This window comes from Mucilaginibacter endophyticus, assembly GCF_003351025.1.
GTDB lineage: Bacteria > Bacteroidota > Bacteroidia > Sphingobacteriales > Sphingobacteriaceae > Mucilaginibacter > Mucilaginibacter endophyticus.
Genome location: NZ_QPCG01000007.1, coordinates 230,686 through 288,356 on the forward strand (window position 1 = coordinate 230,686; position 57,671 = coordinate 288,356).

The 57,671-nt window shown below is 43.6% G+C and carries 49 protein-coding genes (2 of these 49 only partly in view); 28 read left to right on the forward strand and 21 right to left on the reverse strand.

The genetic code is table 11. The features are described from left to right. The 6 genes in view from ccoN to DUL71_RS25520 are tightly spaced (at most 21 nt apart) and all read left to right on the forward strand, a layout consistent with a single transcriptional unit that may run on beyond the window. Positions 1-729: the final stretch of a cytochrome-c oxidase, cbb3-type subunit I gene (ccoN, locus tag DUL71_RS25495; RefSeq protein ID WP_114940692.1), read on the forward strand. The gene continues 1,398 nt to the left of window position 1, outside the view; only the last 729 of its 2,127 coding nucleotides appear in the window; its start codon lies beyond the left edge, outside the window; it ends in the stop codon at positions 727-729. A gap of 7 nt (positions 730-736) precedes the next feature. Then, entirely contained in the window at positions 737-928 is a 192-nt protein-coding gene (locus DUL71_RS25500; RefSeq protein WP_091206730.1) for a hypothetical protein, read from the forward strand. Continuing rightward, on the forward strand, positions 925-1,824 hold the full coding sequence (locus DUL71_RS25505) for a cbb3-type cytochrome c oxidase N-terminal domain-containing protein (protein WP_114940693.1): 900 nt from the start codon (positions 925-927) through the stop codon (positions 1,822-1,824). The genes DUL71_RS25500 and DUL71_RS25505 overlap by 4 nt, the downstream gene beginning before the upstream one ends. 21 nt (positions 1,825-1,845) lie before the next feature. Then, positions 1,846-3,219, forward strand: a complete 1,374-nt coding sequence (ccoG, locus tag DUL71_RS25510) for a cytochrome c oxidase accessory protein CcoG (RefSeq protein WP_114940694.1) — start codon at positions 1,846-1,848, stop codon at positions 3,217-3,219. A 4-nt stretch (positions 3,220-3,223) separates the two neighbouring features. Beyond that, positions 3,224-3,646 (forward strand): FixH family protein, encoded by a 423-nt coding sequence (locus DUL71_RS25515; RefSeq protein WP_114940695.1) that lies wholly within the window; start codon positions 3,224-3,226, stop codon positions 3,644-3,646. Beyond that, complete coding sequence (locus DUL71_RS25520; protein ID WP_114940696.1) at positions 3,643-4,335, forward strand: sulfite exporter TauE/SafE family protein; 693 nt, start codon at positions 3,643-3,645, stop codon at positions 4,333-4,335. The genes DUL71_RS25515 and DUL71_RS25520 overlap by 4 nt, the downstream gene beginning before the upstream one ends. Positions 4,336-4,700: 365 nt before the next feature. Here the strand turns inward: DUL71_RS25520 and hemN are convergent, their stop codons facing one another. The 6 genes from hemN to DUL71_RS25550 form a co-directional block, all read right to left on the reverse strand. Further along, positions 4,701-6,062, reverse strand: coding sequence for an oxygen-independent coproporphyrinogen III oxidase (hemN, locus tag DUL71_RS25525; RefSeq protein ID WP_114940697.1), 1,362 nt, complete (start codon positions 6,060-6,062; stop codon positions 4,701-4,703). Positions 6,063-6,073: 11 nt separating this feature from the next. After that, complete coding sequence (locus DUL71_RS25530) at positions 6,074-7,141, reverse strand: 2-hydroxyacid dehydrogenase (RefSeq protein ID WP_244228833.1); 1,068 nt, start codon at positions 7,139-7,141, stop codon at positions 6,074-6,076. Between the two features lie 37 nt (positions 7,142-7,178). Further along, positions 7,179-8,231, reverse strand: a complete 1,053-nt coding sequence (locus DUL71_RS25535) for a response regulator (RefSeq protein ID WP_114940698.1) — start codon at positions 8,229-8,231, stop codon at positions 7,179-7,181. Next, positions 8,228-9,415, reverse strand: coding sequence for a PAS domain-containing sensor histidine kinase (locus tag DUL71_RS25540; protein WP_114940699.1), 1,188 nt, complete (start codon positions 9,413-9,415; stop codon positions 8,228-8,230). Before DUL71_RS25540 ends, DUL71_RS25535 begins: the two co-directional genes overlap by 4 nt. Positions 9,416-9,549: 134 nt before the next feature. After that, positions 9,550-9,924, reverse strand: coding sequence for a hypothetical protein (locus tag DUL71_RS25545; RefSeq protein ID WP_114940700.1), 375 nt, complete (start codon positions 9,922-9,924; stop codon positions 9,550-9,552). 151 nt (positions 9,925-10,075) lie between these two features. Then, a complete protein-coding gene (locus tag DUL71_RS25550; protein WP_167443316.1) occupies positions 10,076-10,768 on the reverse strand; it encodes an OmpW/AlkL family protein in 693 nt (230 codons plus the stop codon). Between the two features lie 227 nt (positions 10,769-10,995). On the opposite strand from DUL71_RS25550, the gene queD reads away from it, so the two are divergent. After that, entirely contained in the window at positions 10,996-11,352 is a 357-nt protein-coding gene (gene queD, locus DUL71_RS25555; protein WP_114940701.1) for a 6-carboxytetrahydropterin synthase QueD, read from the forward strand. A gap of 151 nt (positions 11,353-11,503) precedes the next feature. Next, the gene (locus DUL71_RS25560) at positions 11,504-12,361 is read left to right on the forward strand and encodes a universal stress protein (protein WP_114940702.1); all 858 of its coding nucleotides are present in this window, start codon (positions 11,504-11,506) and stop codon (positions 12,359-12,361) included. 98 nt (positions 12,362-12,459) lie between these two features. Here DUL71_RS25560 and DUL71_RS25565 read toward each other — a convergent pair whose 3' ends face one another. Both DUL71_RS25565 and DUL71_RS25570 read right to left on the reverse strand, forming a co-directional pair. Continuing rightward, a complete protein-coding gene (locus tag DUL71_RS25565; protein WP_114940703.1) occupies positions 12,460-12,930 on the reverse strand; it encodes an organic hydroperoxide resistance protein in 471 nt (156 codons plus the stop codon). Between the two features lie 30 nt (positions 12,931-12,960). Further along, complete coding sequence (locus DUL71_RS25570; RefSeq protein WP_114940704.1) at positions 12,961-14,016, reverse strand: alpha/beta fold hydrolase; 1,056 nt, start codon at positions 14,014-14,016, stop codon at positions 12,961-12,963. Between the two features lie 392 nt (positions 14,017-14,408). Here DUL71_RS25570 and DUL71_RS25575 point away from each other — a divergent pair, with 392 nt between their 5' ends. Then, positions 14,409-16,763 carry a PAS domain S-box protein gene (locus DUL71_RS25575; RefSeq protein ID WP_114940705.1) on the forward strand — a complete coding sequence of 785 codons (2,355 nt, stop codon included), beginning with the start codon at positions 14,409-14,411 and terminating at the stop codon, positions 16,761-16,763. Positions 16,764-16,767: 4 nt separating this feature from the next. On the opposite strand, the gene DUL71_RS25580 is transcribed toward DUL71_RS25575, so the two are convergent. Beyond that, on the reverse strand, positions 16,768-18,264 hold the full coding sequence (locus DUL71_RS25580) for a lipase maturation factor family protein (protein ID WP_114940706.1): 1,497 nt from the start codon (positions 18,262-18,264) through the stop codon (positions 16,768-16,770). A gap of 52 nt (positions 18,265-18,316) precedes the next feature. Then, the gene (locus DUL71_RS25585) at positions 18,317-18,826 is read right to left on the reverse strand and encodes a peptide-methionine (S)-S-oxide reductase (RefSeq protein WP_114940707.1); all 510 of its coding nucleotides are present in this window, start codon (positions 18,824-18,826) and stop codon (positions 18,317-18,319) included. A 116-nt stretch (positions 18,827-18,942) separates the two neighbouring features. On the opposite strand from DUL71_RS25585, the gene DUL71_RS25590 reads away from it, so the two are divergent. Then, a complete protein-coding gene (locus DUL71_RS25590) occupies positions 18,943-21,945 on the forward strand; it encodes an outer membrane protein assembly factor BamB family protein (protein WP_114940708.1) in 3,003 nt (1,000 codons plus the stop codon). 64 nt (positions 21,946-22,009) lie between these two features. Here DUL71_RS25590 and DUL71_RS25595 read toward each other — a convergent pair whose 3' ends face one another. After that, entirely contained in the window at positions 22,010-23,005 is a 996-nt protein-coding gene (locus DUL71_RS25595) for a glycoside hydrolase family 43 protein (protein WP_114940709.1), read from the reverse strand. A 223-nt stretch (positions 23,006-23,228) separates the two neighbouring features. On the opposite strand from DUL71_RS25595, the gene DUL71_RS25600 reads away from it, so the two are divergent. Next, complete coding sequence (locus DUL71_RS25600; RefSeq protein ID WP_114940710.1) at positions 23,229-23,570, forward strand: HopJ type III effector protein; 342 nt, start codon at positions 23,229-23,231, stop codon at positions 23,568-23,570. A gap of 56 nt (positions 23,571-23,626) precedes the next feature. Continuing rightward, positions 23,627-26,191 (forward strand): bifunctional YncE family protein/alkaline phosphatase family protein, encoded by a 2,565-nt coding sequence (locus DUL71_RS25605; RefSeq protein ID WP_244228834.1) that lies wholly within the window; start codon positions 23,627-23,629, stop codon positions 26,189-26,191. Positions 26,192-26,206: 15 nt separating this feature from the next. Here DUL71_RS25605 and DUL71_RS25610 read toward each other — a convergent pair whose 3' ends face one another. Then, a complete protein-coding gene (locus tag DUL71_RS25610) occupies positions 26,207-26,905 on the reverse strand; it encodes a Crp/Fnr family transcriptional regulator (protein WP_114940711.1) in 699 nt (232 codons plus the stop codon). 240 nt (positions 26,906-27,145) lie between these two features. Between DUL71_RS25610 and DUL71_RS25615 the strand changes: the two genes are divergently transcribed. Both DUL71_RS25615 and DUL71_RS25620 read left to right on the forward strand, forming a co-directional pair. Continuing rightward, complete coding sequence (locus tag DUL71_RS25615; protein WP_114940712.1) at positions 27,146-29,026, forward strand: chloride channel protein; 1,881 nt, start codon at positions 27,146-27,148, stop codon at positions 29,024-29,026. A 66-nt stretch (positions 29,027-29,092) separates the two neighbouring features. Beyond that, a complete protein-coding gene (locus tag DUL71_RS25620; protein ID WP_112565923.1) occupies positions 29,093-29,332 on the forward strand; it encodes a hypothetical protein in 240 nt (79 codons plus the stop codon). 106 nt (positions 29,333-29,438) lie between these two features. On the opposite strand, the gene DUL71_RS25625 is transcribed toward DUL71_RS25620, so the two are convergent. Further along, complete coding sequence (locus tag DUL71_RS25625; RefSeq protein ID WP_114940713.1) at positions 29,439-30,215, reverse strand: SDR family oxidoreductase; 777 nt, start codon at positions 30,213-30,215, stop codon at positions 29,439-29,441. Between the two features lie 298 nt (positions 30,216-30,513). Here DUL71_RS25625 and DUL71_RS25630 point away from each other — a divergent pair, with 298 nt between their 5' ends. The 5 genes from DUL71_RS25630 (at position 30,514) to DUL71_RS25650 (ending at position 36,255) form a co-directional block, all read left to right on the forward strand. Further along, on the forward strand, positions 30,514-31,395 hold the full coding sequence (locus DUL71_RS25630; protein WP_114940714.1) for a PIG-L deacetylase family protein: 882 nt from the start codon (positions 30,514-30,516) through the stop codon (positions 31,393-31,395). A gap of 138 nt (positions 31,396-31,533) precedes the next feature. Then, complete coding sequence (locus DUL71_RS25635; protein WP_244228835.1) at positions 31,534-32,403, forward strand: helix-turn-helix domain-containing protein; 870 nt, start codon at positions 31,534-31,536, stop codon at positions 32,401-32,403. 112 nt (positions 32,404-32,515) lie between these two features. Then, positions 32,516-33,862: an amidohydrolase gene (locus DUL71_RS25640; RefSeq protein WP_114940715.1), complete on the forward strand. Its 1,347-nt coding sequence runs from the start codon at positions 32,516-32,518 to the stop codon at positions 33,860-33,862. A gap of 49 nt (positions 33,863-33,911) precedes the next feature. Then, positions 33,912-35,195 carry an amidohydrolase gene (locus DUL71_RS25645; RefSeq protein WP_114940716.1) on the forward strand — a complete coding sequence of 428 codons (1,284 nt, stop codon included), beginning with the start codon at positions 33,912-33,914 and terminating at the stop codon, positions 35,193-35,195. Positions 35,196-35,319: 124 nt separating this feature from the next. Further along, complete coding sequence (locus DUL71_RS25650; protein ID WP_114940717.1) at positions 35,320-36,255, forward strand: DedA family protein/thiosulfate sulfurtransferase GlpE; 936 nt, start codon at positions 35,320-35,322, stop codon at positions 36,253-36,255. Position 36,256: 1 nt separating this feature from the next. Here the strand turns inward: DUL71_RS25650 and DUL71_RS25655 are convergent, their stop codons facing one another. The 7 genes from DUL71_RS25655 to DUL71_RS25690 all read right to left on the reverse strand — a co-directional run bounded on the left by DUL71_RS25655 (position 36,257) and on the right by DUL71_RS25690 (position 43,231). Continuing rightward, a complete protein-coding gene (locus DUL71_RS25655; protein WP_114940718.1) occupies positions 36,257-37,000 on the reverse strand; it encodes a LytR/AlgR family response regulator transcription factor in 744 nt (247 codons plus the stop codon). Continuing rightward, entirely contained in the window at positions 36,990-38,039 is a 1,050-nt protein-coding gene (locus tag DUL71_RS25660) for a sensor histidine kinase (RefSeq protein ID WP_114940719.1), read from the reverse strand. The genes DUL71_RS25655 and DUL71_RS25660 overlap by 11 nt, the downstream gene beginning before the upstream one ends. Positions 38,040-38,980: 941 nt before the next feature. Beyond that, the gene (locus DUL71_RS25670) at positions 38,981-39,991 is read right to left on the reverse strand and encodes a hemin-degrading factor (protein WP_114940721.1); all 1,011 of its coding nucleotides are present in this window, start codon (positions 39,989-39,991) and stop codon (positions 38,981-38,983) included. 2 nt (positions 39,992-39,993) lie between these two features. Beyond that, a complete protein-coding gene (locus tag DUL71_RS25675) occupies positions 39,994-40,812 on the reverse strand; it encodes a heme ABC transporter ATP-binding protein (protein WP_114940722.1) in 819 nt (272 codons plus the stop codon). A 1-nt stretch (position 40,813) separates the two neighbouring features. After that, the gene (locus DUL71_RS25680; RefSeq protein WP_114940723.1) at positions 40,814-41,854 is read right to left on the reverse strand and encodes a FecCD family ABC transporter permease; all 1,041 of its coding nucleotides are present in this window, start codon (positions 41,852-41,854) and stop codon (positions 40,814-40,816) included. Beyond that, the gene (locus DUL71_RS25685; RefSeq protein WP_114940724.1) at positions 41,851-42,699 is read right to left on the reverse strand and encodes a heme/hemin ABC transporter substrate-binding protein; all 849 of its coding nucleotides are present in this window, start codon (positions 42,697-42,699) and stop codon (positions 41,851-41,853) included. Before DUL71_RS25685 ends, DUL71_RS25680 begins: the two co-directional genes overlap by 4 nt. Before the next feature lie 25 nt (positions 42,700-42,724). Then, a complete protein-coding gene (locus tag DUL71_RS25690; RefSeq protein ID WP_114940725.1) occupies positions 42,725-43,231 on the reverse strand; it encodes an HmuY family protein in 507 nt (168 codons plus the stop codon). A 408-nt stretch (positions 43,232-43,639) separates the two neighbouring features. On the opposite strand from DUL71_RS25690, the gene DUL71_RS25695 reads away from it, so the two are divergent. The 9 genes from DUL71_RS25695 to DUL71_RS25730 all read left to right on the forward strand — a co-directional run bounded on the left by DUL71_RS25695 (position 43,640) and on the right by DUL71_RS25730 (position 56,846). After that, positions 43,640-44,221: an RNA polymerase sigma-70 factor gene (locus tag DUL71_RS25695; protein ID WP_114940726.1), complete on the forward strand. Its 582-nt coding sequence runs from the start codon at positions 43,640-43,642 to the stop codon at positions 44,219-44,221. 180 nt (positions 44,222-44,401) lie between these two features. Next, on the forward strand, positions 44,402-45,448 hold the full coding sequence (locus DUL71_RS25700; RefSeq protein ID WP_114940727.1) for a FecR family protein: 1,047 nt from the start codon (positions 44,402-44,404) through the stop codon (positions 45,446-45,448). 252 nt (positions 45,449-45,700) lie between these two features. Further along, positions 45,701-48,988, forward strand: coding sequence for a SusC/RagA family TonB-linked outer membrane protein (locus DUL71_RS25705; RefSeq protein WP_114940836.1), 3,288 nt, complete (start codon positions 45,701-45,703; stop codon positions 48,986-48,988). Between the two features lie 12 nt (positions 48,989-49,000). Beyond that, complete coding sequence (locus tag DUL71_RS25710) at positions 49,001-50,638, forward strand: RagB/SusD family nutrient uptake outer membrane protein (RefSeq protein ID WP_114940728.1); 1,638 nt, start codon at positions 49,001-49,003, stop codon at positions 50,636-50,638. A gap of 68 nt (positions 50,639-50,706) precedes the next feature. Further along, positions 50,707-52,683, forward strand: coding sequence for a glycoside hydrolase family 127 protein (locus DUL71_RS25715; protein ID WP_114940729.1), 1,977 nt, complete (start codon positions 50,707-50,709; stop codon positions 52,681-52,683). 4 nt (positions 52,684-52,687) lie between these two features. Beyond that, positions 52,688-54,514, forward strand: coding sequence for an SGNH/GDSL hydrolase family protein (locus DUL71_RS25720; RefSeq protein WP_161964508.1), 1,827 nt, complete (start codon positions 52,688-52,690; stop codon positions 54,512-54,514). Continuing rightward, positions 54,511-54,894: an SxtJ family membrane protein gene (locus tag DUL71_RS25725; RefSeq protein WP_114940731.1), complete on the forward strand. Its 384-nt coding sequence runs from the start codon at positions 54,511-54,513 to the stop codon at positions 54,892-54,894. Before DUL71_RS25720 ends, DUL71_RS25725 begins: the two co-directional genes overlap by 4 nt. A gap of 10 nt (positions 54,895-54,904) precedes the next feature. Then, positions 54,905-55,054: a DUF5989 family protein gene (locus DUL71_RS32560; protein ID WP_279629800.1), complete on the forward strand. Its 150-nt coding sequence runs from the start codon at positions 54,905-54,907 to the stop codon at positions 55,052-55,054. A 4-nt stretch (positions 55,055-55,058) separates the two neighbouring features. After that, positions 55,059-56,846: a carbamoyltransferase family protein gene (locus DUL71_RS25730; protein WP_114940732.1), complete on the forward strand. Its 1,788-nt coding sequence runs from the start codon at positions 55,059-55,061 to the stop codon at positions 56,844-56,846. 25 nt (positions 56,847-56,871) lie between these two features. Here the strand turns inward: DUL71_RS25730 and DUL71_RS25735 are convergent, their stop codons facing one another. Beyond that, a protein-coding gene (locus DUL71_RS25735; protein ID WP_154402479.1) for a glycoside hydrolase family 26 protein crosses the window boundary here: on the reverse strand, positions 56,872-57,671 show its final stretch. It continues 889 nt past the right edge of the window; the window shows 800 of its 1,689 coding nt (coding positions 890-1,689); its start codon lies off the right edge, out of view; the stop codon is at positions 56,872-56,874.

Here is a 57,671-nt window from a genome sequence, read left to right on the forward strand (position 1 = left end):
GAGGCCGCGCAGGCGATGGCTTTGGCACCATTGCCAAAATCCGCTAAAGATGGCACATGGCACCGTACGCTCGAGCGCAAGCCTATTCAGCTCATGATAGCCGCTTTGATAGTGATATTGATAGGTACGTTTGTTGAGCTGATGCCAACGCTTACCATTTCATCAAATATCCCAACTATAGCCGCTGTTAAACCTTATACGCCGCTTGAGTTGCAAGGCAGGGATATTTACATCAGGGAAGGTTGTTCAAACTGCCACTCTCAAACGGTAAGGCCTTTCCGGTCTGAAACGGAGCGATATGGCGAGTATAGCAAAGCAGGCGAGTTTGTGTACGATCACCCGTTTTTATGGGGATCAAAACGTACTGGTCCAGACCTGGCCCGCGAAGGAGGAAAGTACGGCAACGCATGGCATTATAACCACCTGATGGATCCGCGGCTGATGTCGCCGGGCAGTATCATGCCAAATTACGATTGGTTGTTAACCCAAACACTTGATACTACCACAACTATAGCTAAAATAAACGCGATGCGGAAACTGGGCGTACCATATGCGCCTGGCTATGAAAGGATTGCCAACAGCGATTTGGATAAACAGGCCAAAGAGATTGCTGCCAATCTTTATACCGACCATATCAAAATTAAGAATGATAAGGAGGTGATTGCCATCATAGCATACTTACAACGCCTCGGAACAGATATCAAAGCCAACAAAACAGCCAATAAATAAAATAGCCATGTTTAAACAATTTACAGAAAGCGTTAACGGTACCCAGGTGTACCTGCTGTTTTCATTAGCCATATTCCTGGTGTTTTTTATTGTTGTATCTGTGTTGCTCATCCGCCTCAGGAAACAACATATCGACCACATGAGCGATTTGCCGTTGGAAGATGGCATTGGTGAATCATTTAATCCTTATCAGTTATGAAACATTACCGCATATTATTTCTAATTCCGCTTATATTATTGATGCAGCCGGGTATGGCGGTTGCCGATAATCTGATCCCTGATGATCTGCAAAATGAAATAGCTTACTGGATCATAGTTGGCATGCTGTTACTATTTGTTGTAGCCATGCTGGTATTGCTCAAAACCTTTAAGGTGCTTGCAAGGGTAGTCCTGAAATCGCAGGGGTATACTGAAGAGCAGATAGCCGCTGAATTGGCTCCCGCTAAAAAGGTTAAGAAACCAAAGGCTGAGGTTTGGAACAAACTGCTTTCATTAAGGCCACTTGCCGAGGAGAAAGAGCTGCTAATTGCACATGATTACGATGGAATCCAGGAATTGGATAACCCGATACCGGCCTGGTTCTCATACCTGTTTTATGCTACTATCATTTTCGCAGTTGGATACATACTTAACTATCACGTTTTTCATTTCGGGCAACTACAATACGAAGAATATAATACCGAAATGGCACAGGCGGATATTGCAAAGAAAGCTTACTTGAGTAAAGCCGCCAATCGTGTCGACGAAAATACCGTGAAGTTAGATGCTGAACCCGGAGTAGTGGCCGCGGGGCAAGTGATATTTAAGCAAAATTGTGTGCCTTGCCACGGCGATCATGCGCAGGGCGTTGTTGGCCCTAACCTTACTGATGATTACTGGCTGCATGGCGGCAAGATCAATGATGTATTTAAGACCATCAAATACGGTGTACAGGCTAAGGGCATGCCAACCTGGGAGAAACAATTATCGCCTAAACAGATCTCGGATGTGGCAAATTACATCAAATCATTACACGGTACTAACCCCGCGGGTGCTAAAGAGGCCCAGGGCGAAAAGGAAAGTGATGACGATGCTAAAGCAACAAAAAAAGCATAGCGCAATATTATTATTAAAATAATGGAAGGATTACTGGAGGGTAAGGAAAGCAAAAAGCGGCAATGGATGTACCCGTTGGTGCGTAAGGGCAGGTTTTACAAATGGAGAAGCTGGCTGAGTTATTTTTATCTCATCTTCTTTTTCAGCGGCCCGTTTTTACGCATCGGCGGGCAACCATTGTTGCTGCTTGATTTTATGAACCTGCATTTTGTGCTGTTGGGCCAGGTATTTTGGCCGCAGGATATTTTTCTGTTCGCGCTGGCTTCGTTGGTTTTCCTGGTTTGCATTGTGGTGTTTACCATAGCTTTTGGTAGGATATTTTGCGGTTGGATTTGTCCGCAAACCATTTTCATGGAGATGGTTTTTCGCAAAATTGAGATCATGATTGAGGGCGATGCCAACAAACGTAAAAAACTGGATGCCGGGCCCTGGACTAAGGAAAAGATCACGAAGAAAACGCTTAAACATGCTTTGTTTATACTGGTATCATTCCTGATAGCCAATACTTTTCTGGCTTATATCATCGGTAGCGAAAATTTGATCCGGATTATAATTGAACCGATTACGCTGCATTGGGTAGGTTTTGCCAGTATCTGGGTGTTTACCTTGGTATTTTACCTGGTTTATAGCCAGGTGCGTGAACTGGTTTGTACATTGATATGCCCTTACGGCAGGCTGCAGAGTGTTTTGATAGATCAACATACGCTTGTTGTGGCTTATGATGATGTACGTGGCGAGCCACGGGGAAAATTAAGCAAGCTTGCCGACCCTTTTAATTTGAAAGGCGATTGTGTGGATTGCAGTTTGTGTGTGGCGGTTTGTCCTACCGGGATCGATATCCGCAAGGGAACACAAATAGAATGTATTAACTGTACAGCCTGTATTGATGCCTGCGATCAGGTAATGGATAAAATAGGCAAGCCCCGCAACCTGATAGGGTATTTCTCCGAAAATATGATCAGGCTTAAAGAGAAGCCAACTTTTACTGGTAGGATGATGGCTTATACTGCCGTGATCACTGTTCTGGTTGGCGTATTAAGCTGTTTTATTTTTAGTCGCAGCGATATGGATATGACGGTTATGCGAAGCGCGGGTATGCTCTATCAGCAACAGCCCGGCGGCTATATCAGCAATATTTATAACGCGGAGATTATCAATAAAACGGATAAAAACAAGCTGGTAACTATCGTGGCCGATGACCCTTCTATCAAAATAAAATATATCCAGTCGCCTGCTGTTATTATCCGGGGCGGAACGGAGAAGACAGTGTTTTTTGTTATGCTGCCTGCATCTCATATCCATTCTGCCAAAACAAAGATCCGGTTACAGCTGGTGGCCGACAAACGGGTTATCCAAACAGTGAGCACCAATTTTATAGGACCAATAAACGATTAAGCAAATGAATTGGGGAAAAGGAATTATAGCAGGGATGGCGGCATTTATGCTGTTTATCCTAAGCATGTGCATCTATATGTTCAACGCACCCGTTGATGACTATGATCATCAGTATTATGAAAAAGGATTGAGTTTCAATAAAGATCACGACCGCGAAGAACAAGTAAGTAAAGATCATGCTGAACCGGCTATATCACAAAATGCCGACCGGCTTATGATAACTTTTAGCGAACCTATAACCGGAAAGGTAAGTTTTATGCGACCATCTGATAAAGCTTTGGACAAATCGTTTAAGCTTGATAGCAAGGACGATAAACTGTTTGAAATTGAGCTAAAAGACCTTGCCAAAGGACCGTGGCAATTAACATTTGAGTGGGAAAGCGGTAAAAAATCATACTTGTACCATAAGGAGGTATACATTAAATGAGCAATAACGAGATAGCGTTTTTTATAGGGCTGTTTGGCAGCGTCCATTGCATAGGTATGTGCGGACCACTTGCCTTTGCAGTACCTGTTTCGCAGAATCGCTGGTGGCTTATTATAGCCGATAAAGTATTATATAATATTGGCAGGATAATCACCTATACCTTTTTAGGATTGTTGATTGGTTTGGTTGGTAAACAATTGTGGCTTTACGGTTTGCAGCAGGGGATAAGTTTGCTGAGCGGCGCGCTTATTATTATGGCCGGTCTCTCTCGTTTATTTAAACTGCGCCGGTTATCGCAAATGAAAGGCTTTCCTGCTATATTATCGCCCATTAATAAACTGCTGCAATATGCCCTGAAGCACAAGACCGGTCATTTGATTATAGGTTTGCTGAACGGATTTTTGCCTTGTGGTTTTGTTTACCTGGCGCTGGTGGGAGCGGTTAATAGTCCTTCGCCGGTAGATGCAGCAACCTACATGTTTTGGTTTGGAACAGGAACTTTTCCGCTGATGCTGGCTGCCACGGTTAGCTCGGGTTTTGTTGGGCCGGTATTCAGGCGCAGAATAAATAAGATAATGCCTTACCTGATGGTTTGCCTTGGGTTCTGGTTTATGTTGCGGGGATTAAATTTGAATATCCCTTATTTGAGCCCTGCAAAGCAATCATCTGGTATTGGGGTGTGCAGATGATAATTTAAAAGAGTGTCATGCTGAGGTTCTCGAAGCATGGTGGCGGGGCTTCTGCGCGCGACCCTTCGACAGGCTCAGGGTGCAATGTCATTAAGTTAAGGAAAATCCCCCAGCGGGGGTAAAGGTTTGTAGAAATAGTATAACCAAAAACAACCGTGCCAGAGGTACGGAACACCGGAGTTGTGTACCTACGGCACACAAAAAAAACTATGATAATGTTTATCTACAAACCTTTTGCACCTCTGGTGCAGCCTGTCAATCTCTTAACTTAATGACATTGCTCAGGGTGACAGGCCTAAGAATGGTAATAACTATTCAATTGAATCCAGACTTAAGAAGCTTTAAAAAATTCCTAAGTCTCTTCATCATATCGCCATACTAAATAACTGCGTAGCAGGTTTATTTGCCCATAGCCGGGCATCAATAGCCATACAAATATTGCGTAAAAAGTTCTTGCCTGTTGGAGTAACCTTCAAGCCCCATGAGTTGAGTTCTATCAGTCCATCGTCGGCTAAGGGTTGCAGGCGTTCAATGCCTTCAAGCAACGGCTCACAGGGTTCTGTATGATGGTTCCAGGTGGTTTGGCCTGTACACATGATATCCTGAATATGCCTGCGGATGATCATATCATCATTGGTTAAGATATGACCTTTAAAAACTGGTAGCTCGCCATTTTTTACAAGCCCCAGGTATTCCTCAACTGTTTTTACGTTTTGGGCGAAAGCATATTGCGAATCACTGATAGAGGATACCCCTAAACCAATCAATAGCTGTGTGTGCTGATGGGTATACCCCATAAAATTACGGTGCAGGTTACCGTTTTGCTCGGCCAAAAGCAATTCATCGCCCGGGAGGGCAAAATGATCCATGCCTATTTCAATGTAGCCGTAGTGTTTTAGCAGAGACCGGCCTACCTCATATAACTTAGCCTTAAGCTTTGCATCGGGCAAGTCTTTTTCTGTAAACCGGCGCTGGCCGGGTTTTATCCATGGTACGTGCGCGTAGCTGTAAAAGGCTATTCTATCGGGCATTAATCCGGCAACCTGTTGCATAGTTTCTGCTAAACCGGGTAAGGTTTGCAAGGGCAAGCCGTAAATAAGATCATAGTTGATTGATGTATAACCAATACGGCGTGCCTGGCCGGTAACAGCTTGAATCTGTTCTATGGTTTGATGGCGGTTGATGATAAACTGAACTTTAGGGTCGAAATCCTGGATGCCCAGGCTCAGCCTCCTGAAACCAAGATCATATAAGGCCTGTAAATGATCAACCGTAGTATTAGCAGGGTGGGCTTCAAAGCTAAAGTTTGCATCCGGATGGATATCTGCATTAAGCAAAATAGCGCTGATCAGCGCTCTAAGATTTGCCGGACTAAAGAATGTGGGAGTACCACCACCAAGATGAATTTCGCGGATGAGGGGCTTCTTACCAAAGATGTTCTTGTACATAGCCCATTCCAGTAGCAAGGCTTTAATGTACGGTTCCTCAACCCGGTGATTTTTGGTGATACGTGTATTGCAGCCACAGTAGGTGCACAGGTTTTCGCAAAAAGGTAAATGGATGTATATACTGATACCATCCTGCGTGTTACTTTCTGTAAAAGAGTGTTTTACTGTTTTTATCCATTCGTCATTACTAAATGCATCGGTATCCCAATAAGGCATGGTTGGGTAGCTGGTATAGCGGGGAGCAGCCACATTGTATTTGGCTGTAAGTGATTGTTCCATGATCTGAAATCTTAAAGCGTTGAGTGGATGGTATTATTCCGGCAACTGTTGGCGCATACGCAGGCTTCGCCGGAACACTTGTTCTGTCGCCACTGATCAAGGTTGCGGATGGTTTGGTCTGCTATTTCCTGCAGGGCTTCTTTGGTTAAATAGGCCTGGTGCGGGGTAACCAGCACGTTGGGATAATTTAATAAGCTATGCAGTAAAGGATCTTTAATAAGATCATCTTCATGATCCTCAAAAAATAAACCCTTTTCAAATTCATAAACATCCAAACCCAGATAGCCAATCTTGCCACTTTTTAGGGCCGCTATAACATCGGTAGTACGGATGAGCGCACCTCTTGAAGTGTTGATCAGCATTACCCCGTTTTTCATGAGGCTGATGGTTTCGTTTTTGATGAAGTGTTTGGTGCCTGGCGTAAGCGGTAAATGAAGCGAAATGATATCAGCAGTGGCAAGCAGTTCATCCAAAGCAACGGGTTTTATATTGGGAGCGTCTGCGGGGAATGCCGGATCATAAGCAATTACATTGCAGCCAAGGCCGTCAAAGATCTTCGCTGCAGCTTTGCCCGTATTGCCAAGGCCAATTAGTCCTACTGTTTTTCCTGAAAAGTTAAATCCCATCAACTCATCATTTCTGAAATCAAAATGATGACTGTGCTCATCGGCCCTGATGATCTGCCGGTTTAGCGCGAATGCAAGGGCTACCGCATGCTCAGCTATAGCCTGTGGCGAATAGGACGGGATATTTGATATACTGATGCCATATGCAGCCGCGACTTGTTTATCAATATGATCGGTGCCGGTTGAGCGGGTAATAATGAGCTTTACACCAAAGCCTGCAAGCTTTTCAATTACCGGGGCCGACACGTCATCATTGGTAAAAACAATTACGGCATCTTTACCTTCGGCAAACACGGCTGTATCTGGGGCGAGGGCATTGGATATTAAAGTAATGTCGTGTTTTTTTTGATTGGCTTTTGCCAGAAACTCCTTTTCAAAAGGCTTGATGCTATATGCTACCGCTTTCATTTGCAATGATTTATCAAGCGTAAAATTAGGTTTGAACAAACGCATGCGGAATGAGCCTCATCAGCAGAAAAAGTGATGCTGATCAGTTTCTCATCTTTGATAGCTTGTCGATATCAAGGATGGTGATTACGCTGCCTTTTTTATCTATCAGGCCTTCATCTTTAAAATCGGATAGTGTACGGCTAACCGTTTCTGTAGCCATGCCTGCCATAGCGGCTAAATCTTCTCGCGATATTTTAAAGCTGTCAATAGCGCTGGTATATTGTTTATGGAGGCGCAGCATAGCCTCGGCCATTCTTTTTCTGACGGAGTGATAGGCCAGTTGCAGCAACTGTTCTTCCTTATCGCGGATGTTATTGGCAAGCAGCCTGATAAATTCGCGTCCAACCTCGGGGTATAAATTCAATAGCTCATCCAGCTGGTCTTTAGGGATAAGGCATAGTAAACTATCTTCCAGGGCTGTGGCAGTTTCGCTATAGGTTTCGTTTGATAGCAGGGAGTGGATACCCAGATATTCGTCGGCAGTATAAATTCCGGTCATCAGTTCACGGCCATCCTCGGCCATTTTTACGGTTTTTATCCTTCCTTTTATTACCAGATAAAGGCCGTTACCTTTATCGCCCTCATAATAAATTACCTGGTTTTTCTTGAATTGGCGGGCGCGCCGTTCTTCGATGATGCGTTTTAATTCGGCCAGACCTTTGTTTTTAGATAACAGCTGGTTTAAATTATCGAGAGAGCGGCTGTAAAAGATCTGTTGGGCCTCTTTCTTTTTGAGCCGGCTTTCAACCGCGCTCAGTAGTTCCATGTCATCAAACGGCTTGGTAAGGTAATCGTCGGCACCCATTTCCATGCCTTTGCGTAGGTCAACGCGCTCGGCTTTGGCGGTTAAAAATATAAAGGGGATAGCAGCCGTGACCGGGTTTTTATTCAGCATATATAATACACCATATCCATCCAGCTCAGGCATCATGATATCGCACAAAATAACGTCCGGAATGTTTTTCAAAGCCAGGTCGACCCCGGTGCGACCGTTGCTGGCTTCAAATACGCTGTAGCCGGCAAGTTCCAGTATTTCAACTACATTTTCGCGGATATCGTTGTTATCTTCAATAATAAGTATCTTTTTGCTCATTGTTCGGGAAATGAAATGGTGAATATAGTGCCCTTGTTAACGCTGCTTTTAAACGCGACGCTGCCATTCATGAGGTGGGCATAGCGGGCAACAATGTTTAAGCCTAAGCCGGTGCCGGGAATATTGCCCGTGTTGTGCGCCCTGAAGAAAGCTTCAAATAAATGCTTCTGATCGGTTTCGGGGATGCCTATGCCGTTATCTTTTACGGTAATGATGCAGCCGTTTTTGCCAATCTCGGTATTAAACTCAATAAAAGTGTTTTCGCCCGAGTATTTGATGGCGTTGGCAATGAGGTTGATAATGCAGTTTTTGAGGAGGTTTAAATCAAGGTTAACCCTGCTGTTGCTGCCGGTGTGCTGGTAGATGATGTTCTGGTCTTTTTTGGCTATCAACTGCATTTCCTCCGTGATCTCTTCTGCCAGCTTTACCAGGTCAAAAGATGTTAGGGAAGGCTCAACACGCCCGGCTTCAAGTTTTTCGTGCGACAGGAAATCATTCAATATCGTGGTAAGATTACCAACAGCGTTTTTGATCTTGTTGACGTGTTTACTGATGTTTTGACTTTGCAAATGCCCCGCGTATCGTTCAATGAGTGAGGCAGATAGTTGCACAGCACTTAAAGGCGTACGAAACTCGTGCGATGCCATCGATACAAAACGGCTTTTTAACTGTCCTAACTCCTTTTCTTTTTCGAGCGAAATGCTGACTTCCTCTTTAGCTTGCTGAAGTTCTTTTACGGAGAGTTGGAGTGATTGTGTACGTTCATGTACTTCATCTTCCAGGTGTGACGCATAATCCTTTAGCTGTTCTTCTGCTTCCTTTTCGCGGCTGATATCGTGTATAAAGCCGGTGTATATTTTGCGCCCCGAGTATTTTACCTCGCTTACCGCAAGGCGGAAAGGGAATTGTGAACCATCTTTTCGCAATCCCGTAACCTCACGGCCAATACCTATAATGTGTGCCCGCCCGGTGTTCTGGTACCTGTTGATGTATTCATCGTGATTGTTCCTATCTGGTGGGGGCATCAGCATGGATACGTTTTTGCCGGTTACTTCGGCAGGGGTATACTGAAATAGTTTACATGCAGAAGGGTTGATCGATTCGATCAACCCTCTTTCATCAATTGTTATGATACCATCAATAGCGTTTTCGATGATCGCATTCAGTAATGCTGCACTTTCCATATTAAACCCATCGCCATTTTATGTGGCAAACAAATATCCGTACCCAATGCAAAGTGGAGCATAATCACCTTCAGTTTAAAAAGTGATATTGATCATTTTTTAAACTGAAGGGTTTACTTATAGATGGCCTGATCTTAGGCCCATTCGGTAGTGAATTGTTCAAATTCCGATGTTAATTCGTTTACCGATTGCTGTTGCGCTAAACATTCCTGATTTAAGACTTCGAAGATTTTTAAAGTTTTGTCAACGGAGTCTTCATCCGCAGCGTCCACTGCCAACCGGTTCAGGTTTTCGCGGATCCGGTTTCTTAATTTGTCGATATGATTTTTGCGGGCAATTAGCACGGCCTTAAAATGCTCCGCCCTTTTTAAAAGATCCTTATCCGCACTGTCCTCTGTTACTTCGTCCAACTGCTCTTGTATGAGAAATAACTCAAAATGATAAAAATCAAGCCTCCGCAGCCATTCCTGGTGAAGAGGAGTGGTTTGTTTTATGTTGATTTGTTCCATGCCATAAGAGTAGTGATCACATCGCTTAAAAAAAATGACTTTCGTCACCTTTTTTATTGATTGATATCATAAAGCGGAACTGAGTGCTTGTAAAATAACCAGGAGATCGCTGCCTGGCTATTTTGAAATTGTGGTATCGTGTTGAAAATTATTACTTTACCCGGTATCCAACTCCAATGCCAACTACCCAGGGCCTTATTTTAACATCTGCACCAATGTTTTTCAATACCGGCTCAAGCGATTGATTACCGGCTGGTGTAATGTTTGCCGCGTTTACGGTTGCATTAGTGCTCAGGAAAAGTTTCTTCACATCTATATTCAGGAATACGGTTTTAGTAATGTCGTAATCAATACCTGCCTGCGTTGCAAACGAAAGCTTATTTTGATAATCTATCGCCTGTACAACCGGGCCTTTATCGGCATTATAAAATATCGTATAATTTGCACCCGCGCCTATGTAAGGTTTAAATGCTGTACCGGTTGGCAAATGGTATTGTAAAGTAAGGGTGGGTGGAAGCAACCAAACTTTGCCAAGGTTAATGTCTGCCGAAGAACTGCCGCCTATAGCTGTAAGGTTTGATCCCTGCGTTTTTACTTTATGCTTTGATGTGCCAAGGATCAGTTCGGCCGAGAAGTTTTTACCAAAGAAGTAAGTGATATCCAACTCGGGTACGTACGCGTTGCTTATATTGATATCGCCATCTATAACGCCAATTTTGGCGCTTTCCTGGGGTAATATACCTATTGCCCTCACGCGGATATCCCATTCATTTTTCTGTTGGGCTAAGCCATTAAACGCACTAAACAGGCATAGCGCCAACATACATAGTTTTAAAGTTTTCATAATATATGGATTTGAATTATGCCCCAAAACTATAGCTGGTGTTTAGTCCGGTACATGATGGCAAACAAGCTGTTTGCTGATTATTGTCATTGCCATACTGCATGAAAATGTGACCGGGTAAAATGCGTATCAAACAATGATAAAGGTTATGTACTTAAGCGATTCTGATCATATACTCATTAATATGTTTAGTCTAAACTTACAGCCTTGATTTAGTTAGTTTATTTATGATCATTTACCAACATTTTACATTTGATGCAGCGCATTTTTTACCGCATGTTCCCGAGGGTCACAAGTGCCGTAATTTGCATGGCCACACTTATCACCTCACACTTTATATTGCCGGCGATGTGCTGGAACAAGAGGGCTGGATCCTGGATTTTTCTGACTTGAAAGCAATTGTAGCACCTGTTATTGGCATGCTTGATCATACGCTTTTGAATAATATTGAGGGGCTCGAAAACCCAACGGCCGAACTTTTGGCCACCTGGATCTGGAAAAAAGTAAAGCCTTTACTACCAGGGCTGAAGAAGATAGAACTTAAAGAAACACCGTCATCAGGTGTGATTTATGAGGGCGAATAGATCTGATTAAGTTGTTTGATAGGAATACCCGGTATTTTATTGTTATACAGCTTGTTTTGGGTTTTTAATCACGTAGATAGATGACGATGGTCATTATTTTTAGCCCTGTAAACAGGCAGTTTTGTAGTGTAAAACATTCAACACTCAAAACATGAAAACACTGCTTGTTACCACCGATTTTTCAGCCAATGCAAAGCATGCTGCTGAATATGGCTATAAACTTGCCAAACAGATCAAAGCTAACATGGTACTATGTAACGCGGTTATCGTACCTGCCGAGATGCCGCAAGCGGGCGCCGTAGTATGGCCAATGGATGACCTTGAATTGTTATTGGGGGATAGTACTATCGGCCTTGAAAGTTTAAAAGCCGACTTGGAAAAGGCTGCTAATACTAACGGGTTTATACCTGAAATTACAATCAAAAATGAACCGGGAATTTTAGCTGATGTTGTGGAAAGCTATGCGAAAGGCCAATCGGTTGATTTGGTGGTAATGGGCACTCATGGCGAAGGGATGAGTAGCTTTTTATTAGGCAACCACTGCAAAAACATGATAGCAAATACCACCAGGCCGTTAATGCTTATTTCTCCCGATACTCAATTTGTTCCCTTGAAAAAAATAGCTTTCGCAACAGATTTTGCTGATCCGGAGAATGATATACAGAGCTTGTTTCATTTGATTCCGCTCGCCAAAATTTTAGGTGCCGAAATTTTGCTTACTCATATTTATGATGGTGAAGAACTCACCGCTGAGTTGAAAAAGACCATCTCGGATTTCATGACCCAGGTATCCAACAAAGCGAATTACCCGCACATATATTATCGCAGTGTACGGAACAGCAAGGTTGAAGCTGGTTTAAGCTGGCTTTGTGAACACGGGCAGGTGGATATGCTTGTAATGGTGCACAGACCTCATATCTTCGTTTACCGCTTGCTGAAAAGCAGCCACAGTGAAAAAATGGCCGGTCGTATCGCTATTCCGCTATTGGTTTTCCCTGCTGTGAAATAGACTGTTTTTAAAAAGCGATCCGGCTGCAGTTATACCCCCCGTGTTTTGAAAAGGTATAATTACAGCCGGTTTGTTTTTATAGCCTTGTTCCGATCTTATCAGAAAGAAACATTAATTAAAACGTTGATATTACCGCGTGTAGCCTTTGAATAAGGGCAGGTTTGATGCGCAGCTTCAACCACTGCTTTCGCCTGGTCTGCTGTAAGGCCGGGAAGATAAACATGCAAACGCGCCTGAAGGTTGAAAGCAAGGTTGCTTCCCTCGCCGTTTGTGGCCAGGTCAATTTCTGCTTCAACGGTAGTATCAGCCGGAAGCGGGATTTGCAAGCCCGCCGCATTGCGCCTCATAGCACCAATAAAACAAGCCGACCAGCCGGCAGCAAATAGCTGCTCGGGATTAGTCCCGCGGCCTTGCCCTCCCGGAGTAGACAGACTGATATCCAAACGGCCATCGGTGCTTTTTGAGGTGCCTTCGCGGCCGCCGGTTGTTTTTACTTTGCCTGTATATAATACTTTATCCGCAACAATCTGCGCGTTATTGGTTACATCAATTACTATTACTGGTTCCATTTTATTTAGGGAATTTTGAGAGGTATTGAATTATTTAGTAAAGCTTTCGGCTTCAATTATCGCGTCAGCAAAAGCTTTAGGGGCTTCCTGCGGAAGATTGTGGCCGATACCACCGGTAATGGTATGGTGTGCATATTTGCCTTTAAACCTGATAGCATAATCAGCAGGCTGAGGATGTGGGGCGCCGTTTGCATCGCCTTCAAGTGTTACCGTTGGTACGGTTATAGGAGGGGCCATGGCCAGTTTCTTTTCAAGCTCGTCGTATTTTGCTTCACCTTCGGCAAGGCCCAGGCGCCAGCGGTAATTATGTATCACAATGGCAACGTGATCAGGATTGTCAAATGCCGGAACTGAGCGCTCAAATTCGGCGTCGCTGAATTTCCATTTAGGTGAAGCCGTTTCCCAGATCAGCCTGTTAAAATCGCGCCTGTTGGCTTCATAGCCCGCGCGGCCACGTTCGGTGCTAAAATAAAACTGGTACCACCATGATAGTTCTGCCTTTGGAGGCAATGGTTTTTTGTTTGCTTCCTGGCTACCTATCAGATAACCACTTACAGATACCAAAGCTTTACAACGCTCTGGCCATAAGGCTGCCATGATATCGGCTGTGCGCGCGCCCCAGTCAAACCCACCAATAATCGCGCTATCTATTTTCAGGGCATCCATCAGTTCGATGATATCGGTAGCTAATGCTGCCTGTTGCCCGTTTCTGAATGTTTGTGCCGAAAGGAATTGTGTTGTACCATGGCCGCGCAAATGAGGGACAATTACACGGTAACCTGCTTTGGCAAGTATTGCAGATACCTCAACATAACTATGTATATCATAAGGCCAGCCATGAAGTAATATTACGGGTTGTCCGTTAGCCGGGCCGCTTTCGGCATAACCGATGTCAAGCAGGCTGGTTTTTACCTGTTTAATGGTATCAAAAGTGCTGTTAGAAAAAGCAGTATCTTGTTGTGCCGACGAATTAGTATTCCTGGTTTCAGCTTTCAATAATCCGAAGCCACCAAATTCTGCTGCGGCAACGGTTAGCGCGGTGATACTAAGAAAGCGGCGGCGACTGAAGTTTGTTTTGTTTTCCATGATAAATATCGTTTTAAGTATGCTGTTCTGTTGTTTTTGATTGTTTGTTATAACAAAATTATATCACCATAACTGATATCGGAACGACAGATGCTATGAACCAGACAGATCAGAGTTTCAATTAGACATTTTTACTGATGGATTAATTTTTGCGGTTTTTTTTGCCGCTCACAGGGACGCATTTATTGATAAGAAAAATTAGAATTGTGATCTCGAATACAAAAGGCGATAGATGATCCGGGTACACTCGTCGGTCCAATTAAGTAAGTATTAATATTGTAACATGTATGTTACCTTAGGTGTTTATTTAGTACTATAGATATACTTGTTTATAGTATTTTTTTGTAAAAACCTAACTTTAGCAGGTCACTTAACGTGCGTTGATTTACCTTATGAAGCTAAAATTTAACCGTAACCTGCAGCTTGGCTATGGGTTTTCTATTATAACCTTACTTGTCATTGGAATCATATCTTATATTACACTTAATAATCTTCTGAATAGTAATAAGGCTGTAGAGCATAGCACACTGGTTATCCAAAAACTGGAGCAGGCTATGTCTGTGATGAAAGATGCCGAAACCGGGCAACGTGGTTATTTGCTTACCGGTAAAACCACGTTTCTGGAACCTTACAACGGTGCTTACCAACGTGCAACTAAGCTTGTTAATGAAGTGAGCATGCTTACTGCCGATAATCCACAGCAGCAGGCAAATCTGGTTAAAGTGCATGATGTACTTACTCGCCGAATGGAAATCCTGAAAGATTTTGTTTCAAAAAAACAGCAAAATCAACTGATACCACCCATTGATCTGGAAAGGGGGAAATCTGCCATGGACGCGCTGCGCTCTGCTGTCGATCGTGCAGAAAACGATGAACGGAGATTACTGGAGCAACGGGCATTGGTTTTAGAGAAATATACCTTTTTTGCCCCAACAGCTATTATTGCAGCGCTTGTACTGGCAGTTGCTATCGCATTGATATCTTATTTCAATATCATGCGGGATGTGCGGGAGAAAGACAGGCTTCAAAAAGAACTACAGGCCAAAGAGGAAGAAACAGCGGCTTTCAATGAAGAACTAACGGCAGCCAATGAGGAAATCACAGCAGCAAATGAAGAACTGACGGCCATTAACGAAGAGCTTTTCCAAACGCAGCACCAGCTCTCTGAAATGAACGAGTCGCTTGAAGAAAAGGTAGCTACCCGTACCAGGGCACTGGCAGAAAGCGAGGAAGAAACCCAGGCACTTAATGAAGAGCTTACCGCGATAAACGAAGAACTGGCAGCAGCGAATGAAGAAATGCTTGCCACAAACGAAGATTTACAAAAAAGCCGGGAGGAAACCCAGCAGAGTGAGCGGTTATTTCGTTCCATTGCTGTAAATATTCCAAAATCGTTAATTCTGGTGATGGATCCGGCACATAACCTGGTTACTGTAGAGGGTGATCTGATGGATAAGTTAGGATACCACCGCTCCAGTTACAGAGGTGTGCCCATGGCATCTGTTACAACCCCAGATCGATATGAGGCAACAAAATATTATTATGACCGGATGCTGAATGGCGAGCAAATCAGAACGGAACTTAAAAGCGCCGCCGGAGAAGATTTTCAGGTTGATTTTGTGCCCCTGAAAAATAATAACGGAACGGTTTACGCAGGCCTGGTGATAGCGCTTGATATTTCAGAACAAAAACTTGCCGAGGAAAGAAGTGCGAAGCTCGCGGCAATTGTTGAATCATCGGACGACGCTATCATAAGTAAAACACTGGATGGGGTAGTCACCAGTTGGAACAGGGCTGCCGAAAGACTTTTTGGCTATACAGCAGATGAGATGATTGGTCAATCTATCCTGAAAATCTTCCCTGAAGAGCGTGTAGATGAGGAGCCGGAGCTTGTTATCCGTATTAAAAACGGGGAGCGGATAGAGCATTACGAAACTGAAAGACTTACAAGCGATGGTCGTATGCTGAATGTGTCCCTCACGGTTTCGCCTATATTTGACATTCACGGTAATATTACCGGCATTTCCAAGATTGCCCGGGATATTTCAGAAAAAAAGCAGGACGAACAGCGGAAAAGCGATTTTATAGGTATGGTAAGTCACGAACTTAAAACACCGCTAACGTCATTGATGGCCCTGATTCAGGTTACCAATATTAAGCTGAAAGGCAGTGAGGACAGTTTCCTGGCGGGCGCTATGGAAAAGGCAGAAATCCAGGCGCGAAGAATGAGCAGTATGATCAATGGTTTCCTTAATGTTTCCCGGCTGGAGTCTGGTAAAATCGCCATAGATAAAGAGTTATTTGATCTGGACGAGCTGATCAGCGAAGTTGTTGAAGAATATGAATTGACTGTTTCTTCGCACATTATTCATATTGATATTTGTGATCACGTACAGGTAAACGCCGACAGGGAAAAGATAGGCTCCGTTATTTCCAATCTGCTTAGTAACGCTGTAAAATATTCGCCTAAAAATAAAGATATCGAGCTAAGGTGCGCCTTGGTTAACGGCTTCGCCGAAGTAAGCGTGCAAGATCGAGGTATGGGGATCAAGGAACAGGACTTGCCTAAAATATTTGATCGTTATTACCGGGTGGAAACCAGCCATACCCGTCATATTTCAGGTTTTGGTATAGGCCTTTATTTAAGTGCCGAGATCATCCGCAGGCATGATGGGCAGATTTGGGCAGAAAGTGAAAGCGGAACCGGATCTGTTTTTCACTTTAGTTTACCGATAGAACAGGCTTAATACTTTACCGGAGCCACCCTTCACTTTTCAGAAATGCGATAAGCTGCGGATTTTCTGCAGAAAGTATGGGGAGCCAGAGGTCTGTTTCCTGTCGTTTCCAGAAAATACCCTCTGTATTTCCGGGATCGGCGAAACTATACCGGTAACGTACCGCCCGGATATAACGGGGCGGTTTGTTGGGAAAAGGATTTATTGCAAATAAACTTACAGCGCCGGGATCATTATGAAGCAGTTTCCAGGTTAGGTTATAGGTCCAGGGATATTGATCGGCCGATGACATGGCTGCAAACCACATTTGCCAGTCCAGTCGCAGTTGGTATGGAGCTATTTGAGGTGGTCGCTTATTTGGTAAAACCGGTAACCCTTTATAGATATAGGGTTTCCATCGCTCTTTATTTCCGATGGTATCATCGCTTGTGCCTTCAAAAACTACATTATACCGCTCTTGCCCCACCGAGCCAAATGCCCCGTAAGTATTGACCAGTTCAAGCGGATTGAAGGAAGTATTCATCACTTGGTTGGGAGAAAGCAGGTTGAGCATAGGCTGTATACTTAGTAAGGCAACAACACCGGCCACAACCCACGAAGCGGTAGTCATTGCTTTTGATTCGTGTGCACCGGCTATAGCGGCTTCAGCTTTTTTAACAAGCACGTTCGGAAGGATTTTTCTCCAAAAACTGTCGTCAAAACAAGCCAAAGCCGGGACGATAGTGAGCCAGTTTAAAAATGACAGGTTCCCGCTGACAGCAATAGCCAGTTGAAGCAAAATCATCACAATGCCTGCTATATGCCGAGCCAATTTTGGCCCGAAACTAAACCATGGAGCTATGAGCTCGGCTAACCAGTTAAACCATACGCCGATTTTTAAGAGCGTGCGCGGTAAAAAATGAAACCAGCGTGTGAATGGGCCGGGAATAGGCTGCGTTTCAAAATAGTAATAGAGTGCTGTTCCATTTCGCCATACCTGATCTCCGCGGTACTTAATAAGACCGGCACCCAACATGATCCTAAAAATGAGCCACCTGAAAAGTATGATAATGAGCAGGGGTGGTGGGTATTTGGGGAATGGCCGCATATCCCATATCGGACAGAGAAATATAGCCAGGAAACCGGTTTCGGCCAGTTGGATCTCCCAGCCGTACCCGTACCAGTCCTGCCCCGCGTGAACGAACGATAAATAAAGGACCCAAAGCACAGTAAGTAATGGCGCGTTGGCATAACCGGCAATTAGCACAATGGAAAGTAATAATCCGCTCCACGCGGCATATAACAAAACATCATCGGAATACGTAAACCAAAAAACAGAGGGTAAACGGATAAAACCCGCTCCAGTTGAGCCGAGAGCAGAACTGATATGGTTAAAGTAAAGCTTAACGGGTAATAATCCGTTTGAGCCAATTAGCGGAATAATCTGGTTAATGGCCACCAAAAAGGCTATAGCATAGATGACGCCGAGCAGCCGGAGTATCATAAAGCGGGTTAACCAGTAGGTGGAAGGCATTGGTTATTGATTAAAACATGTTACAAACTGTGGTAGCTTTTGAAATTAATATTTAGAAATTTTGAATATAGTTTTGTTTGTCCGGATCGACCTGGTTTTTGAAGCGCATTAGTAACGCTTTTAACTTAGGATTAACGATGTTTTGGCAAAAGGGTTTGGATGGATCTTTGTAATAATAGTCCAGGTAGTTTTCGCTATTGAGTTTGAAGGTTTGAAAGGGCAACGCTTTGGTGATAACGGGTTGTTCAAACTCGGTTTGCAACGCTTTAATAGCTGCTGTTGCCGCATTTAATTGTGCGTTATCAAAGGTGTAAACTGCTGATCTGTATTTGCCGCGCATGGTGTGTTCGGCTGTGCAGCTATGTGTGTGTAAATGAATAGCGACAAGCGTTTCGAGGTTTATCTGTTCCTGATTAAAATGTACGATGACGGCTTCAGAAGGCGTATTGTTGTCAGAATCAGATGCTATCCAGCCTTGATTAACGCTGCTAACACCTTTAAGTGAACGGAAGATTGCTTCTGTGCACCAATGACACGAACCGCCAAATCCAATTTTTTGCATAGCGTAAAATTAAGAATTCTGACACGGATGTTCGCTAATGCCAAACGATGTTGACGATGATCGGGCATTAAATAGTATTGTTACAGAGTTGTTTAGTTAGTTTACATATTGGTTTTATGAAAAAGAATAGTACCTGCCGTTGCCTTGTTACTTTATTTGCCGCATCAATTTTTATACTAATAGCACAACGCTCTTTTGCCCAGGCAAGTTTTACTTTTAAACTTGATGGCACAGCAAAAACCAGTGCAGGGGTATATACAAAAGATGGAACCCTGGTACGAACACTGTGGAGCGGAGTAACCTACAATGCCGGTACACAGCAATACAACTGGGATGGCCTTAATGACGATGGTGTTGCTGTAGCAAATGATGCCTATGTGGCTAAAGTATTATCGAACAACGTGCGATATAAATGGGAAGGTGTAATCGGCAATACATCAGATTTGTTTAGTGGCTCATCGGTACACCATGCTATTGAACGTATGTACGGTATGGCCATCAGCGGTAATAATGCCTATTTCGCGGTTGGGTACAATGAGCAAAATGGTAGCAGCTTCAGGTTTAATACAAGTACTCCTCAAAAAAAAATAACCATACTTGGTAAAGGATTGTCTGCAAAATATGTGGCTACGGATGGTGTAAACGTTTATTGGGCGGCCAACGATGCAGCCGTTGTTAACAACTGGATGGTGTTTGGCACAAAAGTGGCCGGAGATGCTGAAGTTAGTTTTACCAAAGGTAAAACTCAAGGTACAAAATACGGCCGAAGTTATAAAAGCGTTATAGATTTATTAAATAATGATAAATCTGAAATTTCAGGCCTGGCAGTTCAAAAACGTGGCAAGTACCTTTTTGTAGCGCATAAAAACTTGAACGAATTGCATGTGCTTGATAAAACAACAGGTGCCCTTGTGCAAAGGCAATCATTTAATAGCCCATTAGGTATTACAGCGGATGATGGCGGGCATATTTGGCTTATCTACTCAAAAAATAGCAAGCGGATAATCGAGAAATTCACTGTAGGGGCCGATGGGAAATTGGCTTCATTGCACATAGCGCCAACAGGATTACTTTATCCTATGGCATCCGCCGTGAGCCCGGATGGTAAAACCCTTGTTGTTGCAGATGGCGGAGATAGTCAGCAGTTAAAAGCATATAAGGCTGATAATGGTTCGTTATTGTGGACATATGGCACAGCCGGCGGGTACAAGACTGATCCAAACGTGCGTAATGAAAAGTTTTATTTCAATGAAGCCAAAGGCCCCGGCACTTTTATCGCCTTTCAGCCTGATGGCAGTTTCTGGGTAGAGGACGCCGGTAACTTGCGGGCACAACATTTTGCTGCCGACAGAAAGTTTATTGACCGTATCATGTACCTGCAAACATCTTATAGTTCTTTTGTTGATGGCAATGATCCCACGCGCGTGTTTTCTGATTATCTTGAATTTAAGGTAGATTATAGCAAGCCCCTGGCCCCCAATAACGGGTCATGGCAGTTGGTACGCAACTGGGGATATGGCATACCTTCGGAATATGATGATAAATACAACAGGCTTAGGGGAGTTGCTACGTTGAGCAACGGCAGAACATATGCCGTGCTGCAACAAAGGATTAGCTCGCTCATCAGCTGGAAAGTAGTTGAATTACCGAAAACCGGGCCATTAAGAATAACCGGAGTCAATTTTCCTAACGATAATACACAATTATATCCTGATGGCTCGTTGCGTAAGGTTTCTACATTTAGGGCGGGGGTACCAACAGTTTTTACCAAAAAAGAACTTGTAAAATTTACGGCCAATAATGATCCTGTTTGGGGCCCCGAAAGTATTATCGCCCAAACTCCACCTGCTTTGCCCGCAGACCCAGGTTTTCGTGGTGATAATACGTTATTAAGGTCTGGGGAAATTACATCATCCGGGATAGTAACAGTATTTGACGGTACCATTGCTGATAGCTGGCACTTGGGAGGAATAAAAGTTGGTGGAAATAAACTGCTTTGGCGAACAGCTATGAGCACAATAAAAGAGTATGCCGGTCCTTTTCCTGCTAACGGGGATTTTGATATTGGTAACCATACTAATAACGCAGGGTGTGTAGGGATTGTAAGTGGCCGCAGCGTTTTTTGGGGATATCACGGCGAATTTTGGAAAAACAGCCAGGTGAACAAATGGACACAAGTTTACGACAACGGGTTATTTGTAGGCCAGTTTGGCACAACCGGTCCTGAAACCGCTAACGTTGAAGCTGCAGCTGAGATGGCCGGCAACGGTTTTTCGGCCTCGGTGGTAAAATTGCCCAACGGCGATACCTATCTATACCATAATGATGAAAGCGTTCACGGAGGTGTGCACCGTTGGAAAATCGATGGCTTATCAACCATAAAAGAACAAATAATCCCGATTGATTTAACTGCTAAAGCTCTCGTCGCAGAAAAGCCTGTAACTTCATCGGCTATTCAATTGATGGAGAAGCTTCCGTTTAACAGTGTCCTTGAAAATAACAAGTATGGATGGACGAGGAAACCGACGCAGGATGATAATACAAGTAAGTATACGCAATGGTGGACTGTACATACCAATGTCAAAACCTACCGTAAAATCAATCCTGATATTTACATCGAATACAGCCAGCAAAATAAGCAGGCGATTTTGAACCGGGATTTTAATCAGCAATCTAATTTATCTTCCTGGACATTATCAGGCATTATTGATTTTACCCAAAGTTGTGTTAACGTTGGCCCCGGCTATAGTTTTGATGAAAAAAATGGCGTTTATCTCCAGTTGTTGGACAAGAGCCAGAAAGTAATGGCCAAGGTGTTTTTAATTTCGGCCTATTACCGTGGTGATGTAAGTTTAGTGGTAAACGGAACAGCTATTTACACATTTAAATATGATAGCTTAATGTCCCTGACAGACAATTGGCAACCAATTACCTTAAAAATGGCTAATGGTAAATTACAGGTTGCTTATGCCAATAACAAGTCATTTGAAATTAAAGGCCTGAATAATGCGGATATTAAAAGTCCGGCATCTATAAGGTTAGTTTGTTCGTCGCTAACTAAAAAAGGAAATTACAGTTTGGGCTTAGATGCCTGGAAGTTTGAAAAGAAATGGCCGTAACGGTTTTAAACCACAGTAATGAAATTTCTCTACTGTGGTCTTTCTTCATAACAGAAAGTTCTGTTTAAGGAATGTAAGGGCCGCGTATTGTCAATTGATCCCCGCTGTCATCTACTTCAAACAAATGCGGAATGCGTCGGTAGTGTCCATTAATGTCCTGGTGGCTATGTACTGCCATTAGTAGCTTACCTTGCAAAGTTTTGAACAACATGCCATGACCAAAGTTTGGCGGTGTTATTGGCTCTTTTTCCTGGATCCAGGGTCCATCTAATGTACCACTGGCGGAATAGGCCACGCCTTGCGTGTAAACGGCATATACCCAGCTTGTCCATATCATACCAAGGCGACCTGTTTGGGTAAGAAACAGGTATGGTCCGTCGGTTACTTTGTTTGGCTGCACATTTCCGCTTTCATCTTTTTCCCTGCTCCAGGGTGAATCGCTGGCCCGGAACAGCACTTTTCCGGTTCCTATTGATCCGCTCAGGTCTGGTTTTAATTCAATTTTTTCAATAGTGCCATTCCAGTTCTGTAACCACTCATAACAATATATCATGTAAGGTTTACCATCCTTATCAATCCAAAAGGTGCCGTCGAGGGTTGGTTTGTTGGCGGGGAGATAAGTAGCATCTTTCATGGGCACGTAAGGGCCGTCTGGTTTATCACTTACGAGGATGTGAGAGGCGCGGCGTTCTATCACGTTGCCTTTTACGGTATCGATTTTTACGTCGCGGTTGGTAAAAGTTGCGAAATAATAATACCTGCCTTTGTATTCATGCAATTCGGCAGCCCAGATCATTGGGTGCGGCCCCATCCATGATTGAGGGTCGGTCTTAGCAATTTGAAAAGGCCCATCCCACAATTTAAGGTCTTTGCTTTTCCAGAGCATACCGCCGGTGCCAGTCATATAGTACATGGCAGTTTTTTGATCTGCCAGGATAAAGGGATCACTTAGCTTGATGGAATCAAGCGGAATATTTTTCCTGGCAACGGTGGGCCGTTCCTGCGCGAGTGTTACGAAATGAGAAATTATTAAAAGATATAAAAGGAAAGCTTTTTTCATTTCAATGGTAGGTAAGAGGGATGATATAATGCCTGGCACGAATTACGGAACTTTTTAACTCACGCAAAGGGGACAAAATCATATTTTAGAGGGGGCTCTAATCATCTTGACCAAATTTGATGTGTTTGCCCAGTCAAATGATTGGATTGGTGTTATAATATAAAGCCTTCGCCCTTGTGCAGAAAACAGTTATTAAATTCTATTTTCGCAAAAATTACAAAGGATGAAAGAACAACTCTCAGATCTGCTTAATGCTTTAAAACAAGGTACTGCTACATTTAATGAAGTTATCGCGTTTATAGAAACTTATTATACACATCGGCCAACAGCATTTAAAAACGGCGAGGCTTATAACGAAGCCACGCAAAACCAGGGTAGCGCGAAGGTTTTTACTTTTGCTCAACTTAACGAATTAACTGCGGAAGATACCCTTTACTTATTTGCAGAACACTACAAGGCTGTATTAGCCACTCCAAACGCCACAGACCATCAGAACATTCGTCAGTTTATGGCTCATAGCTGGGCGGGGATTGTTTTTGAAGGAAACGCGTTGACCTTGAAATAATAACCGGTACTAATTTGTTACAATAGGAGTGATCATCTGCTCCTTGATTTAATAGTATGTTAACACTGATGGGCTACTTTTACCGGCGCATCAGTTGTTTTATGCTGCCCGATCTGAGCAGCGGTCCGGGATTTTTTGAGGACGAGGCAATTGAAAAACAATTTCTCATGAGAGCTCTACCGAATAAAATTTTTTGCCTGGTATTCCTGTTTCTTACCTGTAATAAATTAGTGCATGCCCAGGATCTCGCCACTCTTGAAAACAAAAGGGTAAAACTACCTAACGGATGGTCGTTGACGCCGGTTGGTAAAAGTCTGCCTTTGGGCGATCTACCTTTAAATATCGCCATAAGTAAAAGCCACCATTACGCGGCCGTTACCAATAACGGGCAGAGCGTGCAAACCATCCAATTACTGGATGCCCGCACAGATCGCGAACTTGACAAAGTATTGATCAGTAAAGCCTGGGGCGGCCTGGTGTTCAGTGCCGATGAGCAATCGCTTTATGCATCGGGAGGCGATAATAACTGGATTGTTCGCTATGCTATTAACAACGATAAACTGGTAGCCGCCGATACTATTAAACTGGGCGAAGCCTGGAGCAAAAAGCCAAACTCTGCTTCTATTTCGCCTACCGGCCTGGCGCTTGACGATAAGCGGGGTGTTTTATATGTGGTTACCAAGCTGGATAACAGCCTGTATCTTATCGACCTTAAAACAAAAAGTATTCGCCAGCAAATTAAACTGGGTACCGAAGCTTATACCTGCCTGCTGTCGCCAGATATGTCAAAGCTATATATCAGCCTTTGGGGAGGCGATAAGGTAGCCATATTTGATACCAAAGAAAATAAGTTGCTTGATCCTATAACAGTTGGTGACAATCCTAATGATCTGTGTGTATCCCGGAATGGAAAATACCTGTACGTAGCTAACGCCAATGACAATACCGTATCTGTAATTGATACGCGCAAGGCTAAAGTACTTGAAACTTTAAACACCGCGGTATCTCCTACACCATTAAGCGGAACTACCAGTAACTCTGTGGCGCTAAGCAAGGACGGCAAAACATTATACATTGCCAATGCCGATAATAATTGTCTTGCTGTATTTGATGTAACAAAGCCGGGTTCAAGCCAGTCGCTTGGTTTTGTGCCAACAGGCTGGTACCCAAGTGTTGTACGTGTTTTAGATGATAAGCTGTATGTGGCCAATGCCAAAGGTTTTTCATCATTGCCAAATCCGCACGGGCCAAATCCGGCCGCTAAAAACCAAACGGTTGTATTGCACGGCGGAGACCCATTTAGGCCAACACGTACCGAATACATAGGTGGCGGCTTATTGATGGGCACCCTGAGCATCATTCCAGCACCAACAGAAAAAGAGCTTTCTGTTTACTCGCAAGCCGTAGTTCATAATACACCTTACCATCGTGAGCAGGAAACAAGTACAGATGGCGAAGCCGGCAACCCCATACCGGCAAAAGTTGGAGCCGCATCACCTATCAAATATGTATTTTACATCATCCAGGAAAACCGGACGTATGACCAGGTATTATCTGACATGCCTAAAGGCAACGGCGATACAAGCCTGCTGTTATTCGGAAAGCGCGTAACGCCTAACCACCATGCCCTTGCCGAAAACTTTGTACTGCTGGATAATTTTTATGTAGATGGGGAGGTTAGTGCCGATGGGCATAACTGGAGCCTGGGTGCTTATGCTACCGACTATATGGAAAAAAACTGGCCAACCAGTTATGGAAACCGTGGTCCGGGTGCTGTTGGGCTTACTGCCAAAAATAAGTTGTACATCTGGGATCAGGCCAATCGCTTTAACGTAAGTTACCGCACTTATGGTGAGTTTATTAATGCCGATAACACACCGCAGATACCTGTGCTAAAAGATCATTTCACCAAAGCTTATCCAACCCGCGACCTGCGCGATCCTGACACCCTGCGTTACAGTGCCTGGGAACATGATTTTGATTCACTGATGCGCAATAACGCGGTGCCTCGTCTTAATACCGTACGTATGCTATCTGACCATACCGAAGGTACAACCGCCGGCAGACCTACACCTTTCGCCCACGTAGCCGATAACGACCTTGCCGTAGGTAAATTGGTAGAGCATATCAGCAAAAGCCCGATATGGGAAAACAGCGTGATCTTTATATTGGAAGATGATGCCCAGAACGGCCCCGACCACGTGGATGCGCACCGTTCACCTGCATATATTGCGGGCGGCTTTGTAAAACGCAATTTTGTAGATCACACCATGTACTCTACATCATCTGTGCTCCGCACCATTGAACTCATCCTCGGTTTGCCGCCTATGACGCAGTATGATGCCTCGGCTAACGCGATGTGGCGCTGTTTCGATAAAAAATCAGATGCCACGCCTTTTAAAAGCTTTCCTTCAAACATCAACCTTAATGAGCTTAACCCTAAAGGTACCAAGCTTGCTGCAATGGCAAAAGGACTTGATTTTACGGCCGTGGACCGTGTGCCCGATGAGATCATGAACACCATGATCTGGAAAGCCATTAAAGGAGAGTATGCGCCGGTACCTACACCGGTACGCGCTGCCTTTGTAAAAGCAGTTCAAAAAGCCGACGATGACGATTAAGCTTTATTAATAATGTTATAGCTGAACCTTATCAATTGTCATGGCCTTAAGTTCGGCCTCATTCAGCAGCTTGATACTCTTCCCATTTGTCGCGATCAGGCTGCTGTTCTGAAACTCGTTCATTACTTTGAATAACGTTTCATAGGCAACAGCTGCAAATGAGGAAAGGTCCTGCCGGGATAGTTCAATGTCGATGTAGCCATCTTCGGTAGTGCCGAATTGTTTTTTAAGGTTTAACAAAGCCAGTGCAATTCTTTCTTTAACGGGCATATGCACCAGGTTTCGCATCCTTTTTTCAGATTCCTGCAATTCGTTGGCGAATAGTTTCATCAGCGAGTAGGTGAGCTTCGGGTTAACGTTTAAGCTCGATTCGAAAAAGTCGAGGTCAACGGAGCAGATCACCGAGTTTTCAAGGGCAGTTGTAGTTACCGGGTATACGGGTTCGTTGCCGAGTCCCATATGACCGAGTATATCACCGGGTTTAGCAAACCGGATGATCAGTTCCTTTTCGGCATCCCAGCGTTTATGAGTTTTTATTTTACCGGAGTAAACAAAATAGATCCGTGTAACAGGTTCACCTTCAGTAAAAATGTGCTGCCCTTTTTTGACTTCGTAATTTTTTTTGTGCGAAGCTATCGCTATTGCCCAATCTTTAGAGCAATGGTTGCATAAGTAACAATTGCTTACATCACATTTACCTTTTATTTCCTTCATTCTCTCGTTTGGATAAATATCCGCAATAATAACCAAGTAACGCAGCACTTAAACAGCACCAAGGTTCAGTTCCAGTTCAATCCGCAGCGTGCAAAAATCTATAAAAAAAATCAAAAGACATTGTTTTGATGATTTTATATTGTTTATGCAATTGTAAATAACTAATTTTGCATTGTAAAATTAATAATTATATTGTTTAAGCAATATTTTAACTCTTAAAATCGATGCTCTGATTTTCTCATGAAAAAAAACATTCTTTCTAATGCCATTCCAATTGCTCCTCTGCTAAACGAAATAGGCGAAAACGAAAGCGATACCAAAGTAATTACTTATAAAAAAGCACGACTTATCAGGATTTCTGTATACGCTGTTGCGGTAGCTTTTTGCATCAGTCTTATTGCCAAGGTGCTTATCTCTCTGATAAACTTAGTAACCAATATCTCTTTCTATGGAAATCTTGATTTGCGGTTTCACAGTCCGGCCGGTAATCATTTAGGTTTATGGGTGATTATAATCCCGGCTATAGGTGGCATACTGGTAGGATTAATGGCCCTATACGGCTCAAAAGCGATAAGGGGGCATGGTATCCCCGAAGCCATGGAACAGATCCTGGTAAATGAAAGTAATATCAAACCTTCCATTACTTTTCTGAAGCCGATCTCATCTGCCATCGCAATAGGAACAGGTGGCCCTTTCGGCGCCGAAGGTCCGATCATAGCGACCGGTGGTGCTTTGGGTTCAACTTTAGGCCAGCTTTTCAAGATCACCTCTAATGAACGTAAAATTATCCTTGCTGCCGGTGCAACAGCAGGTATGTCTGCCATATTCGGTACGCCGATAGCCGCGGTTTTTTTAGCTATTGAACTATTACTTTTTGAGTTTTCGCCACGTGCTATATTGCCGGTTGCTTTAGCGTGCATAACCGGGGCGGCAGGGCACCATCTTTTATTTGAATCGGGCCCGGTATTTACCATGCCGGAGTTGGCCATTCCATCCAATACAGCCCTGGGGATTTACAGTTTCATGGGCATTGTGATTGGGTTTATTTCTATCGGTATCACTAAAATAGTTTATTTTATAGAAGATAGCTTTGAAAAGCTGCCTATACATTGGATGTGGTGGCCCGCTATCGGCGGTCTTGCTGTAGGTATTATAGGTTATTTTGCGCCACACACGCTTGGCGTAGGCTATGATAACATTACCGGTGTGCTTTCGGGCACGTGGTCTATCCGATTAATAGCCATGCTTTGCTTTTTTAAATTTTTATCATGGGCTATAGCATTGGGTAGTGGCACATCAGGTGGAACGCTGGCCCCGCTTTTAACCATTGGCGGCGCTGCCGGTGCGCTTATTGGTTCGGGGATACTGCTGGTTTTTCCGGATTCGGGTATTACGATACCGTTGGCGGCATTGATTGGTATGTCGGCTATGTTTGCGGGCGCGTCAAGGGCATACCTTACCAGTATAGTTTTTGCCCTGGAGGCCACAATGCAGTCACATGCATTACTTCCTTTGCTTGGCGCCTGTACAGCTGCCTACCTGGTATCTTTCTTTTTAATGGAGAATACCATCATGACAGAGAAAATAGCCAGGAGGGGAGTGTTTACACCCGATTCGTTTGAACCTGATGTTTTACAGAAAATGAGCGTAGGGCAGGTGATTAGCGAAGAAGGCATAGTTATTAATGATAAAAGCACTGTAAGCGAGGTACGCAAGTGGTTAGGTAATAACGTAACTGACGATAATTACCTGATCCTGGTTGATGACCAGGGCGCTTATGCCGGTACAATACAGATCACCGCTGTTTATCAGGATAAGTTATCGCCTGAAACTTTATTAAAGCAGATAGTTAAGCAACAGCCCACTTATTTCATTAGCACTAAAGATAGCTTGCGGAAAGCTTTGGAAACCATGTCAAAAACGGGGGCGGATGTATTGCCTATTTCATCCGCAGGAAGCAATCGCAGTTTGGTTGGGGTACTCTCTTATAAAAACATCGTAAAAGCTTACCAGATCCAGATGGATGCCGATGATAATACCCATGTGAAAATATCATTGAAAAGACAACGCATCAAAATGCCTGCAAAAGGGAAGGAATTGACTGACGTTAGCGACAAATAGAAATTTCGCCCAACTCGGCATACAATTGATTAAAAACAAAATTCATCATTACCATAATTTATCATCATGAGAAAGTTCAGTATCATATTAGCTATAATTGGCTTGGCTCTTTTTGTTGTTCCAAATTTCTTTTACCATAGTACTGTTAACGCTGTAGATAGCAGCGGTTCAATGGAGATCATCACTTACCCTGATGGTACCTGGACTAATAAATTGCCTGTCTTTTTTGGCGCGGCAATCGTTGGCATTGCCGGAGTATTTTATGTTGCCGGACAACCTGATAAGAAAAAGAATCCAGCGTTATAATAAAATCCCGATAGGGAAAATAATCCATGACCGGATTACCCGCACAAAAAAGGGAGGAAGTACAATAATACTATCCTCCCTTTTTTGTGTTTCAATAGAAATAATGTTAAAGAATAGCGCGGCTTGCACCTCCGTCTATTTGTATGGTTGTTCCGCTGATGTAAGCAGCAGGGGTAGATGAAAGAAAAGCTACCAAAGCCGCGAATTCTTCCGGCTTACCGATACGGCCAAGTGGGATACTTTTTGTTTTCTCTTTAATGGCTTCTTCAGGATCTACATCTTGGGGTAGCGTGTGCTTGATCCGGTCTGTAAGGATAAGGCCCGGCGCGATATTATTAACGCTGATACCGTAAGGACCCAATTCATCGGCCAGCATTTTTGCCATACCAACCACGCCCATGCGCATAGCGGTAGATAATACCGAGTTTGTCAACACCGATTTAACCGACCCACTAACGATATTAATAATGCGGCCGCTGCCGGTGGTTTTCATAAAGGGCAACACTAACCTTGATGTCCTGACGAAACTAAGCATGTTTTGTTCAAATGCCTGCTGCCATTGCATATCATCAAAGCCTTCAAATTTTCCAAATGGAGGTCCGCCGGCATTGTTGACTAAAATATCTATGTGGCCGTACAGGTTTCCGGCCTTATTGATGAAAGAGGTTAATTGTTCGCTGTTATTGACATCAACCTGCAGGCAAGCCACCTCATTTCCTGTTTGCTGCCGGATCTCTTCGGCTGCCGAATTCAGTTCGGCCAGGTTCCGCGAGCCTATAATGACTTTTGCGCCTTCGGCCGATAGAGCCAGTGCCGAAGCCTTTCCGAGGCCTTTGCTTGCCGCCAGTACTACGGCTACTTTTTGATCTAATCCCAGGTTCATAAGTAAATATTAAAAGGTAAATGAATTTTCAATGGCTCATCTGTCAGCGCATTGTGATTGCCCAGGCAAGTTATATCAAATTTGGAAATTAACGTTTCGTCACGTCCGGAAAAAATGCTATAAACTATTGTTTTTGATTCTTTAGACAAAAAAAGGATGCCAGAGCATTGAACTTCAGGAGATAGTTATAAAAAATACAATTATCGGAATAACGAACACAATCTCGCATAAGGCTGAAAACTTAGATTTGTTTCACTCAACAGACCTATTGAGTTCAATCACTTATAAACCTAAAATTATGCGATTATTAATCTTGTTCTTTTTTGTCACTGTTTTTTCTGCGGGCGCGCAAGCGCAGCAAGCGCCACTTCGTATCATGATGATCTTCGCTCACCCGGATGAGGGTGAGGTGTACACGGGTGGTACCGCTGCATTATATACGCAGATGGGGCACCAGGTAAAATTTATGTCGCTCACTAACGGGGATAAAGGCCATTGGGTGGAAAAGCCCGAAGTGTTGGCCAAGAGGCGTTACCAGGAGGCGATGAATTCCAAAAAGATCCTTAACCTGGCAGATTATGAAGTATTGAACTATCATGATCAGGGGTTAAAAAACACCCCGGAGTCGCGCGGAAAAGTGATCAAAAGCATTGAAGCATTTAAACCCGATGTTGTATTTACTTTTTACCCGGCACAGGGCGGTCATACCGATAACATGACAGCCGGGTACATTGTGCGTGATGCCGCGAAGGATCTGAAAATGGAGAAGATGCCTGTGTTCCTGTATATCCGTGATTTTCATACGCACAATTTTTCTTACATCCCTGATTTTGCTTTCAGTATTGATAAAGTTTGGGAAACCAAACTTGCCGCATGCGGTGCACATAAAACGCAGGTAGAAGAAGCTATTCCGCATGGTATGGGGATTTTGGATGAAGTAAGAAAAGATCCGGCAAAGCAAAAGCAGTTAATTTATAATAATACCTATGCATACAGCAAAGTGTTCCCGTCTTACATATACGCATTAGAAAAATGGAACGGAAAGAAAGCTATGCCTGAGGTAAAATATGCCGAGGGATTTGAAATAGCTGAATTTGGCAGACAGGTAACCGAAGAGGAACTGGTGAAACTCGTGCCCATGCTTAATACTTCTTTAGTTGTTCCCGCCACAAAGGATTGATCCGAAGCTGTAAGTTTTTGAGCATTTGTTTATATCGGCTTGTTTTTATAAATTTCACAATCGGCGTTATCCTTGGGATTTTGAATCCAGGTTACAGAGGACGAGCAAGCCGATACCCTTTAAAAATAGCAGCTGATTGTGAACAAGATTGCCAAACATGAAACAGAAGCCTGGGTGCCGGTTATTGGGCTGGACGGGTTTCGCGAAGGGCAAACTGCCGGGCGCGAAGAGTTGTTGTTCAACGAAATTCATGGGGAAAGGCACATCGAGAAGCCGCATAAGCATGACTTTTTTATCATCATGCTTTTTGATAAAGCTGAAGGTGTGCATACTATAGACTCGGTTGATTACACCATCAGTGATCGTCAGATCCACGTGCTTTTTCCAGGTCAAATGCACAAATGGTATATTGGCAGCAAAACCATAGCGTATCAACTAATGGTTGAGCGTCCATTCTTTGAGCATTTTGCGCCTTTCTTCAGGTTCTCGTTTATCAATTATCAGAACCATCCGGTTATCGATCTTACGGAAGATGCCTGCGATCAGTTACGTTATGAATTTGATGCCATCAAAAAAGAACTGAGGAGAGATAATTCGCTTGCTACCCTGATCACTGCCCGCGCCGGTACCATTGCAGCAATTGTGAGCAGAGAGGCCGAATATGCCTTTACAGAGTTTAAGGTATACCAGTCAAATCCAAGATTGGCTAAATTCAATATGCTGATAGATGAATTTTTTAAACAGCAGAAATTCGTGATGTTTTATGCTGAAAAACTCCATATATCCGCTAACTATCTTAATATTCTTTGTAAAAAACATTTGAAGATCTCGGCAACAGAACTTATTCATCAAAGGGTTTGCGTAGAAGCCAGGAGATTACTCCAAAGCGGAGATCTTTCTATCAAGGAAATAGGCTTTGAACTGGGCTTTACAGACAACGCCTATTTTTCCAATTTTTTTAAAAGCCAGACAGGTATGACGCCTACCGAATTTCGCGAGAAATTATAAATTTTACAAGTATTGGCAGGAATAGTTCACCGGCGATGGGCGGTTGGCCGCGTACTTTTGTGAAAGTTAAAGCGATTGCTTTTGCCGAAGAGCATGATAACCTGGAAGCCAAATGAACAGATCAACACTATCCCGTAAAGAATTTATCCGAAACTCAGCATGGGCACTCGCCGGTGCTACGCTTATTCCCGGAATGCTATTTGCAGATGAGCGGGAAGAAAGAAACGGATTGAACTCCCTGGAAGTAAACAACGCGGATAAAAGTTTTACACTTAAAAACGTGCGTTTGGAAACCGGTTTTGAGTACGACGGTGGTGATGTTGTGGCTACTAAAACCGGTATTTTTTCGGTAGAGATAGTAAACGGCAAGATCACAAAAGTCAGCACCGGTCAGCCCCGCGCTGATGCTATAGATGCAAAGGGAATGCTGATGTTGCCTTCCTTCAGGGATATGCACATTCATCTGGATAAAACTTATTATGGCGATAAGTGGCAGGCTGTTCGGAGAAGAACCGGAGGTGTAAAGGGAATGATAGCGCTGGAGCAGGAGATACTGCCCGAAATGCTGAAAAATTCGACTTATAAGGCCGAAAAATTGATCGAGCTACTGCAATCAAAAGGAACCTCTTTTGCACGGAGCCATGTTAATATAGAGCCTACTTCTAAACTGGATTCGCTCAGGCATTTACAAACGGCCCTGGATAATAAAAAGAAGGGCTTTGGCGCGGAGTTGGTGGCCTTTCCGCAGCACGGGGTGTTTTATACTGATACCGCTCCTTATTTGAAAGAAGCAGCCCAGGCGGGTGTTGATTTCATCGGGGGAGTAGATCCTTTTACCGTTGACGGCGCTATTGAAAAAACAATGGATTTTACAATTCAGCTGGCGCTGGATCATCATAAAGGAATTGACATCCACCTGCATGAAACAGGCGAATCGGGATTGAAAACCGTTGAATACCTGATTAACAAAGTGAACGAGAACCCGGTACTGAAAGGGAAAACGTACCTGAGCCATTGCTTTGTATTGGGGAAACTTGACCAGGCGAAGCAAGAGGAAATGGCGGAGAGGCTTGGAGCAGCGCAGATTGGGATCAATTCAACCATACCTTTCGGCGGCCTTATCATGCCCATTCCTATGTTGATGAAACACCAGGTAAAAGTAATGACAGGGAACGACAGCATTGTTGATCATTGGAACACCTTCGGCACCGGAAGTGTGCTGTACAAGGCAAATATGGCGGCGCAGCTATACGGACATAACACAGAGTTTGGCCTGTCCCGGATGCTGGGCCTTGCAACAGCAGGCCCCTTGCCATTAGATGATAGGGGGCAGCAGCAATGGCCTAAGGCTGGTGATGCTGCCGATTTCGTGCTCATTGATGCCAGTTGCTCAGCAGAAGCCGTGTCAAGGCTTTCCCCAGTAAAGTCCCTGATTTACCAGGGAAACATCGTTTTCTAAAACAGGGATTGCCAACGGAATAAGTGTTAATATCAAAATTGTATTGGAAATGGTAAACGCAAAATATGCCCCGCCTGTAACGGGCATCTATATTTTAAAGAATATTCGCCTGGAAACGGGTTTTATAACAGACGAAAACGGCGTAAAAGAAACATGTACGGGGTTGTTCTGTATTGAGGTTAGCGAAGGGAAGATCACAAAGATATTTACCAATAACGCATCACTCCCGGGTGCTATAGATGCAAAAGGTTATCTGATGTTGCCTGCATTTAGTGATATGCATGTCCATTTGGACAAAACCCTATATGGCCTCCCATGGCAGGCCCACTCTCCAAAGAAAAGAAGTATTTTGGACATGATTGCCTACGAACAGGAGATTATTCCTGAGCTGCTTAAAACATCGACGGAGCGGGCAGGCCTTTTAATAGACCTGATGCAGGGTTACGGTACAACCTTTGCCCGTACGCATTTCAATGTAGATACAACCTCAGGGCTCCGCTCTTTGGAAAATCTGCAAAAAGCATTAGGTAACAAAAAGGAAAGCTTTAGCGCCGAGCTGGTGGCCTTCCCGCAGCATGGATGTTTTTATACAGATTCGGCCCCTTTGCTAAAAGAGGCCGCACAATTGGATAGCGTCGCTTTTATCGGAGGCGTTGATCCGTTTGGAATAGACCGGAACATTGAAAAAGTATTGGATTTAACAGTACAGTTGGCGCTGGACAACAATAAAGGGATCGACATTCACTTGCACGATGGGGGCGAGGAAGGTCTTCGCACAATAGAGTACCTTGCCGAACAGTCTCTTAAAAATCCGTCATTACAGGGGCGCACTTATGTTAGTCATGCTTTCGTGCTTGCCTCACTTCCGTTAAATGAGTTAGAACGTATTGCGGAGAAATTAGCAGCAGCGAAGGTTGGCATTGTATCTTCTATTCCGTTTGGCAGACTGGTGATGCCTGTTCCCGCGCTGATGAAACATGGTGTAAACGTATTGGCGGGCAGCGACAATATACAGGATCACTGGAGTACGTTTGGGACAGGCACTATGCTTCAAAAAGCTAACCTAATAGCTGATCTGTATGGCTGGCGAACAGAATTCGACCTCTCCAGAACGTTGCGTTTTGCCACACACAATGTTTTGCCGCTGGACAATGAAGGGAACATGCAATGGCCAAAAGTAAATGACAGTGCCGAATTTGTGCTGATTGATGCAAGCTGCTCGGCTGAAGCCGTATCACGGGTATCGCCTACCATGGCTTTTGCGCATGAGGCCAGATTGCATTGGAAAGAAACAGAGAGGGACACTTATTTGGGAAACTTGAATAAATCATGAAGGTAATACTGTTAACCAAGTTAAATCAGCGGCAGATTCCTGTTTTTGGCGTCAAATAATAATTAATTAACAGAATCTGACGGGTCAATAAAATTATGTGTTTTATCTTAGCTGCTGCTGAAGTATGAACACATTAGTTGAACTGGTACAAACATATGGGCTCTGGGTAGTTTTCCTAATCACACTTTTACAGAGTGTAGGACTGCCGCTACCTGCATTTACCGTAATGATTGTAACTGCAGCTGTAACGCCTGCCACCTCAGAGAACGTTATATCACTAATTTTGGTTGGATCACTCGGGACACTAATAGGCGACTTCGTCTTATTTTTTGCCGGAAAAAGATACGGAACAGGCATCCTCGGGAAATTATGTAAAATTTCCATATCACCAGACTCTTGTGTTCGCAGTACAGGCGATCTTTTTGACCGTTACGGTGCGCCTGCGTTAACTATAGTAAAATTTATTCCCGGGCTGTCTACGCTTGCGCCGGTTGTTGCAGGTGTTTACGCAATGGGAATGGCATTATTTGCTTTTTTTTCATCTATTGCAGCGCTTATTTATCTTAGTGCAGCCGTGGCTTTAGGCGCTATCTTTCGACACCAAATCGACAGCGTTATTTCGGCATTAAGTCGCTACGGAAAATTAGGCGGTTTATTTGTTCTTGTTTTATTTGGTTTATATCTTTTGTTCAAATGGTTGCAGCGCTATCGCCTTATCAGGCAGTTTGAAGCAGATAGGGTAACTGTGAATGATTTGATAGAACTAATAGACGGCAAATCAAATCCGGTGATCCTCGACGCACGCCCCGTAGATCAGCGCGCAAAAAACGGTTTTATTCCGGGCTCAATCCCCGTAGATGAAAACAGTCTCAGTGATATCGCCGATCGGTATGCCGGTCACCAGGAGATCGTGATTTACTGTTCGTGCCCAAATGAGATTACTGCTGCCCGCTATGCAGAGAAATTACGAAAAGTAGGGCTTAAGCGTATCCGACCTTTATTGGGCGGTATTGATGCCTGGGCCGAATCTGGTCAGGAGGTTACATTTATTCAGCCATAAATCAGAGTACCCACTGTTTCAAAAACTGGCTAAAGTTGTCTTTAAATTGGTCGCTTACGTAGATAGTTTCGGCGCCAATTTGTACAGAGGTTTTAGTAGCCGATTTTATCGCTGCTTTTGATACAATGAATGATCGGTGCAAACGCAGAAAAAGCTCTGCGGGAAGCTTTTCCTCCAGCTTTTTCAACGACATAAGGGTTAGTATAGGTTTTTCTTCGTTTTTAAGATATAACTTAACATAGTCCTTCAAGCCCTCGATGTAAAGGATGTCATTAATGTCCACTTTATGCAATTGATGTTCTACCTTAAGGTATAAAAACTGCGGGGGCGCAGTTACAGCGGCTGTTGGTTGTTGAGTGCCATTTAACATCACGAAATACTCATAGGCCTTGGTAGCTGCCCGCGAAAAATCCACAAAGTTGAATGGTTTTAACAGGTAATCAATTGCATCAACCCTGAAACCGTCCAACGCGTAATGGTCATATGCTGTGGTGAAAATAACCCGCAGGTTTTTTCTCCTGTCCGATTGTTCAATGATCCGGGCCAGTTCTACACCGCTTAAATCGGCCATTCTGATGTCGAGGAATATCAACTGCAGGTCTTGGTTTTCGTGAACATACTTTAACGCGTCAATAGCGTTGTTGAACCTCGCCATTAAGCTCAGGAAAGGCGTTTGATTGATATAATTGATGATGAGATTAAGTGCCGCAGGTTCGTCGTCTACTGCTATACAATTAATTTGCATTGGTATTCAGCGTTAAGATGGTCAGATATTCGTTGGTGCTGGCATCGTCATTCACTACCAGGTTGTATTTTCCCGGGTAGAGCAGGTCAAGCCTTCGTTTTGTATTCGCGATCCCGATACCATACTCTTCATCGAGCTCTTTGTTTGTGTTTTTATAGATCGAATTACGTACCATGAATTTTAATATTCCGCCTGCTTCGCTTATCTCCACAAAAATATAGCTGGCCTGGCGTGCGCTTATGCCGTGTTTAAAGGCATTTTCTATAAAAGGTAAAAATAACATGGGCGCTACGTTTATGTCACGCAGTTTCTCCGGCACGGTGAAACTCACTTCCACGCTGCTGTCTATTCGTGTACGCATCAGGCTAATATAGTCTTCAATAAATTTTACTTCTTTTTTTAGCGTGGTTACATCCTGCTTGGTTTCGTAGATCACATAGCGCATCATATGCGACAGTGTGTATAGCGATTCTTTCGCTGATGCCGGATCGGTATCAGTTAAAGCGTAAATGGTATGCAGGGTATTAAAAAAGAAATGTGGATTGATCTGTGCTTTTAGAAAAGATAGTTCGGCGCTGATACGTTCTTTTTCGGAAACCTGGATAGCCAGCTCATGCGACTGCAGTTTTTTTGCCACCGTAGTAACATTACTAAAGCCAAGTACTATAAGGCACATTAAAATAGTCCAGGCGCTGCGCATATGATGATCGGGCACGTAGGGATGGAACACCTTGGCCATGGCTGCATCAATATGAAGCGAGTCCTGCATCCAACCGTTGTATTTTACCATCAGAATGATTAACGCAATTACACTAATAATGTAAAAACCAAGCCGCCTTTTAGTTAAAAGTTTAGGGGATAGTACTGCTGTGTTAATGGTATAAACAACTGCGTACCCCAAGTTTTCGGCAACCTGCTTTATCCAATATGAAGATGGCATATTAACCGGCCACGTAAGCGGAAACAGGATCCAGATAATAAGGGCCGTGGCTGCAAACAAATGTACCGGAAAAACAGCTTTTCTTAATTTAACAAACACGCTATAGAGATTTACCTGATAAAAATAGAAAAATAACCATGTCCCGCTTGGCCTTCAGCACTGTTTTGTACATGAAGCAGACGCGTTGCGGGTAGTGAAAATTAATCAAAAAGAATGTTTTATTACCGGATATAAAACCGGTATCGATAATCGGGTTAAAAAAATAGACGGTTTGCTTAAAATAATCGACTATATGCATTGAGTCAATTTACCGGCAATTCACTCAATTCGTCGAGAATATTGGGCAAATCGTCTATAAAAAAAATATCGCATGAATTAATTGCTTTTTTTTGGAGGCGAGGGTCACCCTTACTTTATCAGCATCAAAGCTATTGCCGATATAATTGCTTTAAAGATCGTCGGGCTGTTTGAGACACATCCCAGCGCCGGCCAACATGAGATTGGTCGATTTAGTTGATTACCGAAAGGTAAAAAGCGCCCCGGGGTGAGATACGGGGCGCTTCATTCATAAATGTGTTGACCCGGATTGTTCAGGAGAATGTTTAATAATACTACGAAAACTGCTCAAAACAATAAATCGAAAATAACTATCACCATTAAATTGGCAGAACTTTTTCTTGCCGGAAAGTGCAGCGCTGTCCAGACGTTAAAAGTTGAAGCCTGGTATCAAAGTTTTAATGATGAAGATGACCACGTAAGCGGATTGGATGAACCTGAATTATCAAAATTGGAAGATAGGATATATAAAAGGATGGGACTTTAACATCTTAGATTTGACGGAGGATAACAAATCACAGCGCCATATGAAATAATATATTCAAATAGCGCCTACCCCTTGGGGCTTACTATCTCAGCACAAAAGGAATATTTAGCAAAGTTGTTATTAAAATAGCCTAAGGCTATGTGCCAATACTTGTTTTCAGGCGAGACCTGTGAAGGCTCGCCGGAAAACAAGTCATCGTTGCTGAGATTGGTCGTTATTACAGGGCCAATACTTCACGCCACTCCTTTAATTCGGGTAGCCCTGGTTTGCGTTTACCGAATACCTGAACGATCATTTCGCCTTCATTATCGAAAAGCTCCAGGGAGTTAATATCGCCATCGCTCGATGGTTTAATCACGTGCCATGCAGATGCAACGGCGTCCATTCGTAAGTGCAAGTTAAACTCCGGATCGAGCACATTAAACCAAACGTCCATTTCTACAATGCGTGTAACTGTACCGGTATGGATTTGGATGCAGCCATGGTTGCCAACAAATACCATGATTGGTACCTGTTTTGCAGCGCAGCTTTGCATTACGGTTTTAAAATCATCAATGTTGATCTGTTTTGCAAACCCTGCCGGCGCAAGTCGTAAAGCCTGGGTACGGTTAAGGTTAAAACGTTTCAATAAGCCAAAAAACTCGTGCGTGTCCTGTAAGGCTGTCCAGGCGTGTTGAAATGCTGGTACATCAACCTCATCATCTGTAATATTAGGTTTAGCTGCCGGTTCAGTTGGCAATAATACCACTGCTTGCTGATCCTCTTTACGGAAGCGGGTAACAAGTTCATGGTATGTTTCAACGTTACTTTTATCTGTGAGATAGATCTTATGTATGGCAACGCCATTGGCATCAAAAAACTGGAAGCTTTTAAGGTTATTGTCTTCAACGGCAAAACCCAATTTCCACTGGCTCATGAATAAACGCAGATCGATATCCGGGCCTAATACCAAACCGGCATGGGTGCTGAAGGAAACTTTTTCGTAAACGCCTTTGCGTTCGTGCACGCAATATTCATTACGGGTAAGAGCCATTACATATCCTAAACCGGTTATTTCTTTCAGCAGGTCTTCAAATTTATTTTCAAGAATGGTCACGTTTTCGCCGATACCGGTCATCAGTAATTCTGCTTCGCTTACATTTAGTGCGGTAGCAATATCGCGAATCCTCTTTTTGGGGTTTTCGGCTTTGAATGCAAGATATTGTTCTTTTAATGATATGGTTTCCATATTTATAGTGTGAAGGGTTTTAATTTTTGTTCGCTCAGGTGATGCGTGATCACTTTGGGCATTATGAGTTGTTTGAGTGTATTGGGGTTAGTGAAAACATCGGCCTCGGTTTCAAAAACATCGTAGATACTTTTGGTGCTCAGTATGTCGGCGGGTGCACCGTGGTACCATTTGCGCCCGTTTTTTAGCATCATGATGTTGTCGGCATATTGGGCGGCAAGGTTAATATCATGTAAGATAGCTACCACCATAAAACCTTTTTTCGCCAGCATGTGTGCCAGCGATAAGGTTTGCTGCTGATACAGAATATCCATACCCGATACCGGTTCATCAAGCAATAGCAGCGCCTCCGGCGTATCCCAAATCTGAGCCAGTACCCGTGCCAGGTGTACCCGCTGCTGTTCGCCGCCGGATAATGACAGGAAGGAGCGGTCGGTCATGTGCGTTGTGCCGGTAATGCCCATTACTTCGTTAATTATATCCAGGTCGTGCGTCGTAGGTTTGCTGTTGTAGTGCGGGTAACGCCCCATCTGCACAATCTCCGTCGCCGAAAAATCGAGGTTGACGATATTTTGCTGATTTAGGATAGCACGCTTTATTGCCAGCTCTTTTGCTGTGTAGTTGTTCATGGCTTTGCCCGACAGGGAGATCGAACCTGCAGACGGCTTCTTTTCGGCACTCAGCAAACGCATTAACGATGATTTTCCCGCTCCGTTGGCGCCCAGTATTACCATGATCTCGCCCGGGTGCACCATGAACGAGATATCTTTTACCAGGGTATGTTTCCCCGTTTTATAAGTTACGTTTTCAACTGTAAGCATATTATCGGGCAATTTTCTTTTTGTCTTTTATTAAAATATACAGGAAAACCGGGGTGCCTAACAGCGCTGTAATAACACCTATTGGCAGCTCGACCGGTGCAACAACCTTGCGGGCTATCATATCGGCCAGGGTAAGGATCAGAGCGCCCAGCAATGCGGATGCCGGCAATACACGGCGGTTATCCACACCGAAAATAAGCCTGGTCATGTGCGGTACCAGCAAACCAACAAAGCTGATTATGCCCGATACCGCTACCGAAGCCCCTACGGCCATAGTGGCAAATACAACCACCCAGCGTTTTACCCTGCCAACGGGTAATCCCAACTGCTGCGCTTGTGTTTCGCCCAACGCAAATGCATTCAACGTTTTAGCCATAAATGGCAGTAATATGAGCGGAATAAATACAAAGGGTACGAGGCACAAAACAATTTGCCAGGTAGCGCCGCCAAGACTGCCCAGCAACCAGAAAGTAATGTTTCGTAACTGCTGATCATTAGCCATATAGGTAACCAGACCGGTTAAGGCCCCGGCAAGGGCATTAACCGCTATACCTGCCAGTAGCATGGTAGCAACATTGGGCTTTCCGCCATTACGGGATATCTGGTACACAACAAGCGTAGCAATACCAGCACCTGCAAATGAACCGAAAGCGAGTAAATAATAACCGAGTAAATTGCTTAAACCGGCCAGAAAAGCCGTTTCTGCAGCGATGATCAGTACAGCGAATAATGATGCCCCGGATGATATGCCGATCAGACCCGGTTCGGCAAGCGGGTTACGAAAAATACCCTGTATGGCCGCTCCCGAAATACCCAGGGCTGCGCCGACAAGCAAACCCATAATAACCCTTGGCATACGTACAATGGTTAATACGGTATCGTATTGCTCATCAACAGGTGTGTTCCTGAATAGCCCTGTTTTTTTTACCAATATTAGCAACACATCCTGAACGGGGATTTTCATAGCGCCCATGCTTAATGACAATGCCGCTGTAAGAAAAACGCCTGCGCCTAACAATATATAGATCAGTCCGTTTTTCATTGCAGGTTTTTATTCAGAGTAGCGATGGCCTGATCAAGCCTTACGCTGAAGTTGATCAGAAGCTCTCCGTCCATCTGCACTATTTTTTTGTTTTTACCTGCATTGGTTTGAGCTACCCCCGGCATTTTCAAAACCGCGTCGGCGCCGCCCAGGCTACTCAGTCCGAAATCAAACATCAGTATCACATCCGGGTTAGCTTCAATTAACGATTCGGTAGTATAAGGCTTAAAGTTGTCAAAGCCTTGAGCGGCGTTTTTACCGCCGGCTAATGCAATAATAGCGTCGATATTGGTATGTTGCCCGGCAACCAGCATCACGCCGGTACCACGGGCGTAAATGAACAACACTTTAGGTGTCCGGGTAGATTGCTTAACCGCGGCGAGCGCTTTATCAACTTTGGCCTGTGTTTGCTTAGCTAAAGCCTCACCCTTAGCCGGAACCTGCAACGCGGTTGCTATCGCTTTAATAAATGCTATAGAGCCGCTTACAGAATAATCCTGTTTAATATTTACAAGATTTATACCTGCTGATTGCAGCTGATAGGCAATCTCTTTTGATACACTGCCTTCGGGCGCAAGTACCAGGTCGGGTTTAAATGAGATCAGGCCCTCGGCAGATACCGTGCGGTTTTTGCTCACTTTGGGCAGAGCAGCAACGTATGCCGGGTAAATACTGGTTACATCAACTGCAACAATGCTTTTTCCAAAACCTAAAGCGTCAACTGTTTCTGTTAACGCGCCGCTTAAGGTAATAATGCGTTTAGGAATAGCCGCGTTTGCGCTAAGACCCAAAGTCATCAAAAAGAACAGGGCTATAGTTTTTATGTGGTTGGCAAATAATTTCATAGTAAATTAATAGGGGAGAACTGATTTAAAGAGCGCTGTAACGGAAAGTGTAATTGCCTGATGCGCCATCCGGCCCGTCTTTATAATAGCTGTCGATGATCAGTTTGTAATATTTGCCTGCCGCGGTATGGATAAAGATAACTTTACCCGGAATAGGGGTGATCTGGTGATTATCCATGTTATAGGCATACCAACCTTTTCCGCTTCCCCATGGAACTGCCTGATTGCCTTTTTTATAACCTGACGCCGGTGCTTTATCAACCTTGTCGAAGGTTGTTTCAGAAACAATCTGCCCTTCTCCGGCACCTTGAATAATAACTCCGGTATGCTGAAAAGAAATATCCCACCCGGTTTTGGTGGTATCAGCTTCACTTACCTCTGTTCCTTTTTCAAGGTTAAAATAGACCATTTTATCAGAGGCGTTAAGGTTTTGGATTTTTTTGACCGGGCTGGTTTGAGAAAAAGCATATCCAGCGGGCATTAATAAGCCGGTTAGCAGGAACCTGTAGCTTAATTTTTTAATGTTGATCATGGTTAAATTTTGAATTAGCTGTGAATTGATAACGCAAAGCAAGTATTTAATTAGACTAATTCCAAATAGTAAATGAAATTTTATGAATTTAACATTTAGCGTTCCGCTCAACTTTTTATAGAATAAGCGAGCAGGTTTATTTGCTCCGACCGATAAAAATTAAAAATTTTATTTTTAGTGTTATAAATACAATTAATAATTCTATTTTTACTTTGCGATATAAAATTATCTTATATTGTGCTGGTTATAACCTAAGATAATTATTCTTTTATACCAAAAATGCGGGTTGGCGATGGCCGCACGCAAATAAGCAACTGCGATAATATCATTTCATTGACTAATTAAATGTTAATTAAACGATTAAATGATACGTCGGTTTCAGTGCTGTAAAAGTTGATTTTATTTGCAATGAAAAAGTTTTGTGATCATACGGATATTCAATTAGTTGAGCTCTTTGGGGTTGGCGATATTGACGCGTTCGAAGAGATCTATAACCGGTATTGGTTAAAACTTTATGCTGCCGCGTATAAACGTCTTAAAGAGAGGGAAATCGCAAAAGAAATTGTGCAGGATTTTTTTACCAGCTTTTGGATTAACAGGGAGCAGGTGAAAATCCGCACGTCATTACAGGGATACCTTTTTACATCGATAAAGTACCTGGTATTAAATCATAAGCGGGCCGAGGCGGTGAGGAATTCCTATGCCGAGATCTTACTTATGGTAGGCAACAGCTTCGATAATTCGACAGAAGAGAATTATTACTATAAAGAATTACTGGAACGTGTAGAGACAGAAGTAAACCTGTTGCCGCCAAAATGCCGCAACGTGTTTGAATTAAGTCGTAAGCAATACAAAACCAACAAGGAGATTGCGGAGCTTATGGGTATTTCTGAAAAAACAGTCGAAAACCACCTTACTAAAGCGCTGAGATATTTAAGGGTGAACCTTAACAGCTTGCTTTTACTTACTTTTCTTTATTTGCGGAAGTAGTTTCCCCCAAATAGCATCATCTTTTCCAAAACGACTTTTTATCTCAAATGGCTTTCTATCGGCCTGATCGCCGTTTCCGGATTTTTTTTTAAAAAATTATAATCAGAGTAGGGGCTGAGGCCTGGCTGGGTTACATCTTATTATAAACCATCAATAAATCTTGCCTAAAACAAGCGCTTAATGAAGAAGAATTTACCTGCCGAACTATTGGAGAAATATTTTGCCGGCACCTGCGACGAACAGGAAATGGCCATGATCCATGCGTGGTACATCTCGTTTCAGGATGCGCCTGATGATGTATCGATATTGCCGGAGGCCGAACAACAGTTATTTAAAGCCGTGATGTGGGAGAACATCAAATCCAATATCGATGCAGCCGAGAATAAAAACATAATCCCCATACAACCCCAAAAATCCAACCTGAGACAGGTGATTTACTGGTTATCTGGTGTGGCCGCAGTTTTGATAGCTGTGTTTTTTGTGCGGCTTAAAACTTCTCCTGTCGGGGTGCCGCCTAAGATGGTTGAAAATCAGCAGCAGGTATTTACCAATACTGGGAATACGATAAAAGAACTCACCTTATCCGATGGAAGCCGGGTATGGATAAGCCCAAATTCAACCTTGACGTATTTAAAAACCTTTGAAAAGTTAAGCCGCAAAGTATCCCTGAGTGGTGAAGCATTTTTTGAGGTTACTAAAGATCATAAGCGCCCGTTTTCTATTTATACCGGTAATGTGATCACCAAGGTATGGGGCACCAGTTTCCGGATCCGGGCATATGCAGCCGATAAAACAACCAAAGTTGATGTTGTTACCGGTAAAGTTTCGGTATCAGTTGCAGGTAAAGGAACGGCACAGGTAAGTAATACCAATGCCGTTATAGCCAGCGCTGGTGATGGCGTGATGTTATTACCAAACCAGGAGGCTGTTTATGACAAACCTACCGATAACCTGAAAAAGAACCTGGAAATCAAAGATGTTTCAATAGGGATGTGGAGGAAAACGAGTTTGTCATTTAACAATACGCCTTTGCGCGAAGTGTTCAGGGTACTAAACAAAAGCTTTAATGTCAATATCAGTTCGACCGAGGAAAGTATTAATACCGATAACCTGAAGGCCGATTTTACTGATGAAAACCTGCCAACCATACTGGAGATCCTGAAAAAGACGCTTAACGTAAGCTACCGTGTAAACGGCAACCAGTTTGTTTTGGAAAGTACCAAATAAACCAATTATCTAAAACACCAATAAAACCCAAACAAACCTATATGGAGAAAAGAACCGATACTTAAACGCCCCCTCAAACTTTCCTGGAAAAGGAAATAGGAGTGCTGGAGACACTCCTATAAACTTTTAATCCCCGGTGTGCAACGCCTTTTTTCGAGGTGATCCGGGAATCTTTTGTCTCAATTTTTTCAAAAAGAAACACTTAAATGTATGAAGATTTATTTACAAAACCACTTTGACTGGTGTAAAATTATGAGAATCACTTTTAGTCAAATTTTAATACTGCTCGTTTTTACAGGCGTTTCCCTGGCTAATCCCAGCAAGGGGCAAAGCTTGCTTGACAGGCGTGTTGATTATAATATTCAAAATGCAAGCCTTGTAAAAGCAATTCAGCAGCTGGAAAAAGCTACCAGTTTGAAGTTTGTTTACCATCTGAACCTGGTTGAAAAGGAGCAGGGCTTGTCGCTTGAAGCCAAACAGGAAAAACTGCGCGATGTTCTTGACAAATTACTTACCCCAAGGGGGATTACTTTCGATATCATTGGCGATCAGATTGTTTTGGGTAAAGCAAATCCGGCAAAGCAGGATAACGCTGATGATAAGGAGGATGCACCACTTGCGGTTGCAAAAACAATAACGGGTAAAGTAACCGATGATCATGATCAGCCTCTGCCCGGCGTTACCGTAGCGCTTAAGGGCACTACCGTTGGCGCACAAACAGATGTAAATGGAAAATATACCATCAACATCCCTGATTCGGAAACGGAAAGGGCTTTATTGTTATTCTCATTTATCGGTTTTACTTCGCAGGAAATCCCGGCGGGTGGCCGTACGGTAATTAACGTACAATTGAAAGCCACACCAAGTTCTTTAAACGAGGTTATTGTAATTGGCTATGGCAGTCAGCGCAAAGGTGATGTAACCAGCTCGGTAGCTACGGTTAAGGCCGAAAACTTTGTAAAAGGACCGGTATTGGATGCCGGGCAGCTTTTACAGGGCAAAGTGGCAGGTCTTACGGTTTCAGCCCCAAGCGGCGATCCAACATCAGGCTCACAGATTGCATTAAGGGGTAATACTACTTTATTTGGTGCCAATTCAGATCCTTTGGTATTGGTTGACGGCGTTCCCGGAAGTTTAAAAACCGTAGTGCCTGAAGATATTGAAACTATCGACGTATTAAAAGATGGTTCGGCTGCGGCTATTTACGGTGTGCGTGGTACAAACGGCGTTATCATCATTACTACAAAAAGAGCGACAGGCAATTTCACCAATGCCGTTGATTACAGCGGTTACGTAAGTACCCAAACCCTCGCCCGCGAACCAAAACTTTTTACAGCCGCCGATTACCGCCAGCAAATTGCCGCCGGTACAAGGGATAAATCATATGACCAGGGCAGCTCGACCGATTGGCTCAAAGCAATCTCCAATAACCTGCCTATAACTACAGTACATAATTTAACGTTACGTGGCGGAACTTCTAAAACCAATTACCTGGCATCGGTTAATTATCGTTCGTTAAATGGTATTTTCCAAAAATCAGATAACAAGACATTTTCGGGCAGGGTTGATATCAATCATTACATGTTTGATGATAAGGTAAAGATCAACTTTGGTTTATTACAACAAAATAACAGCTTTACCCAAACACAGGATGGCGGTACGTTTAATGGTTATACCTATCGTCAGGCTATATTGCAAAACCCTACCTCGCCAATTAAAAATGCTGATGGTACTTATTTTGAGCAGCCAAGTATTTTCAATTACCAAAACCCGGTATCCATGTTGTACAACAGCGATGGCCATACCTCTAATACAACTTCAAAATATAATTCGACTATAACTTATACGCCAATAAGCGGATTGAAGCTTTCGGCCCTGGGTTCATACACCCGCTTTAACCAGGTTGCAGGTTATTCAGAAAACAAACAAAATATCTCCAATATCCGCGATCACCTGAACGGTTATGCAGGTGTTGGCCAAACCCAGTCAATCGACAGGTTATTGGAGCTAACTGCCGAGTACCGTAAAACAATAGGCAGCCATAACTTCTCAGTTTTGGGCGGATACAGCTACCAGGATAACGACACGTTCGGCTTTTTTGAGCAGAACCATGATTTCCCTACTGATATTTTCAGCTATAACAACATTGGTCTTGGCCGTGCTGCTGCCGAAGGTTTGGGAGTTGAAAACAGCTCAAGGTCACAAACTAACCTGATCAGCTTTTTTGGTCGCGCTACCTACAATTACAAAGACAGGTATTTGCTTTTAGCCAGCGTTCGTCGTGAAGAGGCCAGCCAGTTATATGGCACTAAAGAGCCCTGGGGTACATTCCCGGCAGTACAGGTGGGTTGGCGCTTAACCAAGGAACCTTTTATGCAGTCGCAGCGTATTTTTGATGATTTAAAATTCCGTGCAGGTTACGGTGTTACCGGTAACCAGCCAAGCCAGGGATTTTTAGGAGTAGGTTTGCTGGGGTATGGTTATTATGTGTACTCAAATGGGCAATGGATCCAAACGCTTGGCCCGTCACAAAACCCAAATCCGGATTTGAAATGGGAAGAAAAACATGAGGCCGACCTTGGTTTGGATTTCAGCTTACTGAAAGGTATGGTTACAGGTTCGGTCGATCTGTACGATCGTAAAATTAAAGGCTTATTGTATGACTATGCCGTGCCAAGTCCGCCAAACTTATACAATAGTACAAGAGCAAACGTAGGTACCATGCAAAACAAAGGTATCGAGGTTATCGTAAATGTTACCCCAATCCGCTCGGCAAATTTCCAGTGGACAAGCAGCTTTAATTTTTCGACCAATTCCAATAAACTGATCAGTTTGTCAAATAGCATTTACAAAACTACCAGCGATTATTTTACAACAGGTAGTACAGGCGAGCCCATCCAAACCTTTACCAACATAGTAAGGGTTGGTAAAAATATAGGTGATTTCTATGGCTTTAAAGTTACCGGCGTATCACAGGATGGACAATGGATTTACGAAGATGCAAACGGTAAATCGGTGGCTTATAAAGATTTCACCCACTCGTTTGAGGATAAGAGAGTACTTGGTAACGGCTTGCCAAAATACTATGCAGGATGGAACAATAATATCAGGTATAAAGACTGGGACTTCAGCGTAACCATGCGTGGCGCTTTTGATTACCAGATCCTGAACTTTCAGCGCATGTATTATGAAAATACTTCCATTCAATATTATAACCGTTTAAAATCTGCTAAAGACAAGGTTTTTGGTACCGCGGTACTTAATAACACCATGCCGCTTGAGTTTAACAGCTATTATATTGAAAACGGCGATTTCTGGAAAATTGATAATATAAACCTTGGCTACACCTTTAACAACCTCAAGTCTAAATACATTCATGGGATGCGGATTTATGTATCCACTTTGAATACGTTCGTGATTACCGGTTACAAAGGTATCGACCCGGAAGTTGACAGGAGCGGTCTTGCTCCCGGTAATGATAACCGCGACAAGTATCCAACCACAAGGACATTTACTTTAGGAGCAAGCGCAAGCTTTTAATCATTAAACATCATGAAAAAGATATATTATATACTAAGCAGCCTGATTATCATCAGTATAATTGCTTTTACATTTTCCTGTACTAAATTAAAGGATAAAGATTACGTAACCATTGTAGCAAGCGACTTTAAACCTGGTTCAGAAGATCTGGCATCACTCCTGGGCGCTGGCTATATTTACTGGCGTCCGCTTGAACTGGGGCGTAGCGCAAACTCCGTTTTCAGGACTAATGAGATTTCGGCCGATGAACTGGTGATTCCTGAACGCCCTAACGGATGGGTAGATGGTGGTATTTATCGCCGTATGCACGAGCATAAATGGACATCCGACGAGGATAACAGCTACCAGATCTGGAACAATGCTTACGCCGGTATTACTACGTGTAACCGGGTTATTTACCAGATTGAAAATGGCCTTATCCCTATGACAACAGGTAAGGAAGCCGCTTTGGCTGAGTTAAAAGTGCTTCGTGCCTCATTTTATTATCCGCTTTGCGATTTTTTTGGCGGCGTACCCATCATTACCAAATTCGATCTGCCTTCCGGTTTTTTGCCTACGCAAAGCACCCGAAAAGATGTTTATGATTTCATCGTATCTGAGGTTACAACCAATTTGCCACAGTTAAGTGCCGCTAATGATCAAACTACTTATGGTAAATTTAACCAGTGGGCTGCACATGCTTTGCTGGCCAAGGTGTACCTTAATGCTGGCGTTTATACAGGTACCCCGGCTTGGGACAAATGCATTACCGAGTGTAATGCCATCATCAATTCAGGTGTGGGTTTTGGCCTGGAAGCCAGCCAGAGCACGGTTTTTGCAACGGAAAACCAGCTTTCAAAAGAGATTGTTTTTGCTATCCCTTTTGATGAAAAATATACTGCCGATGGTGCAAACGCTTTTGCTTTGCACATGGAAAGTCTGGAGCCGGAGAATCAGGCAACCTATAATTTTCAATATTCGCCATGGGGCGGTATCTGCGCTATACCACAGTTCATCAATACCTTTGATCCGGACGACAGCCGTTTGAAAAACAACTGGATCCAAGGGCAGCAATATACGCTGGCGGGTGTGCCTATTAATGGTTCATTGGGTGCTTACACAGGCAAGCCTTTAAACTATATCAACGTAGTACCAGGCGTCGATTCAACCGAAGAGGTACATGGCTTTCGCTTAGGAAAGTTTGAATACAAACAAGGCGCGTTATTGGGTTTGAGCAATGATTTTCCGCTATTCCGCTATGCCGACGTGCTGATGATGAAAGCCGAATGTCTCCTTCGTTCAGGCGATGCAAACGGTGCTGCAGCTTTGGTTACACAAGTTAGGCAACGCGATTTTACATCTAACCCGGCAAAAGCAACCGTTACCGGCGCTCAGTTACAAGCGGGTAGTGTGTATGATTACGGTTTAAGAAATCACATCAATACCTCGCACGAAGGTGGCGCGGATATCCAGTACGGAAGGTTTTTGGATGAGCTGGGCTGGGAGTTTACCACCGAAGGCCGCCGCAGGCAGGATTTGATCCGCTTTGGTGTATTTACTAAAAAGTCATGGCTGTCGCATTCACCTAACGGCGATTACCGGGCATTACTGCCCTTACCGAGGCAGGAAGTTGTTAAAAACCCTAACCTGAAACAAAACACAGGCTATTAATCAAATAAATTGAATCAGCGGAAGGTCGCGTGATCTTCTGCTGATTTCTGAACTAATATATCATCAGAATGAAAAGAATACTCATTGCATTATCGTTTTATTGCGGCGCTGCTTACGCGCAAACCAAGGACTATCCCATAAAGCCGGTACCATTTACCGATGTAAAGCTCAGCGATAAGTTTTGGACCCCGCGTATCGAAACTAACCGCACAGTTACTATTCCCGCGTCATTTGCCAGGTGCGAGAATACCGGCAGGGTTAAAAATTTTGAAATGGCAGCAGCCCGCAGCGGTAAGTTTTGTACCAAGTTCCCTTTTGATGATACTGATATTTATAAAACTATTGAAGGGGCATCTTACTCCATGGCAGTGCACCCTGATGCCAAACTTGACGCTTATGTTGATTCGCTGATCACTATTGTTGGCAAAGCGCAGGAGCCGGACGGATACCTTTATACAGCCCGCACTATTGATCCGCTGCATCCGCACGCATGGTCGGGTCCGGAGCGCTGGGTGAAGGAAAACGAATTGAGTCATGAGTTGTATAACTCAGGCCATATGTTTGAGGCCGCCGCGGCTCATTACCTGGCTACCAATAAACGCAACTTTTTAGATATCGCGCTTAGGAATGCTGATCTGCTGGTTAAAACCTTCGGACCCGGTAAAAGGCACGTAGCACCCGGACATGAGATCGTGGAGATGGGCCTTATACGCCTGTACCGCATCACCGGTAAAAAAGAATACCTGGACCTGGCCAAGTTTTTCATTGACGAAAGAGGGCGTCGCACCTACGATAAAACCAGTACCGACGAATGGAAAAACGGTATGTACTGGCAGGATAACGAACCGGTTATTGCCCAGGAGGATGCCGAAGGGCACGCTGTAAGGGCGATGTACCTGTACTCGGGAATGGCCGATGTAGCCGCTTTAACCGGCGACAAAGAATATATCACAGCCATTGATAAGATCTGGAACAACATGGTTGGTAAAAAGATCTATGTACAGGGCGGCATTGGGGCTGTTCCCGGCGGTGAGCGTTTTGGTGCCGATTATGAGCTGCCAAACACAACAGCTTATAATGAAACCTGTGCAGCCATAGGCGATGTTTTCTGGAACCAGCGGATGTTCCTGCTGCACGGCGAATCAAAATACATTGATGTACTTGAAAAGGTTTTATACAACGGGTTAATTTCGGGCGTTGGGTTGGATGGTAAAACATTCTTCTACACCAATGCTATGCAGGTAACTAATGGCGTTACCCACCATGAGCTTGAGCCCGAACGTTCCGGCTGGTTTGAATGCTCATGCTGCCCAACCAATATGGCGCGTTTTCTACCTTCATTATCGGGTTATATGTATGCCCAAAAAGGCAACAGTGTTTTTGTTAACCTGTTTATTGCAGGCAGGGCAAATATAGAGGTAGGCGGCAAAAAAGTAAACATTGTACAAAGCAACAGTTATCCCTGGAATGGCGCATTGTCATTCGCGATAACGCCTGAAGCACCAACTAATTTTGCCATGCGCATTCGTATTCCGGGTTGGGCAAGGGCAGAGGCTATCCCGTCTGATCTGTATGCTTTTCAGAATAAATCAGCAGCTAAGATCAGTCTTAAATTAAATGGCAAAGTTGTTCCTTATAAAGTTGAAAACGGCTACGCTGTAATTAACAGGCAATGGAAAAAAGGTGATAACATCGAGCTAAACCTGCCCATGGAGGTTAAAAAAGTTGTAGCCAACAAAGCATTGGTTGATGATAAAGGCAAAACAGCTCTACAGCGCGGCCCAATCATGTATTGTGCCGAATGGAAAGACAATGGCGGTACCGTAAGCAATTTAGAGATCCCGGCAAATGCCACATTTAAACCGGTTGCCGAGCCTGGCTTGTTGAACGGCGTAACTGTTTTAAAGGGACAGGCTTTGAGCAAAACCAACAGTGAAGCTGCTAAGAAGGTAGAGCTAACCGCGATACCATATTATTCATGGGCTAATCGTGGTAAAGGGGAAATGACTGTTTGGTTCCCGGAAGTAAATGCCGCCGCAAAATAAACACATGAAGCCTCAGCAATTGTCACGGAAAAAATTAAGATGGTTCAGGGTAACAGCTTTATGTATCCCCGTACTGATTTTATTGCTTGCCGAAGGCTTGCTGAGGCTTTTCAATTACGGACACGATACAAGTTTGTTTATCCGGTATCCCGATGATAATAGCTATTGGGTGATTAACAAATACGCTTCAGAAAAGTATTTCACCGACACCGCCAACGCTACCAAAGGCAGCATTGAACCCTTTAAGGTTGTAAAAGCAAAAAACACATTCAGGATTTTTGTGCTTGGCGAATCCACGACGGCCGGCTATCCATACCTGCATAACGGCTCATTTCACCGCTGGCTGCAATATCGCTTAATGCATATGTATCCCGATGTTAATTTCGAGGTGATCAACGTGTCCTTAACCGCCGTAAATTCTTACACGGTACTGGATTTTGGTAAACAGGTAGTTAATTATCAGCCCGATGCCGTATTGATTTATACCGGCCACAATGAGTATTATGGCGCTTTAGGTATTGGTTCTACCAGCCATATAGCCAATAATAGGTTTTTAGTGCAAACTGTACTATCACTTAAAGAGTTGAGGCTGGTTCAAATGGCCAACAATATCATTGGCAGTTTTAAATCGGTATCATCCAAGCCCGATCAGCGTGATAACCTGATGGAACGAATGGCTAAACAGCAGTCTATCCCTTATCAGTCAGAAGCATATCAGGCAGGAATAGCACAGTTTAAAGAAAATATGACGAAGCTGTGCCGGTTTATGCAGGATAAAAAAACCCCAGTTTTTTTAAGTACGCTGTTGAGTAACGAAAAAGACCTGAAACCTTTTATCAGCGATACTTCCGATACATCGGCCAATATGCTATATGCACAGGCTAATGATTCTTACCAGGCGGCTAAATACCAACAGGCTAAACAGGAGTTTATCAGGGCTAAAGAATTGGATCTCTTGCGCTTTCGCGCGCCGGAGGCTATGAATGGTATCATTATCGGTCTTGCCAAACAGTTCAGTAATATTCATCTGGTAAATGCCCGGGCCGTTTTTGAACAACATTCGCCAAATGGTATCCTGGGCAACGAAACCCTACTTGAGCATGTACATCCTAATTTATATGGCTATGCGTTGCTTTCGGAGGCATTTTATCAGTCATTGGAAAATGCTAAACTCATTAAAGCCCGGGCCGATCATGAAATGAGTTTAACAGAGTTACTTAGCCGCATGCCGGTTACAAGGGTTGATTCATTATATGGCGCTTATACCATCATGATGCTGAAGGCCGGCTGGCCTTTCAATGAGCCGATCCCGGCAGGCTTTAAAAGGGGAGATGATATCTCCGCACAATTGGCCGGAGCCTTATCGGTAAACCGTATCAGTTGGCTGGATGCTATGGATCAGTTATTTAAATACAGCATGAAAATCGGTGATAAAAAAACAGCGCTAAAAGCTGTTGAAGCCGTAATGCTGGAGAAACCTCAAAATGCAAGCTATCCCATTTATGCGGGCCGGCTGAGCTTTGAGCTGGGCGATAGCGATGCTGCTGCTTTTTACTTTAAAAAAACCTACCAGCTTGATCCCTCTTTCGCCAATACACAAACCATGTACCTCGTGTTCTTGAAAAGCGACCAACCTGCTAAGGCAACACCGTATATCGATTCAGCCATACAGCAACATCCTTCTGATATTGAACTGGTGAATTTAAAAGCCATAGTAGGAGAGATCATCAGGTTAAAAAAAACAACCGATAAAAAAGCATACATGCAAATAGCTGCCGATTACCATGCCATCGGCGCGGATGAAGCTGCTGTAAAATATAAACAACAATGAATAGCAGGGAAGCAAACCGGAAATTCGGCCTCATTGTAGGAGGCGCGTGTTTATCAATATCAGCGTGGCGATACGTAGCTTATCATCAACAAGTAACCTGGTTGTTTGCAATAGGTATTTTGCTGGTGTTAGCGGCGCTAATTACTCCACTGATTTTAAATCCGCTACGGTTACTTTGGGACAGGGTAGGCAATTTCCTGGGAACGATCAATACAACTATCATTTTGTTTGTTTTGTATTTCCTTGTGATTACGCCAATTGGTTTGGTCATGCGCCTGTTCAAAAAAAGCAAACTCGAGTTGAGGTTCGATCCGCAGGCTCTAAGCTACTGGAAACCGGTAAAGCCGGAAGATCATCAATCCATGAAACATCAATTTTAACCATACAGCAATGGACGTTATAGCCGAATTTTTTATGTTCCTGAAATCGAGAAAGCGCTTATGGTTATGGCCGCTGTTTATCCTGCTTTTTTTGTTAAGCCTGTTGCTTGTTTTGGCACAGGGCTCCGCTCTTGCGCCTTTCATTTATTCTTTGTTTTAGGTCGATGTATATTCTGGGTATTTCGGCTTATTTTCATGACAGCGCGGCTTGTTTACTTCAGGATGGGCATATTGTTGCAGCAGCGCAGGAAGAGCGTTTCACCCGCATAAAAAATGATGAAAGCTTCCCTGTAAATGCTATAAAATATTGTTTGTCGGAAGCCGGGATTTCTTTGAATCAGGTTGATCACATCGTTTTTTACGAAAAACCATTCCTGAAATTTGAGCGGCTTTTGGAAACCTATCTGGCTTTTGCTCCATCGGGTTTTATTTCGTTTATGAAAGCGATGCCCATATGGCTCAAGGATAAGCTGTTTCTGAAAAAGAATATCGTTAAACAGCTAAAAGTAATTGACGATAGCTTGGATACAAAAAAAGCCAGCTTGCTGTTCTCTTCGCATCACCAATCACATGCTGCTTCAGCATTTTATCCATCGCCATTTGATAAGGCTGTTATCTTGACTGCCGATGGCGTAGGGGAATGGACTACCACATCTGTGGCTATTGGTGAGGGTAATAAAATAGAACAGGTTAAGGAGATCGGGTTCCCGCATTCCATCGGCCTGTTGTATTCGGCGTTTACCTATTATCTTGGTTTTAAGGTTAATTGCGATGAGTATAAAGTGATGGGCCTGGCACCTTACGGCAAACCTGTTTATGAGGATCTGATATTTAAGCATATTGTGGACTTAAAAACCGATGGTTCATTCCGGTTGGATATGCGGTATTTTAATTATTGCCAGGGACTTACCATGACCTCGACCCGGTTTGATGAATTGTTCGGCCAAGCGGCTCGTAAGCCTAAGGCAACGATTACCCCGTTTCACATGGATGTGGCCGCTTCCATACAAGCTGCAGCCGAACACATCATGCTTACCTTAACCAAAGCATTACACCAGGAATACCAGATTGATGCTCTTTGTATGGCTTGCGGCGTAGCGCTCAACTGCGTAGTTAACGGTAAAATATTAAAACAATCAGGCTTTAAGCGTTTATGGATCCAACCAGCCGCGGGCGACGCAGGCGGTGCCTTAGGAGCAGCTTATGCGGTTTGGTACCAGCACTTAGATAATGAGCGTGAAGATACTCAAGGTAAAGATAAAATGCAGAACGCTTTGCTTGGTCCATCATTTGAAACCTCAGCAATAAAGGAATGTTTAACTGATAACCACCTCCGGTTCGAAGAATTAAAAACCTCCGATGTGCATAGTAAGATCGCGCAGCACCTTAGTGAAGGTAAGGTGATAGGCTATTTTAAGGGGCGAGCAGAATTCGGTCCGCGGGCATTAGGCGCAAGGAGCATACTGGCAGATCCGCGAAGGCAGGATATGCCAGCGGTTTTAAATCAAAAAATCAAGTTCCGGGAATCATTCCGGCCGTTTGCCCCTGCGGTATTAGAAGAGCACGCCGCTGCTTACTTTGGTTTGGAAGTACCCAGCCCTTATATGTTATTGGTTAGCGCAATTAACCCCGAATTTCATATTGCTTCAGCCGGTGAAAGCCAGCTAAGCGGATTTGACTTATTAAAGGTTAAAAGATCAATAATTCCGGCGGTAACGCATGTAGATTATACTGCCAGGGTGCAAACCGTGAATGCAAAGCATCATCCTGATTTTTATAAACTTATCAAAGCTTTTTACGATTTAACCGCTTGTCCCTGCATTGTTAATACCTCCTTTAACCGGATGGACGAACCCATTGTAAATACACCCCAGGAAGCGGCTGACTGTTTTCTTCAAACTGACATGGACGTACTGGTGATTGAAGATTTTCTTGTAGAAAAAATGGCATAAGCAATAAAGCCCAAGCCTACCAGTTCTACTTTTTAAGAAGGTTGCAAAATTTGATCATAGATTGTTTGCTGATACTCCAATCCGGAGCTTTAATATTACCCCAGGCTTTAGGATTGTCATATAGATTAAAATAGCAAACGCCAAATACATGTGGATTGGCATTTATTGTTTTTGCTGCATCAATAAGCCATTTGTCCTGGAAGCTTTCTGGTCCTTTTACACCAAATTCAGTTATAAATAGTGGTTTATCAAGAAATCTCATTCTGAAATATTTTCTGTTGAATATCGTACTAAAGGCTTCTTGTTTCTCCGGGTCGATAATGTTTTTATCCGGCAAACCATAAATGGCTATACTGATAAAATCCACAACATCGCTGCCAGGCCAAAAATCAGCAGAACCGCGATCACCTGCAGGCCCCCATACCTTTTTTACATTTTTACCAGGCCCGCCGTTAAACTGCATAAAATATCTAAAGGCATTGATATAGGTAACTGGTTCCTGGCTTTGCCATGCATACCGGTGTATCGGAATTTCCATTTCGTGCATCCATCGCAGATAAACTGTGGTGTCGGTTGCAGAAATTATTGCGAATAGTTTTTTGATCTGTTCGTTATAGCGCCCTTTCAATATGCTCTCCAAAACGGCAGTGTCGGCTCTGCCGGTTATATCCCGCCAGGGCTCCATAGTTACAATTACTTCGTGGTGGCGATTAATAGCCTCTGTGAATTTTTTCTCAAAATCGCCCCGTTCCAGTTCGCCCCAATCGGTAAAAATGTGCTCTAAGTTAATCTCCGGTTGGTTGACCAGTCGTTTGTTTGGGTCAA

Bases quoted from the DNA above. Each gene is read 5' to 3' on its own strand.
- DUL71_RS25500 (WP_091206730.1), top strand. From the start codon at position 737: ATGTTTAAACAATTTACAGAAAGCGTTAACGGTACCCAGGTGTACCTG.
- DUL71_RS25505 (WP_114940693.1), top strand. From the start codon at position 925: ATGAAACATTACCGCATATTATTTCTAATTCCGCTTATATTATTGATG.
- ccoG (WP_114940694.1), top strand. From the start codon at position 1,846: ATGGAAGGATTACTGGAGGGTAAGGAAAGCAAAAAGCGGCAATGGATG.
- DUL71_RS25515 (WP_114940695.1), top strand. From the start codon at position 3,224: ATGAATTGGGGAAAAGGAATTATAGCAGGGATGGCGGCATTTATGCTG.
- DUL71_RS25520 (WP_114940696.1), top strand. From the start codon at position 3,643: ATGAGCAATAACGAGATAGCGTTTTTTATAGGGCTGTTTGGCAGCGTC.
- hemN (WP_114940697.1), bottom strand. From the start codon at position 6,062: ATGGAACAATCACTTACAGCCAAATACAATGTGGCTGCTCCCCGCTAT.
- DUL71_RS25530 (WP_244228833.1), bottom strand. From the start codon at position 7,141: ATGCGTTTGTTCAAACCTAATTTTACGCTTGATAAATCATTGCAAATG.
- DUL71_RS25535 (WP_114940698.1), bottom strand. From the start codon at position 8,231: ATGAGCAAAAAGATACTTATTATTGAAGATAACAACGATATCCGCGAA.
- DUL71_RS25540 (WP_114940699.1), bottom strand. From the start codon at position 9,415: ATGGAAAGTGCAGCATTACTGAATGCGATCATCGAAAACGCTATTGAT.
- DUL71_RS25545 (WP_114940700.1), bottom strand. From the start codon at position 9,924: ATGGAACAAATCAACATAAAACAAACCACTCCTCTTCACCAGGAATGG.
- DUL71_RS25550 (WP_167443316.1), bottom strand. From the start codon at position 10,768: ATGAAAACTTTAAAACTATGTATGTTGGCGCTATGCCTGTTTAGTGCG.
- queD (WP_114940701.1), top strand. From the start codon at position 10,996: ATGATCATTTACCAACATTTTACATTTGATGCAGCGCATTTTTTACCG.
- DUL71_RS25560 (WP_114940702.1), top strand. From the start codon at position 11,504: ATGAAAACACTGCTTGTTACCACCGATTTTTCAGCCAATGCAAAGCAT.
- DUL71_RS25565 (WP_114940703.1), bottom strand. From the start codon at position 12,930: ATGGAACCAGTAATAGTAATTGATGTAACCAATAACGCGCAGATTGTT.
- DUL71_RS25570 (WP_114940704.1), bottom strand. From the start codon at position 14,016: ATGGAAAACAAAACAAACTTCAGTCGCCGCCGCTTTCTTAGTATCACC.
- DUL71_RS25575 (WP_114940705.1), top strand. From the start codon at position 14,409: ATGAAGCTAAAATTTAACCGTAACCTGCAGCTTGGCTATGGGTTTTCT.
- DUL71_RS25580 (WP_114940706.1), bottom strand. From the start codon at position 18,264: ATGCCTTCCACCTACTGGTTAACCCGCTTTATGATACTCCGGCTGCTC.
- DUL71_RS25585 (WP_114940707.1), bottom strand. From the start codon at position 18,826: ATGCAAAAAATTGGATTTGGCGGTTCGTGTCATTGGTGCACAGAAGCA.
- DUL71_RS25590 (WP_114940708.1), top strand. From the start codon at position 18,943: ATGAAAAAGAATAGTACCTGCCGTTGCCTTGTTACTTTATTTGCCGCA.
- DUL71_RS25595 (WP_114940709.1), bottom strand. From the start codon at position 23,005: ATGAAAAAAGCTTTCCTTTTATATCTTTTAATAATTTCTCATTTCGTA.
- DUL71_RS25600 (WP_114940710.1), top strand. From the start codon at position 23,229: ATGAAAGAACAACTCTCAGATCTGCTTAATGCTTTAAAACAAGGTACT.
- DUL71_RS25605 (WP_244228834.1), top strand. From the start codon at position 23,627: ATGTTAACACTGATGGGCTACTTTTACCGGCGCATCAGTTGTTTTATG.
- DUL71_RS25610 (WP_114940711.1), bottom strand. From the start codon at position 26,905: ATGAAGGAAATAAAAGGTAAATGTGATGTAAGCAATTGTTACTTATGC.
- DUL71_RS25615 (WP_114940712.1), top strand. From the start codon at position 27,146: ATGAAAAAAAACATTCTTTCTAATGCCATTCCAATTGCTCCTCTGCTA.
- DUL71_RS25620 (WP_112565923.1), top strand. From the start codon at position 29,093: ATGAGAAAGTTCAGTATCATATTAGCTATAATTGGCTTGGCTCTTTTT.
- DUL71_RS25625 (WP_114940713.1), bottom strand. From the start codon at position 30,215: ATGAACCTGGGATTAGATCAAAAAGTAGCCGTAGTACTGGCGGCAAGC.
- DUL71_RS25630 (WP_114940714.1), top strand. From the start codon at position 30,514: ATGCGATTATTAATCTTGTTCTTTTTTGTCACTGTTTTTTCTGCGGGC.
- DUL71_RS25640 (WP_114940715.1), top strand. From the start codon at position 32,516: ATGAACAGATCAACACTATCCCGTAAAGAATTTATCCGAAACTCAGCA.
- DUL71_RS25645 (WP_114940716.1), top strand. From the start codon at position 33,912: ATGGTAAACGCAAAATATGCCCCGCCTGTAACGGGCATCTATATTTTA.
- DUL71_RS25650 (WP_114940717.1), top strand. From the start codon at position 35,320: ATGAACACATTAGTTGAACTGGTACAAACATATGGGCTCTGGGTAGTT.
- DUL71_RS25655 (WP_114940718.1), bottom strand. From the start codon at position 37,000: ATGCAAATTAATTGTATAGCAGTAGACGACGAACCTGCGGCACTTAAT.
- DUL71_RS25670 (WP_114940721.1), bottom strand. From the start codon at position 39,991: ATGGAAACCATATCATTAAAAGAACAATATCTTGCATTCAAAGCCGAA.
- DUL71_RS25675 (WP_114940722.1), bottom strand. From the start codon at position 40,812: ATGCTTACAGTTGAAAACGTAACTTATAAAACGGGGAAACATACCCTG.
- DUL71_RS25680 (WP_114940723.1), bottom strand. From the start codon at position 41,854: ATGAAAAACGGACTGATCTATATATTGTTAGGCGCAGGCGTTTTTCTT.
- DUL71_RS25685 (WP_114940724.1), bottom strand. From the start codon at position 42,699: ATGAAATTATTTGCCAACCACATAAAAACTATAGCCCTGTTCTTTTTG.
- DUL71_RS25690 (WP_114940725.1), bottom strand. From the start codon at position 43,231: ATGATCAACATTAAAAAATTAAGCTACAGGTTCCTGCTAACCGGCTTA.
- DUL71_RS25695 (WP_114940726.1), top strand. From the start codon at position 43,640: ATGAAAAAGTTTTGTGATCATACGGATATTCAATTAGTTGAGCTCTTT.
- DUL71_RS25700 (WP_114940727.1), top strand. From the start codon at position 44,402: ATGAAGAAGAATTTACCTGCCGAACTATTGGAGAAATATTTTGCCGGC.
- DUL71_RS25705 (WP_114940836.1), top strand. From the start codon at position 45,701: ATGAGAATCACTTTTAGTCAAATTTTAATACTGCTCGTTTTTACAGGC.
- DUL71_RS25710 (WP_114940728.1), top strand. From the start codon at position 49,001: ATGAAAAAGATATATTATATACTAAGCAGCCTGATTATCATCAGTATA.
- DUL71_RS25715 (WP_114940729.1), top strand. From the start codon at position 50,707: ATGAAAAGAATACTCATTGCATTATCGTTTTATTGCGGCGCTGCTTAC.
- DUL71_RS25720 (WP_161964508.1), top strand. From the start codon at position 52,688: ATGAAGCCTCAGCAATTGTCACGGAAAAAATTAAGATGGTTCAGGGTA.
- DUL71_RS25725 (WP_114940731.1), top strand. From the start codon at position 54,511: ATGAATAGCAGGGAAGCAAACCGGAAATTCGGCCTCATTGTAGGAGGC.
- DUL71_RS32560 (WP_279629800.1), top strand. From the start codon at position 54,905: ATGGACGTTATAGCCGAATTTTTTATGTTCCTGAAATCGAGAAAGCGC.
- DUL71_RS25730 (WP_114940732.1), top strand. From the start codon at position 55,059: ATGTATATTCTGGGTATTTCGGCTTATTTTCATGACAGCGCGGCTTGT.